Here is a 42,153-nt window from a genome sequence, read left to right as displayed (position 1 = left end):
GGGGTGGGCGGGGGGGTGGGGGGGAGTCGGGGTGGTCATTTCTTGCCTCCCTTGGGCGGGCGGGCCGGGCGGCTCGCCTTGGCGGGTGCGGGCGCGGCGGGGCGGTCGCCGGCGGCCAGCCACGTCCAGAGCAGGAATACCGCGGCCACCGCGGCAGTGATGCCGGCCGAGGCGGTGAGGAACACGAAGCGGCTGGAGACCAGTTCGGGCGTGACCCGGACGGCCATGACCTCGGAGAGCAGGCCGAACAGACCCGCGGCGCCGGCGACCGTGGCGACGGCCAGCAGCAGGACCGTGACGGGCTTGCCGGGGCCGGCGGCGGGGGCGGTGGGGCCGCGGCGGAACAGGCGGATGCCGAAGGCGGCCAGCGCGGACCAGGCCAGCACCAGCAGCACGGCGCCGATGGTGTCGCTCGGGCGGTGCCACTCGGCCCAGACGGTGGCGATGGCGATCACCGTGACGTAGGCGGCGCCGGCCAGGGCGACCATGCCGCGTACGGCCGCCGGCAGCACCAGGATCAGCGCGAACGCCACCGAGGCGGCGGCCGCGGTGTGGCCGCTCGGGAACGAGTTGGGCGCGGGGTAGTGGTCCAGGTCGGGGCGGGGGAGCCGGGTCTTGAGCAGCTGGCAGCTCGCGTTCGCGCCGAGCACCAGCACCGTGGCGCCGATGGCCAGGTCGAGGCGGTGGCGCAGGATGCCGACGACCACCGCGGCCAGGCACACCAGCACCAGGGTCACCAGGGTGGTGCCGTTGAGCGTACGGCTGAGGACCTCGACCACCCGGGGGTGGTGGACGTCGCCGCCGCGCATCGCGGTGGTGTCCGCGTGCTGGCCGGTCACGGTGCGGACGAAGGCCAGGTAGGTCGCGGCCACCCCGGCGGCGGCCAGCAGGGCCACCGCGAACGGGGCGAGCACGTGGCCTGCGCCCGGGCGGGGCGCGGCCGTCCGGGCGCGGGACGTCCGGCTGCGGGGCGCCAGGGCCGTCATCGGCGGGTGACCTCCTGCTCCTGATCATGGGCGGCGGCTGCGTAGCCGGTTTGCCCAGACGGTTGCTTTTTCAACCCCAGGATCATGGCTACCCGCCCGCAACCACTATCGCTCTCGGCCCGCAACACTCCGGCTTCACCTTCGTACGGACGTTCACCGAACGAAGGGGTTGTCTTCATGGGGTTCAGGACCCGCCGACTGCTCGTGGTGCCGATGATGGCGCTGACCGCCGGCGCGGGCCTGGTGGTCGCGTCCAGCCCGGCCCAGGCCGCCGGGGTGACCGGGACCGTCGAGGTGAGTGGCACGCTGATGACCCGATCCGGGCCCGCGCTGTCGTCCCGGGTCACCGGGTCGCTGCGCGACGGGCAGCGGATCACCGCCGTCTGCCGGGCCGCCGGGCAGACCGTCCGGGGCTCGATCCGCACGACCGGGCAGTGGGACCGGCTCGGTTCCGGCGCGTACGTCTCCGACGCGTACGTCCGGATGAGCGGAACGCTTCCGCCGTGCGCGACCACGACGTCGCCGGCCGCCGAGGTGACCTACAAGATCGGCACGGTGCGCAGCGCCGACGGGACGGTGAACATCCGCACCGGGCCGGGCACGTCCTACCCGGTCAAGCGCGCGGTGCTCACCGGCGCGACCGTGCAGGGCGTGTGCGGCGTCGTCGGCCAGCTGGTCAAGGGCACCGTCCGCTCGACCACGCAATGGAACCGGCTGAGCGACGGCGGTTACATCTCGCATGCGTACGTGGTGACGCCGACCCTGCACCTGTGCCCGGGTGCGTCGCTGACCCCGGTCACCGGCCCGGCGCCCACCCCGGACCAGTTCCTCAAGGCCGCGGTGCCCGGCGCGCAACGGGGCTGGCGCGAGTACGGCGTGCCGGCGTCGGTCACGATCGCGCAGGCGATCCTCGAGTCCGGCTGGGGCAGGAGCAGCCTGTCGGTGACCGACAGCAACTACTTCGGGATCAAGTGCCAGAACGGCCGGTACGGCGACCTCGCCCAGGGTTGCCACGTCTACAACACCAGCGAGTGCGACAAGACCGGCAAGTGCTTCGCCACCACGGCCAGCTTCCGGATCTACGCCACGATGGCGAACTCGTTCCGCGACCACGGCAACTTCCTGCGGGTCAACAGCCGGTACAAGCCGGCGTTCGGTTACACCCGGGACGCGAACAAGTTCATCTGGCAGGTGTGGAAGGCCGGGTACGCCACCGACCCGAACTACTACACCAAGATCACGACGCTGATGGCCTCGTACAACCTGTACCAGTACGACGTCTGGAAGTGAGCCCGTCATCTCGCCCCCGTCGGCCGAACCGGCCGGTGGGGGCGAAATGCGTATTACGCTCGCTTTGGTGAGGCAACGGGGGCGGCGGACCGGCACCTGGCTGGCTGCCGCCGTGGTGGTCGCCGGCCTGGCCGTCACCCTGCTGATCCAGGCCGCCGTGCGCCGGTCCCAGCACGACAACGCCGAGCGGGTGATGGACCAGCGCGCCGCCATGGCCCGGGCCGCGCTGGTCACCGAGACCGGCCGGTTCAGCTCGCTGCTCGCCGCCACCGCCGCCGGGCTCGCCACCGACCCGCGGCTGACCTGGGAGGACTTCGACGCGGCCACCTCGCCGCTCGGGTCCGCCTCGCTGATCGGGGCGTCCAGCCTCACCTACGTGGTGCCGGCCACCGCCGCGCAGGTGCCGGCCGTGCAGCGGCTGTGGCGCTCGCGCGGGTCGGACGGGCTCCTGCTGCGGCCGGCCGGGCATGGGGCCGAACACTTCTTCACCATCTTCGCCCGCGGGCTCGCCGAGGAGCCGGTACGCGCGGGGGTCGATCTCTCCGCCGCGCCGGAAGCCGCGTCCGCGCTGGCCGACGCCCGCCGGATGAGCGTGCCGACGGTCTCCGACGCGTACGTGCTGCTCCGGGACCGCAACCTGCCGGCGGCGCGGCAGCAGCATTCGTTCGTCTTCGCCGCGCCGATCTGGCCGCGCACCGCCGATCCCGATTTCCGCGGCTGGCTCGTGCTCAGCGTCCGCGGGCAGGACTTCCTCGGCGGCGTGCTGGCCGCGGTCAGCCAGGGCCAGCTGGACGGCGAACTGCGGGCGCAGAACAGCGACGGCAGCCGGCCGGTGGTCGCCCGCCACCCCGCGCCCGGCCGGCCCGACCTGGAACGGCACGCCCTGCTCGAGGTCGCCGACCGGGAGTGGACGCTGACCGTCCGGGCCGACTCCCGGCGGCTGCCCGGCGCGCACAGCGGCCTGCCCGGCGCCGTGCTCGGCGGCTGCCTGGCGATCACCGTGATGCTGGCCGGGCTGGTCTACGTGCTGGCCACCGGGCGGGAGCGGGCCCTGGCCCGGGTGCACGCGGCCACCGCCGGGCTGCGCGCCGCCGAGGCCGAGAGCCGCCGCCAGGCCGCCCTGCTCGGCGCGGTGATGACCACCATCGGCGACGGCGTCAGCGTGGTCGACGAGAACGGCGAGCACCTGCTGCGCAATCCGGCCGCCCGGGAACTGGCCGGGATCGAGGGGGACGACCCGGGGCCGGGCGACTGGCAGGAGCACTACGGGCTGTTCCGGCCGGACGGGCGTACTCCGTTCCCGCTCGACGAGATGCCGCTGCTGCGGGCCCTGCGCGGGGAGCCGGCGCACGACGTCGAGATGGTGGTGCGCAACGCGGCGCGGCCCGAGGGCATCCTGATCAGCGTCGACGGGCGGCCGCTCGACCCGGCCGCCGGGCTGCGCGGCGCCGTCGCGGTGTTCCGGGACATCACCGAACTGCGCCGGCACGAGAACGACCTCGCGGTGTTCGCCGGGGTGGTGGCGCACGACCTGAAGGCGCCGCTGACCGCGGTGCGCGGACACTGCGAGGCGGCCGCGGAGGCGCTCGACGACGACAACGACCCGCGGCCGTCGCTGGAGCGGGTGCTGCGGGCCGTCGACCGGATGGCCGGCATGATCGACACGCTGCTCGCCTACACCACGGCCCGGGACGCGCCGCTGGCCCGGGTGGCGGTGCCGCTGGCGGGGCTGGTCGGCGAGGTGGTGCAGGACCGGTCGTTCGGTGACCTCCACGTGGGACCGCTGCCGGTCGTGCACGCCGACCCGGGGATGCTGCGGCACGTGCTGGACAACCTGATCGGCAACGCCGTCAAGTACGTCCGCCCGGGCCGCGCCGCCCAGGTCGAGATCACCGCCACGCCCGCCGGGCCCGGCTGGGCCCGGATCGAGGTGGCCGACCGCGGCATCGGCATCCCGGACGCCGACAAGCCCGCGGTCTTCGAGCGGTTCCACCGGGCGCCCGCCGCGGCCGGATACGCCGGCACCGGGCTGGGCCTGGCCATCTGCAAGCGCATCGTGGAGCGGCACGGCGGGGAGATCGGCGTCGGCGACAACCCCGGCGGCGGTACGCGCTTCCACTTCACCCTGCCCCTGGCGGAGCCCGAGCCGGCCGGCGAGCGGCTCGACCCGGCCCACGCCGAGCGGGCCGCGATGAGGAGCACCCGGCCGCGCTCACTGGTACCGGATCGGCAGCCGGCCGAGTAAGACTGGGGCGTATGAGCATTCCCGCGCTTCCGCTGCCGTCCGCCCCGGCGATGCCGCTGCTGGGCTTCGGCACCTGGCAGATCCGGGGCGAGTCGGCCTACCAGGCGGTCCGGGCCGCGCTGGACGCCGGCTACCGCCACCTCGACACCGCCACCATGTACGGCAACGAGGCCGAGGTGGGCCGCGCGCTGGCCGACTCGGGCGTACCCCGGGACGAGGTCTTCGTCACCACGAAGCTGCCGCCCGAGCGGGCCGGCCGCGAACGCGCCACCCTCACCGAGAGCCTGCGGCAGCTGGGGGTGGAGGCGGTCGACCTGTGGCTGATCCACTGGCCGCCGTCGCGCGGCCGGTCGGTGCCGGTGTGGCAGGAGTTCGTCGAGCTGCGCGACGCCGGGCTGGCCCGCAACATCGGGGTGAGCAACTTCGACCTGGACGAGATCGACGAGCTGGCCAAGGCGACCGGGGAGACGCCGGCGGTCAATCAGATCCGCTTCGGGCCGACCCTGTGGAACCCGCAGCTGGTCGAGGGGCACCGGGCCCGCGGCGTGGTGGTCGAGGGGTATTCGCCGTTCAAGACCACCAACCTGCACGAACCGGTGCTGACCCAGATCGCCGCGCTGCACGGCGTCGACCCGGCGCGGGTGGTGCTGCGCTGGCACGTCCAGCACGAGATCGTGGTGATCCCGAAGTCGAAGACCGCCGCGAGGATCGCCACAAACTTCGACATTTCCGGATTCGAGCTCACGGCCGACGAGATGACGGCGATCGACGGCCTGGCAAAGTAGCCGGCTCCGCTTCGCTCCGCGGCGATCGCCTTGTAACCGGTGAGATGACTTGCGGTCTCCGTCACCTGCAAACCCCGCGGGCGTCGGAAACCGTAAGTCATCTCACCGGCGGCGAACGCGGCGATAATCACCAGGCGTTTCGGGGGCGATCCGCCTATTCTTGCTGCGCCATGTCTTCCACACCCGCCGCGCTTCGCACCCGGCTTCAAGAGCTCCTGCCCCGCGACGAACGGCGACTGCAGCGCCGCCTGGAGGGCACCCGCAAGATCCGCGACGAGGCGGCCCGGGCCGCCGTTCTCGCCGAGATCGAGGCCGAGGCCGCGCAGGCGCGCGAGCGCCTCGAGGCCCGGCTCGCCTCGGTCCCGAAGGTCACCTATCCCGAGGCGCTGCCGGTCAGCCGGCGCAAGGACGACATCCTCGCCGCCATCCGCGACCACCAGGTCGTGGTGGTGGCCGGCGAGACCGGCTCCGGCAAGACCACCCAGATCCCGAAGATCTGCCTGGAGCTGGGGCGCGGCGTCCGCGGTCAGATCGGGCACACCCAGCCGCGCCGGATCGCCGCCCGGACGGTCGCCGAGCGCATCGCCGAGGAGCTGGACCGGCCGCTGGGGTCGACGGTCGGGTACAAGGTGCGCTTCACCGATCAGGTGAGCGACGACACCATGATCAAGGTGATGACCGACGGCATCCTGCTGGCCGAGATCCAGAACGATCGGCAGCTGCGCCGGTACGACACACTGATCATCGACGAGGCGCACGAGCGCAGCCTCAACATCGACTTCATCCTGGGGTATCTGCGCGATCTGCTCCCGCGGCGCCCCGACCTGAAGCTGATCATCACGTCGGCGACGATCGAGACCGCGCGGTTTGCCGAGCATTTCTCGGACATGTCGGGAAAGCCGGCGCCCGTGATCGAGGTTTCGGGTCGGACATATCCGGTTGAAGTCCGATATCGTCCCCTGGTCTCGGTGAATGAAGGGGACGAAACCGAAGAACCGATGGACCAGGTCGACGGCATCGCCGAGGCGGTCGACGAGCTTGGGCGGGAGGGTGCCGGGGACATCCTCGTCTTTCTGTCCGGCGAGCGCGACATTCGGGACACGGCGGAGGCGCTGGCCAAGCGAAATCTCCGGAATACCGAAATTGTCCCGCTTTATGGCCGCTTGTCGTCCGCCGAGCAGCATAAGGTCTTCGAGCGGCACACCCAGCGCCGCGTCGTGCTGGCCACCAACGTCGCCGAGACCTCGCTGACCGTCCCCGGCATCCGGTACGTGATCGACCCGGGCACCGCGCGGATCAGCCGCTACTCCAACCGCCTGAAGGTGCAGCGGCTGCCGATCGAGCCGGTCTCGCAGGCCAGCGCCAACCAGCGCAAGGGCCGCTGCGGCCGGCTCGCCGACGGCATCTGCGTCCGGCTCTACTCGGAGGAGGACTTCGAGGGGCGCCCCGAGTTCACCGAGCCGGAGATCCTGCGTACGAACCTCGCCTCGGTCATCCTGCAGATGACCAACCTGGGGCTGGGCGACCTGCAGAAGTTCCCGTTCATCGACCCGCCGGACAAGCGGAACATCACCGACGGCGTGAAGCTGCTGGAGGAGCTCGGGGCGCTCGACGAGCGCCGCCTGACGCCGCTCGGGCGTCAGCTCGCGCAGCTGCCGGTCGACCCGCGGCTGGCCCGCATGGTCATCGAGGCGGACAAGCAGGACTGCGTGGCCGAGGTCATGGTGATCGCGGCGGCGCTGTCCATCCAGGACCCGCGCGAGCGGCCCGCCGACAAACAGCAGCAGGCGGACGAGAAGCACGCCCGGTTCACCGACAAGGAATCGGACTTCTTCAGCTACCTCAACCTGTGGCGGTACCTGCGCGAGAAACAGCAGGAGCTGTCCGGCAACCAGTTCCGCCGGCTGTGCCGGTCGGAATTTCTCAACTACTTGCGCGTACGCGAATGGCAGGACATCTACGCGCAGCTGCGGCAGGTCGCCCGCACCCTCGGCCTGGCCCTCGCCGAGGACCGCGACGAACTCGCCGAGGGGCAGCACGTGCACACCGCGCTGCTGTCCGGGCTGCTCAGCCACCTCGGGCTCAAGGACGGCGAGAAGCGCGAGTACCTCGGGGCGCGCGGCGCGAAGTTCGCCATCTTCCCGGGCTCGGCGCTGTTCAAGAAGCAGCCCCGCTGGGTGATGTCGGCCGAGCTGGTGGAGACGAGCCGGCTGTGGGGCCGGGTCAACGCCCGGATCGAGCCGGAATGGGCCGAGAAGCTGGCGCCGCACCTGGTGAAGCACTCGTACAGCGAGCCGCACTGGGAGAAGAAGCAGGGCGCCGTCATGGCGTACGAGAAAGTGACTCTGTACGGTCTTCCGATCGTGCCGCGGCGGCGCGTCGGATACGCCCGGGTCGACCCCGTGCTCTGCCGCGAGCTGTTCATCCGGCACGCGCTGGTCGAGGGCGACTGGGCGACCCACCACAAGTTCTTCGAGGAGAACCGGCGGCTGCTGGAGCGGATCGAGGAGATCGAGAACAGGGCGCGCCGGCGGGACATCGCGGTCGACGACGAGACCGTTTTCCGGCTGTACGACGAGCGGATCCCCGCCGACGTGGTCACCGCCCGGCACTTCGACTCGTGGTGGAAGAACGCCCGCCGGGAGAATCCCGATCTGCTGACCTTCACCCGCGACCTGCTGGTCAACGCCGGGCGGGACACGGTCGACCCGAACGCGTTCCCGGACGCCTGGCTGGCCGGCGGGGTGCGGCTGCCCCTGACGTACGCGTTCGAGCCGAACTCGGCGGCCGACGGGGTCACGGTCGAGGTGCCGTTGCCGCTGCTCAACAAGCTCGACCCGGAGGACTTCGGCTGGTCGGTGCCGGGCTTCCGGAAGGACGTGGTGATCGCGCTGATCCGGTCGCTGCCGAAGGCGCTGCGCACCAATTTCGTGCCGGTGCCGGACTGGGCGGAGGCGGTGCTCGACCGGGTGCCGGCGCGGCGCGGGCCGCTCACCGACGCGATCGGGAGTGAGCTGCGGCGCCTGACCGGCACGGTCGTGCCGCGCGACGCTTGGCGGCCCGCCGAGGTCCCCTCGCATTTGCGGATGAATTTCCGTGTCGTGGACGAATCGGGCGAAACGCTTGGCGTCGGACGCGATCTTGAAGAGTTGCGGCGGCGGCTGGCGCCCAAGGTGCAGAAGACGATCTCGGCGGCGGCCGGGAACATCGAGCGCCGGGGGATCACCGCCAACGACTTCGGGGTGCTGCCGCGCCGGGTTGCTCAGGTCCGCGGCGGTTACGAAGTCACGGTATTTCCGGCGTTGGTCGATGAAACGGACAGTGTGGCGATCCGGGTCTTCGAGACCGAGCCCGAGCAGCGGGTCGCGATGCGGGCCGGCACCCGGCGGCTGCTGCTGCTCACGCTGCCGCCGGCCGCCCGCTTCCTGCAGGGGCGGCTGGACAACCGGGCCAAGCTCGAACTGTCCCGGGCCAACCCGTACCGGTCGATCGCCGACCTGCTCGACGACTGCGCCGGCGCGGCCGTCGACAAGCTGGTCGCCGACGCCGGCGGGCCGGTCTGGTCCTCGATCGAGTTCGCCTCGCTGCGCGACGCCGTCCGGCAGGACCTGGTCGACGCGGTCGAGGGGGTGGTCGCCCAGGTGCAGGCGGTGCTGGCCACCGCGTACGACGTCGAACAGCGCCTGAAAGGCCTGCGCGACCCGCAGCTGATCCCGGCGCTCGCCGACATCCGGCAGCAGCTCAAGGGCCTGGTGCACCCCGGGTTCGTCACCGAGGCCGGGTGGAAGCAGCTGCACCACCTGCCCCGGTACCTGCGCGGCATCGTGTACCGGCTCGACCGGGTGGCCGGCAACCTGGGCCGCGACCGGCAGCTGATGACCCAGATCCAGGAGATCGAGGCCGAGTACCGGGAGCTGCGCGCCGAGTTCCCGCCGCTCAGCGCCGCCGACGAGGGGCTCGCCGAGATCCGCTGGATGATCGAGGAGCTGCGGATCAACCTGTTCGCGCAGACCCTCGGCACCGCGTATCCGATCTCGGACAAACGCATCTACAAGGCGATGGATCAACTGCCGGCGTAGCGGGGTCGTAGGCGCTCGGGTGCCGTTCGGTTACCCCTCTGTCGGGATCCCTTGGGAGGCCCTAGCGTCGTCGCCATGACGAACGAATTCCTCGCCTTCGCCCCGATTTACACCGACGCGACCGCTCTCGATCCGGCGGCGGCGCTGCTGGACGAGATGATGGCCCGCGTGGGCGTCGACGGCCTGGTCGCGGCGTTCGCCGACCCGGGCCTGCTGGCCCTGGTCGACCAGCACGCGGCGTCGGTGCGGGACGCGCTCGTCGAGGCGGAGCGGGACCTGGACGCGAAGGCCCTGGCCGCCTACGCCCGGTCGATCGTCGCCGCCGCCCGCCGGTCCGGCCGGTACGTTCCCGCCGCCGGGGAGGCGCCGGTGCGCCCGGCCGAGTGGCTGACCGGGGACTGGCACCTGCTGCGGCTCGTGGCGGTCTGCTTCCTCGCCGAGGAGTTCGGCCTGGTTTGATCCATTTCGAACCCTTTTTCCGGTTTTTTCGGTAACGATGCGGACTCGGGGCGATCTCAGGAGTATGAAGATCGCAATCGCGGTGGCGGCGCTGGCCGGCCTGATCGTCCCGATGTCCACCGCCCAGGCGGCGTCCGCCGCTCCCACTGACACCCCGCCGGCGGCGACCGCGGCCCCGGCCACCACGCCGACCGGCCCGGTCCTGGTCGCGCGCTGGGACTTCAACGCCGGCGCCGTCGGCGGCCGGGTCACCGACACCTCCGGCCACGGCGGCCCGATGCTCAGCGCGCGCGGCGCCGACCAGGGCGCCGTGCAATACCTGGACGGCCCGACCGGCAAGTACGCCGCCTTCCCCGGCCTGTGCGCCCCGGACGCCGCCAGTTGCGCGCGCGCCCTGCTCGAGGCCCCGAACAGCGCCAACCTCAACCCCGGCGTCCGGCCGTTCCGCTGGGCGGCCAGCGTGCACGTGCTCAAGACCGAGGTACGCGGCTCCGCCAACATCATGCAGAAGGGCACCAGCGCCACCGGCAGCCAGTGGAAGCTGCAGATCGGCCAGAAGATGGGCAAGGCCCAGTGCGTCGTGATCGGCGTCGGCTCGCCGGCCGTCTACATCGCCCACTCCAGCGCCCCGGTCACCGACGGCGTCTGGCACAAGGTGGCCTGCCTGCGCTCGGGCACGTCCCTCTCGATCTCGGTCGACGGCGTCCAGCAGGGCAGCACGACGATCCCGGCCACCCTGAACATCACGAACACCATGCCGCTGCGCATCGGCGGCCCCAACTTCAACAAGTCCAGCGACATGTACCACGGCCAACTCGACGACGTGTACGCCGAACTCGGCTGAACCATCCGGCGACGGCCCGGCGCTTCTCGGCGCCGGGCCGTTCCCTGCTTCCTAGCTGCGGCGGAACGCGTAGGAGCGGGACTTGCCACCGCTCTTGCGGGCGTGGTCGCGGTCGGACTGGCCGCGCGCGGCCTGGCGGCTGTCCCGTCCGCCGCGGCGCCCCGCGTGGAGCGCCTTGCGCTGGTCGGCCGCCGGGGTGTCGGCGGAGGGGCCCGCGAGGCCGGCCGCGAGGTCGCGTACCGCCAGCTCTTCCTGATCTATGTGCACGGAGAAGGGCATACGTAGCCTCCTGAAACAGGCAGGGTCATGCCGTGGAGAGAAAAGACGATTGCTCCGGGCGTCGGCACGCCGGCGTCTCCACGGCGGACAACCCGCCGGAGCGCCCGGAGCCGGAACGCGCTCGGCCGCCGTCGGCGGCGACCTCCTCAGAGCATCAGGATCATGCGGCCACGCTAGCCGGGCCCCCGCACCCAGCGCGACCCATTTAAAACACCCCTATCGTACGGATCAGCCGAGCCCCCCGCCGCGGCGCCGGGCCGGCTGCAACTCACCCTCCGCGCGCGGCCGCCGGGCTGTCCCGGCCGGACCGGCACGCGGCCGCCCCCGATGCTGACCGCGCCCGGCATGCCGGTCCGACCGGGCGCCGGCGCGCGCCCGCTCCCGGCGCTGACTACGCCCCGCATGCCGGTCCGGCCGAGCACCGGCGCGCGCCCGCCAGCCCGGCCAGATCTTCAAAGCGTGGCGTTCAGAGCCAACGGGAGACTTCCACCCTTCGCCGGGACGAGCGCGACGACGATGTGTTTCCGTTCGCGGTGAACGCCGGGGCTTCAAGATCTCGGCCGGGAGCGGGCGGCGGAGGGTCAGCGCCAGACGGCGTCCGAGCGGGTCAGGGTCTCGAAGCCGGTGAGCCGCTGGGCGTCGTCGCCCGGCACGGTCAAGGTCACCGCGGGGTGCTTGATCGTCTCCAGTGGGCCGGGCGGGGTCCGGGTCCCGGTGAGTACCTCGATGTCGAGGACGTCGCCCGGGCCCAGCCGGACGTCGCTGGTCCAGCGGGTCTCGTGCACCACGCCGTCGCTGGTGAGGCCGGCTCGGCGCGGGGAGCGCACGGGTCTGCCGTTGAGCCGGGCGGCTCCGGTGGCGACGGTGGCGACCAGCCGCGGGTCCACCGCGATCGAGAAGGACGCCGGCCGGGGCGCCGGGCCCGGCCCGGTGCCGCGCAGCCGCACGCTGACCGGGCGGTAGTAGGCGAACCGGTCCTGACCACCCCAGGTCTGCCGGGCCCAGCCGCCGGTCAGTTCGATGCCCCACGGCGTCGGCGCGGGCCGCCCGGCGGCGCGCGGCTGCCCCAGGTCGCGCCGGGTCCCCGCGGCGCCCGAGCGGGGCACGACCGCGGCCGAGGTGCCCGCCGGGCGCCGGACCAGGTCGTACGGGTATCGCCAGGGATGGGCGGTGGCCGCCACCACCAGCAGCGTCGCCCCGGCCGGGATCCGCTCGCGCACCGAGATCCGGCTGGTGGTCAGGCCGGTCGCCGGATCCGTTCCGACGGCGCTGGTGGCCTCGACCCGGCGGCTGCCCGCGGTCACGATGACCGGCGAGGCCGGCGCGTAGAGGCGCGGGTCGTAGGTGAACGTCACCTCGGCGCCGGCGGCCACCGCGGAACCCGGGTTGACGACCTGGACCGCGAGCTGCCGCGGACAGGTCGACGGCGGGGCGGCGTCCGGCGACCGCACCGGCAGCGGCCGGCCGGCCACCGGGGTGAGCAGCAGACCGGGGCCGGAGACCTTGATCAGGCCCGCGCCGGCCGACAGCGTGGCGGCGGTGAGGACGGTCCGGCGGGACATCGGCATGGTCATGTCATCCCCCATCAAGGTACGTACGAGGCGAGGACGTCGGCGAAGGCCCGCGCGACGTCGGCGGCGATGTCGTCCGGCACGGCCTCGACCAAGGCGTAGCCGGTGTCGTCCGCCCAGCTGTCGTGCCAGAACTTCTCCCGGGCGCCCATGAAGATCACGTCGGCGAGCCCGACACAGACGTTGCGGCCCGCTTCCCGGAGAATGCCGGGCGAGTTCCCGAAGCGGCTGATGAAGAAGTCGGCGAACCGTTGCCGGGCATTGGCGACGCTGCCGTAGTAGTACCGGAACATCGTCGACAGCGGCAGGTTCGGGTCGCTGAGGGTCTGCGCGCCCAGGCACACGGCGTCCACGTCGGCGAGGAAGTCGCCGATGTCGAAGAAGCCGTCGTTGGAGTACGAGGCGATGTGCGACCGGGCGTAGTCGTAGGCGTTCCCGGCCGGCTGCCCGCTCTTCAGGAAGTCGCCGAGGGCGCTGATCAGGTCGCCGCCCCACCCGCCGAAGTCGAGCAGGGTCGGCACCGTACGGTCGTCGCTGATCTTGTTGTGCAGCACCGCGCCGTACGACGCGCCGAAGTGCGGGAGGTCGACGTCGCGGAAGTTGGACGGATCGCGCAGCGGAGCCGCGTCGGGCCGGCCGGGATACCCGTCGACGAACGCCACGAAGTCGGTGTCCAGCGGGCCGAAGACCAGATCCTGCCCGCTGCCGAGGTAGTGCCCGACCCGGGAGCGCAGGTACTGCGCGACCAGCTCCGGCGCCGGCCGGTCCAGGTGGCCCTGGTCGCGCCACTGCCCGGCGCGGGCCTCAAGCCAGATCAGGTACGTGTAGCAACCGTCGTTGACGTCGCGCGGCCGGGTCACGCTGGTCACCCCCGGGTCGCGGCCGGAGGCGATGTCGTTGTCGATCTCCACGGCGCCGGTGCTGCCGGCCGCGAGCGTGGTGTTCGCGATCTGGTCGAAGGCCCAGTTCTCGGGCAACGGGTAGCCCAGGTTGCCGCTGTAGCCGGTGGACATGCCGCTGACGAAGCTCCTGGTCGCGAAGCCGGCGTCGCTCACCCGTCGGCACACGTTCCGGCAGCCGTACACGCCGGCCGCGTACGGGTTCCCCGCGGCCCGTACGCCGTCCGCCACGCCCCGGAAATGCGGGATGATCGCGCTGGTGATCTCGGCGTCGACGGCGTCGAAGTCGACCGCGAAGTAGATCACCGTGCCGGCCGGGATGCCGAAGCCGGCCGCCGCCGCGCAGGCCGCCCGCCCGGCCGCCACCCCCTGGTCGTAGCTGAACCACCGGACCGCGTCGCCGTTCTCCTGGTAGATCGGGAAGAACGACATGCCCTGATCGGTGATCAGCGCGATCTCCGAGCTGGTGAGCACCTTGTTGGTGCCGCCGGTCAGGTACCGGCCCACGGTCCGGTAGCCGGCGTTCCACACGGTCGCGATGGTCCGGCTGTTCAGCGGGTACATGCAGTCCATCGCGGTGCCCTTCCGCGACGGGTCCCCGGTGGACAGCAGCAGCGACATCCACGTGGGGTACTCGCCGGCACCGGTCTGCGGCAGCATGGCGAACTCCTGGAACCGGCGGACCGTGGCGGCCAGCTGGGCGGTGAAGGTGCCGGCGCTGTCGTCCCACTGGCTCGCCCAGCCGTTGAACTGCATGGCGGCCTGGAAGAGCCGCACGAAACCGGTCGGCCCCGGGTCGGCCGAGCCGAGCGCCACCCGCGCCGCGGCCCCGCGCAGGCCGGACTGGGTCGCCGGGCCGACCGAGCCGGTGACCGTGCCGTCCGCCATGCCGAGCTGGTACTGGATGCCGAGGACGAGCGCCTTCTGCACGTCCCGGGAGAAGTGGCCGTCGCACGGGCCGATGAAGAAGTCGGCCCGGCCCCAGTAGGTGGCGTTCAGCCAGCGCTGGATCTTCTGGATCGTGTCGCTGCCGCCCGCCGTCTTCACGTACGCGTCCATGGTCAGCAGTGCCTTGACCACCTTCGGCGGGATGTCGGTGACGGCGGAGTCGCCGCCGACGCCCATGTTCTGCGTCATGCCCTGCAGGCCGACCTGGGTGGCGTCGCCGAAACTGCCGTTCAGCAGGCCGCCGCTGTAGCCCTTGCAGTACAGTCCCGCCTCGACGATCGTGCGCATGTTGATGTTCGCCGAGTGCAGGCCCACATTGCCGTACGCGGTCAGCTTCGCCAGGGTGGCCGGCCCGAAGTTGTCCGACAGCGCGGTGATGCCCAGCTCGTGCTGCAGCGCCCGGGTCAGCGAGTACATCGTCGGCCAGCCGGTCGTCCCGGTCTCGGCGCAGGCCACGTACCCCGGCACAGCGCCGTAGGTGGCGTTCACCCAGCGCTGTGCCTTGAGCACCATCTCGTCCACGGTCAGTCCTCGACGCAGACCGGCAGCGGGTCCGTCTCGCTGCTGATCGACGTGTCCTTCATCCAGCCCCACGCGCCGTTGTCGGCCTTGGTGAACTCCCACCGGTACGGGTGCGGGCCACCGACCCAGGCGGGCGTGGTCTCGTCCCGGCAGTCGAACCAGCTCGTGGTCGTCCACATGCGACCCACCTCGGTGTACGTGCCGTCGTATACCAGGCTGTAGACCCGCGCACCGTAGGTGTTGTGGCACCACCAGTTGCCGTTGTTGTACCAGCACCCGCTCGCCGCGGCCGCCGGCGACGCGGGCAGCACCGCGACCCCGGTGGCGGCGAGGACGGCGGTGCCCAGCAGCCCGAGCAGTTTTCTTCTCATGTCAGCCCCCATCAGCGCTTCCGTTCGGAACGCGACCAGAGTGGCCGATCGATGTGGGCCGGATTGTTGACAGCCGATTTCTCCCGCCGGGCCGCACCGGATTAGATGCGTGGATGGAGTTCCGCATCCTGGGTCCGGTGGAGGTGTACGCCGACGGCCAGGCCCTGGGACCGCCGACCCGGCCCCAGCAGAACGTCGTGCTGGCCGCCCTGCTCGTCGACGGCGACCGCCCGGTGCCGGTGGACCGGCTCATCGACCGGGTCTGGGGCGACGACCCGCCGGCCCAGGCGCGCCGGACCCTGCACACCCACGTGACCCGGATCCGCCGCCAGGTCGGCGCGGTGGCGCTCACCCGGCACGACGGCGGCTACCACCTGCGCGCCGACCCGGAGAAGGTCGACCTGCACCACTTCCACCGGATCATGGCGCGGGCCGCCGGCGCACCGCCGCGGGAGCGGGCCGAGCTGCTGCGCCGTGCGGTCGCCCTCTGGCGCGGCGACGCGCTGGCCGGCCTGCCCGGCGAATGGGCCGCCCGGACCAGGGAACGCCTCGGCCTGGCGCTGGTCGACGCGACGGTGGAGCTGGCCCGGGCGGAGACGGCGATCGGCCGGCCCGCCGTGGTGATCGACCCGCTGACCCGGCTCATCGACGAGTACCCGCTGCTGGAGGCGCCGGTCGTGGCCCTGATGCGGGCGCTGGCCGCCGCCGGGCGGACGGCCGAGGCGCTGGAGCAGTTCGCCGCCGCCCGCCGCCGGCTCGCGGCCGAGCTGGGCGCCGACCCCGGCGCCGAGCTGACCACGGCACACCGGGAGCTGCTGCGCGGCACCGCGGCCGACGTCCCGGCGCAGCTACCGGCGACGGTGCCCGGCTTCACCGGCCGGGCAGCCGAGATCGAACGGCTGGACGAGATCCTGGCACAGCTGGACCGCGAGCCGATCGGCGTCACCGTCGTGGTGCTGTCCGGCATGCCCGGGGTGGGCAAGACCGCGCTGGCGGCCTACTGGGCGCACCGGGTGCGGGACCGCTTCCCGGACGGCCAGCTCTACGTCAACCTGCGCGGTTTCGACCCGGCGGCCGATCCCACGCCGCCCGCGGAGGTGGTGCGGGGATTCCTCGAGGCGCTGCGGGTGCCGGCCGAGCGGATCCCGGCCGGGCTGGACGCCCGGACCGCGCTCTACCGCGGGCTGCTCTCCGGCCGGCAGATGCTGATCCTGCTGGACAACGCCGCCTCCGCCGACCAGGTCCGGCCGCTGCTGCCCGGTGGCGCCGGCTGCCTGGTCGTGGTCACCAGCCGGCACCGGTTCCCCGGCCTGGTCGTCACCGAGGGGGCGCAACCGGTGCCGGTCGGGTTGTTCACCGAGGCCGAGGCGGTGCAGCTGATGGCCGCCCGGCTGGGCCGGCGCCGGCTCGCGGCGGAGCTGCCGGCCGTGCGGGACATCATCGAGCAGTGCGGCCGGTTGCCGCTGGCCCTGGCGGTGACCGCGGCGCACGCGGCCCTGCAGCCCTCGACCACGCTGGCCGGCCTGGCCGCGGAGCTGCGCGCGGCCCGGGGCGGCCTGACCGGCTTCGCCACCGACGACCCGATCGCCGACCTGCGCAGCGTGTTCTCCTCCTCGTACCGGGCGCTGGACGTCGGCACGGCCGCGCTGTTCCGGCTCGCCGGGCTGCATCCGGGCGCCGATCTCGGGGTGGCCGCCGCGGCCTCGCTGACCGCCACCCGGCCCGAGACGGCCGGCCGGCGGCTGGCCGAGCTCGCCCGGGCGCACCTGGTCAGCGAGGCCCGGCCCGGCCGGTACGTCCTGCACGACCTGCTCCGCGCCTACGCCCGGGAGCTCATCGGAGCGGCCGAGCGGGCGCCGGCGCTGACCCGGCTGCTGGACCACCATCTGCACTCCGCCTACCGGGCGGACCGGTTGCTGCGCCCGAACCGGGACCCGATCGCGCTGCCGCCGCCGGCCGACGGGGTGTGCCCGGAGCCGGCGGCCGACCACGCCGGGGCACTGGCGTGGTTCGACGCGGAGCGGACGGCGTTGCCCGCCCTGGTCGCGTTCGCCGCGGAGAGCGGCCGCGACCGGCAGGCGTGGCAACTGGCCTGGGCGATGGCCAACTTCGTGCACCGCCGGGGCTACTGGCACGACTGGGTGACCGTGCAGCGCGCCGCGGTGACCGCCACCGGACGGCTCGGCGACCGCGCCGCGCGGGCGCACGCCCTCCGGCTGCTGGGCATCGCCCTGCTCCGGCTGGGCCGCCTCGACGAGGCCCGCGAGCAGCTGGAACTGGCCCGGGAGGGGTTCGCCGAGCTGGGCGACCCGGCCGGTCAGGCCATGGCGCACCGCGGGCTGGGCCGGGTCGCCGCCCGGCGCGACGATCGCGCCGAGGCGTTGCGGCAGGCCCGGCTCGCGCTCGAGCTGTTCACCCGGGCGGATTCCCCGAGCGGCCGGGCGAGCGCCGAGAACGCGGTCGGCTGGATGCTCGCCGAGCTGGGCGAGCACGACGAGGCGCTGCCGCACTGCACCCGGGCGCTGGCCCTGCAGGAGCAGCTCGGCGACGCCTTCGGGCAGGCCAACACGCTGGACAGCCTGGGCCTGATCCACCAGCGGCGCGGCGACTTCCCGCTGGCCGTCGAGTGCTGCGAGCGGTCGCTGGCGCTCTCCCGCCGGCTCGGCGACCGGCACGGCGAGGCGGACACCCTGGACCGCCTCGGTGACGTCCACCGGACCGCGGGAGACCAGGCGGCCGCGCACCGGACGTGGCAGCTCGCGCTGGAGATCGTCGAGACGGTCAATCCGGCCGACGCGTCCCGGATCCGCGCGAAACTACAAACCGAGGCGTAAAACCGGGCAGATCAACTTCAAGAAGACCATATCGTACGAGGATCAGCCGAGTCCCCGCCGCGGCGCGAGGGCCGGTTGCAACTTGCCCTCCGCGCGCGGCCGCCGGGCTGTCCCGCGGGGCCGGGCTCACGGCGTACGCCATCCTGGTTTTGATCGGGAGACCAGGTCGGAGACGGTGACCGCGGTCAGATCCGTGAGGGCCGACAGCAGCTCGTCGGTGGTCTGCACCACGCCCTGGCGCTTGGCGGTGCCCTCGTGCAGGACCAGGATCGAGCCGGGGCGCAGGTGGGGGAGCAGGGAGCGGGCGATCCGCTCGTCGGAGGGCAGGCCCCGGTTGCCGGCGACCAGGGTGCCGAGGACGGCCTGGAGGTTCTGCTCGGCGGCGGAGCGGAGCATGCGCGGGGTGAAGACGCCGGAGCCGGGGCGGAACCAGCGGACCGGGCCGTGCGGGGTGAGCAGGTCGGTGGTGCGGGCCAGGTCGCGGCGGAACTGGGCGTCGGGGATCAGGGCCGAGCGCTCGTCGCGCATCAGGTGGTTGGCGATCTCGTGGCCGGCGGCGATGATCTCGGTGACCAGGTGGGGATGCTTCTCGACGCGCTCGCCGACGAGGAAGAACGTGGCCTTTGCGCGGTGTTTGGCGAGCACCTCGAGCAACGCCGGCGTGCTGGCGAGGCCGGGGCCGTCGTCGAAGGTCAGGGCGAACACCGGGTCGGCGGTGTCGACATACCAGATGACGTCGCCGGGGATCAGGCGGGAGACGGCTCGGGTGGCGGGCTCGCGCAGGGCCTGCAGGAGTCCTACCGGTGTCGTGCTCATGAACAAAGAGTAGAACGCCCCGCCGACCGGAATCGGCGGGGCGTTCCCTCGGGAATCTGATCAGCGCTTGTCGATCGGGACGAACTCGCGCTCCGGGGAACCGGTGTAGAGCTGGCGCGGGCGGCCGATCTTCGTGGCCGGGTCGGTCATCATCTCCGACCACTGGGCGATCCAGCCGGGGAGCCGGCCGAGGGCGAACAGGACGGTGAACATCTTGGTCGGGAAGTTCATCGCCTTGTAGATCAGGCCGGTGTAGAAATCGACGTTCGGGTAGAGCTTGCGGCTCACGAAGTAATCGTCGTGGAGCGCGATCTCCTCGAGCTGGAACGCGATCTCGAGCAGCGGGTCGGGCTTGTCCAGTGTGGCGAGCATCTCCTGGGCGGCCTTCTTCACGATGGCGGCGCGCGGGTCGTAATTCTTGTAGACCCGGTGGCCGAAGCCCATCAGTTTGACGCCCTTTTCCTTGTTCTTCACGCGCGTGACGAACGAGTTGACGTCGCCGCCGTCCTTGCGGATCTGCTCGAGCATCTCGAGCACCGCCGCGTTGGCGCCGCCGTGCAGCGGGCCGGACAGCGCGTTCACGCCGGCCGACACCGACGCGAACAGGTTGGCCTGCGCCGAACCGACCAGGCGGACCGTGGAGGTCGAGCAGTTCTGCTCGTGGTCGGCGTGCAGGATGAACAGCATGTCGAGGATCTTGGCGACCTTCGGGTCCACGTCGTACTGCACCGTGGGCAGGCCGAAGGTCATACGCAGGAAGTTCTCGACGTAGTCGAGCGAGTTGTCGGGGTAGGGCAGCGGGTGGCCGATGCTCTTCTTGTACGCGTACGCCGCGATCGTCGGAAGCTTCGCCATCAGCCGGATGCCCGAGATCTCGACCTGCTCCGGGTCGAGCGGGTCGAGCGTGTCCTGGTAGAACGTCGACAGCGCGGTCACCGCCGAGGACAGCACCGCCATCGGGTGCGCGTCGCGCGGGAAGCCGGAGAAGAACGAGCGCATCTCCTCCTGCAACAGCGTGTGCACCCGGATCTTGTCGGCGAAGTCCTTCAGCTGTTCCGGCGTGGGCAGCGCGTCGTGCATGAGAAGGTACGACACCTCGAGGAAGGTCGATTTCTCGGCGAGCTGCTCGATCGGGAAACCGCGATAGCGCAGGATGCCCGCGTCACCGTCGATGTACGTGATCGACGAGGTGGTCGACGCCGTGTTCACGAAACCCTGGTCGAGGGTGACGAAGCCGGTCTCCTTGAGAAGGGCACTGACGTCGATGCCGCCCGGACCCTCGACGGCCTCGCGCACCGGCATCGACAACTGGCCACCCGGGTGGTCGAGCTTGACATCCGTCATGTATTTCCCTCACTTCACCGGCAGATGTCCACAAGAATTTGTCGTTCACCGTAAACCCTCAACCTGAATGGGTCATCAGGCGGCCACCCGCTGAGGGATTGATCACGAAGAGTGGCGTTCTTGCATAGATAATGGTGCACAGTCTCGGGGCGGAGGTGAGACCGGTGCGGAAACCTGTCGTGGTCGGCGTGACCGGGACGTCGGCGGCCCTGGCCGCGGTGCGGCTGGCCGCCCGCGAGGCGGTTGCCCGTGGTAGTCAGCTCAGAGTCGTTCACGCGTTCACCTGGCCCAGTCCCGGCCCGCCGGGCGCCGGGATCCCGTACGACGTGGCTCGCCGGGCGGCCGCACAGGTGGTCGACGAGGCCGTGCTCACCGCCCAGCGTTCCACACCCGGGGTGCGGGTGACGGGACAACTGGTGGACGGGCTGCCCGATCGCGTGCTGCTGCGCCTGAGCCGGACGGCCGTCCTGCTGGTGCTCGGCGACGACGACCTGGCCACCACGCCGTGGCTGCCGCCCGCCTCGGTGCTGGTGCAGACGGTGGCCCGGTCCTGGTGCCCGGTGCTGGTGGCGCGCGGGCCCCGGCCGCCGCGCGGGGCCGTGCTGGCCGCCGTGGACGGGTCGCCGAACGGGATGCTGGCACTGCGGCACGCGGTGGCCGAGACCCGGCGCCGGCGGGCGGCACTCGAGGTGGTGCACGTGGTGCGCGAGTACGGCGGCCGGTACGAGGAGGCGGGCCGGGAGGTGCTGGCCGAGGCGGCCGACGTCGCGCCGGCCGCGCGCACCCGGCTGCTGGCCGGCGCGCCCGGCGCGGCCCTGGTGCTGGCGTCGCGGCGCGGCCGGGTGATCGTCCTCGGGCCGCGCGGCGCCGGCGACGCCGGGCTGCTCGGCACGGTCGCCCGCGAGGTGCTGCACCGCGGCGCCTGCCCGACCGTCTTCGTACACGGCCGCTCGGTGCCGGTCCCACGGTCGCCGTCCGGGAGAAAAGCGGGAGCATTCACCTAGGGTCTGTGTCGAAGTGGGAGACGGGCCACGCCTCGCTCCGGCCCCCACTTCGACACAGACCCTAAAACGGGTGCGGAACGCGCCGATCTGAACCGTTGATGACCGGAATGTGGCGGCCGTTCGCCCTGGGCGGGGCGGCGGCGACGGCCGTGTACCTGCTCGACCTCTCCCCGGCCGTGAACGGCGGGTGCGCGCTGCTGCTCGGCGCGGGCACGGTGGCGGCCTGCACCGTCGGCCCCCGGCGGCTCGCCGCGGAGCCCCGGCACGCGTGGCCGCTGGTCGGGGCGGCCTCGTTCGCGTTCCTGGCCGGCGTGATCCTGCGGCCGGTCGTCACCGCCGCCGGGCTGCCGCTGATCGCCGACGCCTTCACCGTCCCCGGCTACCTGCTGCTGTTCGCGTTCCTGACCCAGATGCTGCGGGCCCGGCAGAGCCTCGAATGGCACACCGCGCTGGACGGGCTGATCGTCTGCCTCTCCGGCGGCCTGGCCGCGACCCTGCTGCTGGCGCTGCCCGCGGCCGAGGTCACGGGCCGGCCGGCCCTCGTCACGGCGCTGGCCGGGCTGTACCCGCTGTTCGACGTGGTGGTGCTGATGCTCGGGCTCGGCCTCACCTTCACCGCGCGCGCCTGGCCGGTCAGCCTGGTCGCGCTGCTGGGCGGCATGACGATGCTGCTCACCGGCGACCTGGCGTACGCGATCATCGGCGCCCGGGGCGAGCTGTACTCCTCGCCGCTGCTGGATGCCCCCTTCCTGGTCGCGTACCTGCTGCTCGGGATCACCGCCCTGCACCCGTCGGCGGTCCTGCTGGGCCGCCCGTCCCGGCCGCCGGTCCCGGCCTGGTCCGGCCGCCGGATGGCGCTGCTGATCCCGGCGCTGGCCGCCCCGTACGCGCTGGTCCTGGCGATCGGCGACACCCCGGGCCACCGGCTGGCGATCGCGGTGGCCGGCGCGCTGATCGTCGCGCTCCTGCTGCTGCGCGCGACCACCGCGGTCCGGGCGCAGGCCAGCGCCCAGAGCCTCGCCGAGCACCGGGCCGGCCACGACGCGCTGACCGGGCTGCCGAACCGGCGGACGATCAGCCACGAGATCGAGCGGCTGCTCGGCTACCTGCACCCCGGCGACGAGTCGGTCTGGGCGCTGCTGCTCGACCTGGACGGCTTCAAGTACGTCAACGACTCTTGGGGCCACGACACCGGGGACCGCCTGGTCGTCGAGGTGGCCGAGCGGCTGCGCGCCCGGGTGCCGTCCGGCGTCCGGGTCGCGGCGCTGGGCGGCGACGAGTTCCTGCTGACCGCGATCGGCGACAACGCGTACGCCCGCCGCCTGCTGGAGTCCGCCCGGGCCTGCTTCGAGCGCCCGTTCGTGGTCCGCGACTTCGAGCTGAAGATCAGCGCCTCGATCGGCATCGCCTCGGCCGGCCCGGACGGCGACCCCGAGGAGCTGATGCGCGACGCCGACACGGCGATGTACCAGGCCAAGTCGGCGGGCCCCGGGCAAGCCACCGTCTTCGACTCCTCGATGCACGACCAGGTCCGCGAGCGGATCGAGCTGGAGGTCGCGCTGCGCCGGGCGCTCGGCGAGGGCGAGCTGTGGGTGGCCTACCAGCCGATCGTCCGTCTGGAGAGCGGCCGCCCGCTCGGCGCCGAGGCGCTGGTCCGCTGGGTGCATCCGGAGCGCGGCCCGATCTCGCCGGCCGTGTTCATCCCGCTCGCCGAGGACGCCGGGCTGATCCGGCCGATCGGCACCTACGTACGCCAGGAGGCGCTGCGCCAGCTGGCCGCGTGGCGGGCCGACGGGACCGTGGCCGGCGACTTCTACCTGTCCGTCAACGTCTCCGCGAAGCAGCTCTCCGACCCGTCGTTCCCGCTGGTCCTCGCCGCCGAGCTGCTGCGCTTCGGGGTGCCGGCCGAGGTGGTCGCCCTGGAGATGACCGAGTCGGTGATGATGGACGGCTCGGGCGCCACCCCGCGGGTCGTCTACGAGCTGCGCGAGCTCGGCGTGCGGCTGCTGATCGACGACTTCGGCACCGGCTACTCCGGCCTCGGTTACCTGCGCCGCTTCCCGGTCACCGGGGTGAAGATCGACCGCTCGTTCGTGGTCGGCCTGGGCGCCGACGACGAGGCCGGCGAGATCGTCCGGGCGGTCGTGGCGATGAGTCAGGCGCTGCGGCTCAGCGTGATCGCCGAGGGGGTGGAGACCCGGGTGCAGCGGGACGTGCTGGCCGGGATCGGGGTGACCAACGGGCAGGGCTGGCTGTGGGGGCCGGCCGTGCCGCCGGCCGAGTTCGCGGCCCACTGGCACGCCGCCGGCGCGGCGGCGACCCTCGCCGGACCGGAGTGAGTCATAGGCTGGGCGGATGCGCTTCGCCACGTGGAACGTCAACTCGGTCAAGGCCCGGCTGCCGCGGCTGCTGGAGTGGCTGGACGGCACGAAACCCGACGTCGTGTGCCTGCAGGAGACGAAGGTCCCGGCCGATGGGTTCCCCTCGGCCGAGGTCGGGGAGCTGGGCTACGCCGTCGCCGCGTACGGCCAGGGCCGGTGGAACGGGGTCGCCCTGCTCTCCCGGGTGGGCCTCGCCGATGTCCGCAACGGCTTCCCGGGGGAGCCCGGGTTCCCGGATCCGGAGGCGCGCTACATCGGCGCGCTCTGCGGGGACATTCGCGTCATTTCGGTGTATGTCCCCAATGGGCGTACACCCGAGGATCCGCATTACGCCTACAAGCTCGACTGGCTCTCGGCGCTTCGCGCCACCCTCGCCTCTTCGGTGAGGGACGGCCCGCTGATCATCGCCGGGGACTTCAACGTGGCACCGACCGACGACGACGTCTGGGACCCGGCGGTCTTCGTCGGCTCGACCCACGTCACCCCGCCCGAGCGCGCCGCCCTCGCCGCCATCCGCGACCTGGGCCTGCGCGACATCGTCGGGCGCCCGCTCAAGGGCGACCGGCCCTTCACCTACTGGGACTACCGGGCCGGGATGTTCCATATGAACAAGGGCATGCGCATCGACCTGGTGCTGGCCACCCCCGACCTGGCGGACCAGGTGACCGACGCGGTGATCGACCGGGAGGCGCGCAAGGGCAAGGGCCCCTCCGACCACGCGCCGATCGTCGTGGATCTCGACTATTCCATCAAATCAGTTTGATGTAATCTGCGCGGGTGAGCACGCCGCCGCCCGAGTTCGTGGTCGCCGCCGGGCACCCGCTGCGCTGGCGGCTGCTGACCGAGCTGGCCCGCGGCGACCGCCAGGTGCACGAGCTCACCGAGCTGGCCGGCCAGCCGCAGAGCCTGGTCTCGTACCATCTCGGCAAGCTGCGCGGGGCGGCCCTGGTGACCGCCCGGCGCAGCAGCGCGGACGGCCGCGACACGTATTACACGCTCGACCTGGCCCGCTGCTCGGCGATGCTGGCCGACACCGGCGGCGCCCTGCATCCGGGCCTGCGCCTGACCCCGCCCGGGCCGGTCGCCGCCGACGGCGCGCGGGTGCTGTTCCTGTGCACCGGCAACAGCTCGCGCTCGCAGATGGCCGAGGCCCTGCTCCGGCACCGCACCGGCGGCGCCGTCCAGGCGTTCAGCGCGGGCAGCAACCCCAAACCCATTGCGCCGTACGCGGTGGCCGCGCTGGCCGATCGGGGAGTGCCCCTCGGCCCCGCCCGCTCCAAGCACCTCAGCGAGTTCGCCGGCGAGCGCTTCGACCGGGTGATCACCCTGTGCGACCGGGTGCGCGAGGTCTGCCCCGAGTTCCCCGGCCACCCCGCGCCGACCCACTGGAGCGTGCCCGACCCGGCGGCCGACCCGGCCGGCCGCCCGGCCTTCGACCGGGTCGCCGCCGAGCTGGACGAACGGCTCACCTTCCTGCTGCACACCCTCACCCCGCCGACGGAGGCGTCATGACCACCGACACCGTGAACGTCCGCTACCTGGTCGACGACGTCCAGGCCTGCCTGGACTTCTACACCGGCCGCCTCGGGTTCGTCCCCGGCGACAACCAGTTCCCGCCCGCGTTCGCCGACGTGCGCCGCGGCAACCTGCGCCTGCTGCTCTCCGGCCCGGCCAGCTCGGCCGGCCGGCCCATGCCGGACGGCCGCCGGCCCGGCCCGGGCGGCTGGAACCGGATCGAGCTGCTGGTCGACGACATCGACGCCGAGGTGGCCCGGCTGCGGGCGGCCGGCGTCATCTTCCGCAACGACGTGATCTCCGGCCCCGGCGGCCGGCAGATCGTCCTGGACGACCCGGCCGGCAACGCGGTCGAGCTGTTCCAGCCGGCTCCATGACGGTCGGGCTGGGGACCGTCCTCGAGGAGTGGGGGCGGATCGGGTGCATCGGCTTCGGCGGGCCGCCCGCGCACATCGCGCTGCTGCGCAAGCTCTGCGTCGACGACCGCAAGTGGCTTAGCCCGCAGGAGTTCGAGGACGCCATCGCCGCCTGTAACCTGCTGCCCGGCCCGGCCTCCACCCAGCTGGCGATCTTCTGCGCCTGGCGGGTACGCGGCCGGGTGGGCGCGCTCGTCGGCGGCGCGGCGTTCATCGTGCCCGGCCTGATCGTGATCCTCGCCCTGGCCGCGCTGTTCCTGCAGGGCGACCCGCCGACGGCGGTGAAGGCGGCCGGCGCCGGGGCGGGCGCGGCGGTGGCCGCGGTCGCCGTGCAGGCCGGGTCGAGCCTGATGCCGGCCGGGTGGAAGCGCGCCCGGGAGCACGGCAGCCGGGCCCGCTGGATCGCCTACCTGCTGCTCGGCGCGGCCGCGGCGGCCACCGTCGGGCCATGGCTGGTGCTGCTGCTGATCGCGTGCGGCTTCGCCGAGGTGTTCGCCCAGCGGGTGGTGCTGCCGCGCCGGGACCGGACCAGGCCGGCGGTGCCCGTCCTGGTCGGCGCCGGGCTGGGCGGCGGCGTGCTGCTCTCGATCGCCTGGGTCGCGATCAAGGTGGGAGCCCTCTCGTACGGCGGCGGCTTCGTCATCATCCCGCTGATGCAGGCCGACGCGGTCGACCACTACCACTGGATGACCGCGGCCCAGTTCCTCAACGCGGTCGCGCTCGGCCAGATCACCCCCGGCCCGGTCGTGCAGACCGTCGCCGTGGTCGGCTATGCCGGGGCCGGCCTGGTCGGCGGCGTCCTCGCCGCGGCCGTCGCGTTCAGCCCGTCGTTCGCGTTCATCCTGCTCGGCGCCGACCGCTTCGACCGGCTGCGGGCCGCCCCCGGGGTGCGCGCCTTCCTGGACGGCGCCGGCCCGGCCGCGATCGGCGCGATCCTCGGCTCGGCGATCCCGCTGGCCCGCGCCCTGGGCGAGCCCTGGCAGTACGCGGTCCTGGCCGGCGCGGCGATCCTGGCGCTGGGTTTGCGGCGCGGCCCGGTCCTGACGCTGCTCACCGCGGCCACGGCGGGCGTCGTAATCGTCCTGGCCGGCGCCCCGCTGCCGCGATGACCTTTCCCCTTCCTAGACTTCGGGCATGACTTCACCAGTGACGCGCGAGATCGTCCTGGACGTGACGCTGCCGGCGCCGCGGGTGACCGGGCGGGTCGAGGTCCGGGAGATCCGGATGCGGCCGGACACGGCCGCCGGCTTGCACACGCACAACGGGCCGGTGTTCGGCGCCGTCGTGGCCGGCTCGGTCGTCTACCAGATCGACGGCCAGGAGGCGTCCACGCTGCGGCCGGGCGACGTGTTCTACGAGCCCGAGGGGGCCCGGATCGCCCGGTTCGACGCCACCGGGGAGGGCGTGACGTTCCTCGGGTACTTCCTGCTCGCGCCCGGGGAGCAGGCCGAGATGACCTTCGTGGAGGACTGATGCACGCGTTCCGGGAAGCGGTCGAGGCCGGCGACATCGAGGCGGCGCTGCGGCTGCTCGCCGACGACGTGGTCTTCCTCAGCCCGGTGGCCTACCAGCCGTACGAGGGGAAGCCGGCGGTCGCCACGATCCTGCGGGCGGTCTTCACGGTCTTCGAGGACCTCCGCTACACCCGCGAGATCGGCGGCGGGGACGACACCGCGCTGATCTTCGAGACCCGGATCGGGGACCGGGCGGTCAACGGCTGCGACTTCCTCCGGCTGAACCGCGACGGGCTGATCTCCGAGTTCATGGTGATGGTGCGGCCGATGAGCGGGATGCACGCGCTCGCCGAGGCGATGAAGCAAAAGCTCGCCTAGGCGTACGCGTGCGGGTCCTGATCGTCACCTCGGGGTCGATGGGCGACGTGGCGCCGTACACCGGACTCGGTGCGGGGCTGCGGGCGGCCGGGCACGAGGTCACGCTGGCGGCGCACGAGCCGTTCCGGTCGTGCGTCACCGGCGCCGGTCTGGGGTTCGAGCCGCTGGCCGGGGACCTGCGCGGGACGCTTGCCAGCGCGCTCGGCGGGCTGGGTCCGCGGGCCCTGGCGCGGCAGTTCCGGCTGGCGCGGCCGCTGATCGCGTCCCTCGGGGCCGGCATCGCCGACGCGGCCGAGGCGGTGCGGCCGGCGGTCATGCTGCTGTCGACCATGGTGGCGCCGCTGGGCTACCAGGTGGCGGAGGCTTTCGGCGTACGGCGGGCCGGGGTCTTCCTCCAGCCGGTGCACCCGACCCGCGGGTTCGGGCCGGTGCTGCTGGGCGGCCGGTCGCTCGGGGCGGCGGGCAACCTGACCGCGGGGCGGGTGGCCGCCCGGGCGATCGAGCCGCTGTACGCCGGCCCGATCCGCGAGTTGCGGCGCCGGCTGGGGCTGTCCCGGGTCGCGCTCGCCACGCTGCGGCGGGAGCAGGAACTCGCCGGGCCTACGTTTCACGGCTTCAGCCCCGCCGTGGTGCCGCGGCCCGCGGACTGGCCGCCCGCGCTGCGGGTGACCGGGTTCTGGTGGCCGGCCGCCGACCCGGGCTGGCAGCCGCCGGCAGCCCTGACGGCCTTCCTGGCGGACGGGCCGCCGCCGGTGTACGTCGGGTTCGGGAGCATGGCGCCCGGGCAGGGCGCGCGGCTCGGCTCGATCGTCGCCGACGCGGTGCGGCGGGCCGGCCTGCGAGCGGTCGTGCAAGCAGGCTGGTCGGGGCTCGCGGCCGGCGGCCCGCACGTGCTGAGCATCGGCGAGGCACCGCACGCGTGGCTGTTCCCCCGGATGGCGGCGGTCGTGCACCACGCCGGGGCCGGAACGACGGCGGCCGGCCTGCGCGCCGGCGTCCCCGCGGTGCCCGTCCCGGTCCTGGCCGACCAGCCGTTCTGGGCCCGCCGCCTGCACGACCTGGGCGTCTCACCGGCACCGGTGCCGATGCCGGCCCTGACCGCGGACGCGCTGGCGGCGGCGCTGCGGCGGGTCACGTCGAACCCGCACTACGCCGCCCGGGCACAGGCGCTGTCGGCCCGGCTCGGCGTGGAGGACGGCGTGGGCCCCATCCTGGACTGGATCGGCTGACGCCGGACCGGTAAGCCTCAAGTTCGCCGGTCGCGTGCCGATGCGGGGGCTGTGCAGAGGCGTTCCCGCTGGATGACGATCGCGGCGGTGGCCGCTGTGGCCGCGGCTGGTGGTGCCGCCTGGGGAGTGCGGCGTGGGCGAGCCGCGGCTCCGCCGGGTCCGGCCGCCGCGCCGGCGCCGGCGGTGCTTCCGGTGCCGCCTCGGGCGCCGGCACCGTCGGAGCGGGCCGTGGCCGGTGAGCTGTCGTGGCGCCGGGTCGGGCTGGCGGTGGCCGGGGTGGTCGCCGCGGCGGGTGCGGTTGCCGTGGTGGCGACACACATCGACCAGCCGGATGTCGACTCGCAAGTTCGGGCCGTCACCACGTATGTCCCGCTCCTGACCGCGCCCGGGGTTCCGCTCTGGACGCCGCCGCCGGCGACGGACCTCTGGACGCCGCCGCCCGCGACGGCCGTCTGGACGACGCCGCCGACTCCGCCGACCACTTCTCCGCCGGCGGCGGTGCCGGTGGGTGGGGTGCTTCCGCCGGACGGGAGCGTCCGGATGCGCGGTGACTCCGGGGAGGAGATGACGGTCCGGGTGGTGCGCATCGCCAACCCGGCTCCGCCCCGCGACCCGGACAACCCGAACGCGCCCACGATCGAGCCGGAGCTCGGCCACCGGCTGGTCACCGTCGACATCGGGATCGAGAACACCGGCGGGGTGCCGTTCCTCGACGACCTCGAGAAGTACACCTGGCTCGTCGACCGGGCGGGCCGGACGTACCCGCACGACATCCTCATGACCAGAGCCCGCCAGCTGCACGTGGCCTCCCGCCTGGATCCGGAGTCGTGGAACGGGCGCACGATCGTCTTCGACGTCCAGGGCAGCGTCGAGCTCACCCGGTTCCGGCTGAGCCTGCACCCGAACTCGGCCCGGCAGACCCAGGACTGGCGCCTCGGGTAATACGCGCGTAGTACGCTGGGAGGGTGCCATACGAGTGGGAGGACTGGGCTCTGGCGGCCCTCGCCGGCATCGAGGCCTACGAGGTGCGGCAGGTGCTGGAGGCCAAGCGGCGGTGGCCACGGCGGGCGGTCAGCGCCAACCGGGTTCCGGTCCTCACCGTCTGGGGTCGTACGGCGGGTGGGCGGCCGCTGATCGTCGCGGTCTACCACATCGCCGAGCTCACCTGGCGGATCATTGGCGCGCGGGAGATGTCGGATGCGGAGCTGACCGAGTTCAGCCGGTGGGAGGAGACGCGATGAGTCACGACGACGACGTACCGCGGACGCCTGAGCAGCTGGCCGCCTTCATGGCCGGGCTGTCCTTCGAGCCCGCCCCCGCCCCGCGGGACGAGCAGGCCCTGCTCGACTCGTTGCCACCGGCCGGCTCGCCGGTCATGGTGGTGCGGTCGCTGCGCCTGCCGACCGAGCTGGACGAGGCCGTGGCGATGGCCGCCAAGGCTGCCGAGGTGCCCAAGACGACCTGGATCCGGCAGGCGATCGAGATGGCCCTGGCCGTCCAGGCCGAGGACGACCAGCCCATCTCCCGGGCGGAGGCGCTGCGGGCGCTGACCCTGCTGCGCCCGGCCCGCCACGTGGCCTGACCCCGCTGCGCCGGGCCCGCCAGGTGGCCTGACCCTGCTGCGCCCGGCCCGCCACGTGGCCGACCCTCAGGGGCGGATGTTCTCCAGGTCCGCCAGGAGGCTGGGGTGCTTCGGCGCCCAGCCCAGCACCTGCCGGGTGTGGGCGCTGGAGGACGGCTGGTCGGTGGCGAAGATCGGGCCGAGCGGGCCGAAGGTCTCGGCGGGGACCGGCTCGACCGGCAGGCCCAGCCGGCGGCCGATCACCGCGGCGATGTCGCGGACCCGGTCGCCCTCGTCGGCCACCGCGTGCCAGCAGGTGCCGGCCGGGGCCCGCTCCAGGGCCAGCCGGAACAGGACCGCGGCGTCGAGCGCGTGCACGGCCGGCCAGCGCTGGGTGCCGTCGCCGGGGTAGCCCGAGACGCCGCTGCGCCGGGCGATGCCGGTGAGCAGGCCGGCGAAACCGCCGGCGCCGTCATTGTGGACCGTGCGCGGCAGCCGTACGGCCGAGCCGCGCACCCCGGCCAGCCCCAGGACCGCCGTCACCGAGCGGCCCCGGCCCCCGACCGGCCCGTCGGTCGGCGCCGGGTCGGCCTCGGTGGAGGGGCGGCCGGCCACCCAGGGCGTGCCGGAGACGGTGACCAGCGGGCGGTCGCTGCCGGCGAGCTCCGAACCCAGGGTGGCGAGCGCGGCGCCCTCCTCGGCGACACACCGTGCGAGCGCCTCGGGGCCGCTGAAGTCGTTGCCGAAGGCCAGGTGGACGACGCCGTCGGCGCGGGCGCAGCCGGCCCGCAGGACGTCCAGGTCGGCGAGGCCGCCGCGGATCGGCTCGGCGCCGGCCTTCGCGGCGGCTTGCGCGGAGGACTCCGAGCGGGCGAGCGCGAGCACGGAGTGGCCGTGGCCGAGCAGTTCGGCGACGACGGCGGAACCGACCAGGCCGGTGCCGCCGGTGATGAAGACGCGCATGACGTACCCCTCCGGTGATGGGACCTTTGTCCCGTCACGCTACCACGGTGATGAGACAAAGGTCCCGTCACCTATGCTGGGGGCATGGCCCGATGGGAACCCGGTGCGCGCGAACGCCTCGTCGTGGCCGCCGTCGAGCTCTTCTCCGAACAGGGGTACGACGACACGACCGTCGCGCAGATCGCCGAGCGGGCCGGGGTCACCAAGAGCACGTTCTTCCGGCACTTCCCGGACAAGCGGGAGCTGCTGGTCGCCGGGCAGGAGACGCTGAGCCGGCTGCTGGCCGAGGGGATCGCCGAGGCGCCCCCGGGGGCGACCCCGCTCGCCGCGGTAGCCGCGGGCCTCGACCGCGCGTCGACCGCGATGACCCCGGTGAGCCGGGAGCTCGCCCCGCGCCTGACCGCCGCCGTGGCCGCCAGCGCCGAGCTCCGGGAGCGGGACGCCCTCAAGAGCGTCGGCCTGGCCGCGGCGATGACCCGCGCCCTCGTCGAGCGCGGCGTGCCCGACCCGGCCGCGGCCCTCGCCGGCGAGCTGGGGGTGCTGGCCTTCAAGCGGGGGTACGCCGCGTGGGCCGCCGGCGACCCGAAGGCCGACCTCGCGACGCACACCCGCGCCGCACTCGACGAGCTGTGGGCGGCCAGCGCCTCGCTCGGCTGATCCACCGTCCGGGCCGGAGGCCGGGAACGGCCCGGTGTCGCAGCCAGAGTGGCCGCCGCATCGGGGGCGGCTCGGCTTGCGGTGGTGGACTCCCCACGCGTACGGCCGAAGCGGCGCAACCAAATGCACCCGGCCGGTGTCTCATCGGGTTGTGGGGGAGGATTTCGACGAGTTCGTGCGGGCGCGGTCGACCGGCCTGCTGCGGGTCGCGTATCTCCTGATGGGGGTGCGCGGGCGGCCGAGGATCTCGTGCAGGAGGTGCTCGAGCAGATGTACGTGCACTGGCGGCGCATCCGCGGCGGCGTGCCCGAGGCCTACGCGCGGCGGGCCCTGGTACGGCGACCCGTACGGCTACCACACCGTGTGGAACGGCGACTGGAACATCCGCGGCGCGACCCCGGACGGCCGGCGGTTCGTGGTGCGCACCCTGTCGATGGACGGGGACACCAGGGCCTTCTACTTCCTCGGCGGCCCGCAGCCGCATTTCGCCGGGGTGCGGCAGTCCTACGACCGGCCGTCGGTGATCGTGGATCTGCCCGGCAAGCAGGGCGTCGTGGTGGCCATGCTCAACGCCGCGGGGATGCAGTACGGCCCGGGCCTGCGGTCGTCGGTGCGCGGCGACACGGCGTTGCTGCCGGCCGGGACCAACTCGGTCGCCTTCCGGTGACGCGGCGGCGCTGCCACTAGATTGTGGGACATGACCGTACGTGGACTGCGTCGCATCATCGTGTCGGTGGCCGATCTCGACCGGGCGCTCGCCCTGTATCGGGACGCGCTCGGGTTCCAGGAGAAGTACCGGGCGGCCGACGTCGTGATGCTCGGCGAGCCGGAGCTGATGCTGCACCGGCGTACGCCGACGCCGGGGCCGGCCGGGACCGCGGTGAGCTACCTGGTCGACGACGTGGACGCGGCGACGGCGGCGGCCGAGAAGGCGGGGGCCACGGTGGTGGACCCGCCGGCCGGCCAGCCGTGGGGCGAGCGGCAGGCGGTGCTGACCGACCCGGACGGGCACGTCTTCTGCCTGGTGCGCTGAGCCGTGGACGTCGTGATCGGGATCGACACCGGCACCACGGCCACCAAGGGGATCGCGGCCGGGCTGGACGGGCGGCTGCGGGCGCGGACGAGCGTCCACTATCCGCTGTCGGTGCCGGCGCCGGGGCGGGCGGAGCTGGACCCCCGCCATCTGGTGGACGCGGCGGTGAAAGCGCTCAAGGAGGTGCGGGCCGTTTGTGAAGCCAACGGGGATCGGGTGGTCGGGGTCAGCCTCAGTGCGTTCCTGCACGGGCTGGTGCCGATGGACGGTGACGGGAAGCCGCTCGGGCCGCTGATCACCTGGGCCGACGGGCGCGCGGGGGAGCAGTGCGACTCGATCATCGCTGCTGGCCGCGCCAAAGGGTTGCATGCGCGTACGGGGACACCTGTTCATCCCATGTCTCCGCTGAGCAAGCTCGCGTGGTGGCGGGAGACAAACCCGGATTTTCTCCGAAACACCCCGCGATGGGGCGGGGTTAAAGAGCTAATTCTGTCCGAATTAAGCGACAAATCGTTTCTAGTGGACTTGTCGATCGCGTCGGGCACCGGGCTCTACGACATCCACCAGCGGCAGTGGGATCCCGAGGCGCTCGAGATCGCGGGCGTCAACAAAGGGCAGCTGGCCGAGGTCGTCCCCACCACCAAGGTGCTGCGCATCGGGGACCTGCCGCTGATCGTGGGGGCGGCCGACGGGCCGCTCGCCAACCTCGGCCTCGGCGCCACCCCGGCCGGCGTCGCGGCCGTCTCACTGGGCACGAGCGGCGCGGTCCGGACGATCGTCGACCGGCCCACCGCCGACGCCGACGGGCGGCTGTTCTGCTACGCCCTCACCGAGGACCGATGGGCGATCGGCGGCGCGGTCAACAACGCCGGCTCGGTGGTGCGCTGGGCCGGGCAGAGCTTCGCGTCCGGCTTCGAACGCCCGGGCGCCGAGGGCGAGGACGCCGACGAACGGGACGCCGCGCTGCTGATCGAGGCGCAGGGCGCGCCGCCGGGCAGCGACGGGCTGCTCTGCCTGCCGTACCTGCTCGGCGAGCGGGCGCCGTGGTGGCGCTCCGGCCTGCGCGGCGCCTACCTCGGCCTGCGCCGCGAGCACGGGCGGGCGCACCTCGTCCGGGCCGCCGTCGAGGGCGTGTGCCAGCAGCTGGCGCTGGTGCGGGACTCGTTCGCGACCGAGGGCTTCGAGGTGCGCGAGGTGCGGGCCACCGGCGGGTCGACCGCGTCCGAGCTGTGGGTGGGGGTGCTCGCCGCCGCGCTGAACCTGCCGGTCGCGATCGCCGACACGCCCGAGGGCACCGCGCTCGGCGCCTGCCTGCTCGGCTGGCATGCGCTGGGGGAGCTGCCCGACCTCGACCACGCGGCGGCGCTGATCGAGATCGGCGAGCCGACCCGTCCGGACCCGGCCAACGCTTCGCTGTACGCCCGGTTGCGGCCGCTGGTCGAAAAGGCCGCGATGTCGGTGCTCGAAACGGTCCGCGAGCTGGACCGGCTGGCGCCGCTGCCGGAGACGGCCGCCACTGCGCACGCCACCCGCGTTGACGGCCCTCCGGACGGTAGGAAAGCATGACAGCCGAGCGGTAGCGGAGGAACCCGGTGCGAATCCGGGACGGTCCCGCCACTGTGACCGGGAGAACCGGGAGTCAGGAACTCCGGCCGCTCGTTCCGTACCGTCGCGCGGGCGTGGACACCCGCGCAGGAGGGAAACACGTGACGCCGTACCCGTTCTCCGCCGTGGTCGGGCTCACCGACCTGCGCCTCGCGCTGCTGCTCACGGCCGTCTCGCCGCACGTCGGCGGGGTGCTCGTGCGAGGCGAGAAGGGCACCGCGAAAAGCACGGTGGTGCGTGCGCTGGCCGGCTTGCTGCCGGCTGTTTCGGTCGTACGCGGCTGCCGCTTCGCCTGCGACCCCGCCGCGCCCGATCCGCAGTGCCCCGACGGGCCCCACCCGGCGGACAGTCCCGCGCTGGACCGCCCGGCCGCCCTCGTGGAGCTGCCGGTCGGCGCGACCGAGGACCGGGTGGTGGGCACGCTCGACATCCAGCGGGCCCTGGCCGACGGGGTCAAGGCGTACGAGCCGGGCCTGCTGGCGGCGGCGCACCGCGGGGTGCTCTACGTCGACGAGGTGAACCTGCTCCCCGACCACCTGGTCGACCTGCTGCTGGACGCGGCGGCGATGGGCCGGGCGCACGTCGAGCGGGACGGGGTCTCGGTCAAGCACGCGGCCCGGTTCCTGCTGGTCGGCACGATGAACCCGGAGGAGGGCGAGCCCCGCCCTCAACTGGTCGACCGGTTCGGCCTGGTGGTGACGGTCGGCGCGCCCCGGGAGCCACGGTCGCGCGCCGAGGTGGTGCGGCGGCGGCTGGCCTACGAGGCGGATCCGGCCGGTTTCGCGGCGCGTTTCGACGCCGCCGAGAAGGAGCTGGCGGACCGGATCGTGGCGGCTCAGGACGTGCTGCCCCGGGTGCGGCTGCCGGACCGGGAGCTCGACCGGATCGCCCGGGTGTGCCTGGCCTACGGCGTGGACGGGATGCGGGCGGACATCGTCGTGGCCCGCTGCGCGGTGGCGCTGGCGGCCTGGCACGGCCGCGAGGTGGTGACTTCCGAGGACGTACGGGACGCCGCCCGGCTGGCGCTTCCGCATCGGCGGCGCAAGGATCCGCTCGACCCGCCCGGCACCGATGAGGAGCGCCTCGACGAGGCGCTCGCCGAGGCCGAGGCCGGACTGGACGAACCGGACGATGACCCGGACGGAGCGGGCGGCCCGCCCGGATCCGGACCGTCCGGCCCCGATGACGGCGGCCCGTCGGGCCCCGATGGCGCGGGTCCGGACGGCTCCGACGATGCTGGCCCGAACGATGCCGACGGCGCCGGCCCGGACGGCTCCGACCGCCCCGACCGCTCAGGGCTCGGCGGCCCAGGCGACATTTCCGAAAAATCGGATATGCGCGGCTCGGGCGGTGCGCCGCGCGGGGACGCGCAACCCGGCGTGGGTGCGGGGGCGCCGGCTGGTCCGGATCCGCAGGACAGCGCCGGGAAGTCCGCGGCCCTCGAGGCACCGGCGGTTGCGGCGGGCAATCCCTATCGCGCCCGCACCCTCGCCATCTCGCGGCGCGGCGAGGGCGGGCATGCCGGCCGGCGCTCCCCGGCGTTCGCCCGCCGGGGCCGGGTCGTCGGCAGCCGGGTCCCGCGCGGCAAGCTGGCCGGCGCCCCGCATCTGCCCGCCACCCTCCGGGCCGCCCTGCACCGCGGCGCCCGCGCCGTCGACCCCCGCGACCTGCGCGAGTCGGTGCACATGGGCCGCGAGGCGAACCTGGTCCTCTTCGTCGTCGACGCCTCCGGCTCGATGGCCGCCCGCAAGCGCATGACCGTCGTGAAGACCGCGATCCTGTCCCTGCTGCGCGACGCCTACCAGCGCCGCGACCGGATCGGCATGATCACCTTCCGCGGCCACCAGGCCGAACAGGTCCTGCCCCCCACCTCCAGCCACGAGGTCGGCGTCCTGCGCCTGGCAAGCCTCCGCACCGGCGGCCGCACCCCCCTCGCGGCCGGCCTCCGCACCGCGGCAGCCACCATCGCCACCGAACGCCGCCGCGACCCCCGCCGCCGCCCGCTCGTCGTGGTCGTCACCGACGGCCGCGCCACCAGCGGCCCCGACCCGGTCACGGTCGCCCCCGCGCTGTCCGGCGTGGCCGCCGTGGTCGTCGACTGCGAGTCCGGCCCGATCCGCCTCGGCCTGGCCCGCCGCCTCGCCACCGCCCTGGGCGCCGATCTGATGCCCCTCGACCGGCTCGAAGCCGCCGCCCCGACGACGCGAAAGGCCGCGTGAATCCGATGCCGCAGGGCAAAGTCACTACCGTGCCGCAGGATGGGCTCACCACTCGGCAGCGCCGCCGGCAGGCCGTTTTCGCCGTGCACACCGGGGATGGCAAGGGGAAGTCGACGGCCGCGTTCGGGATGGCGTTGCGGGCGTGGAGCGCGGGCTGGCCGATCGGCGTGTTCCAGTTCGTGAAGTCGGAGAAGTGGCGGGTCGGCGAGGAGGCCGCGCTCAAGGCCCTCGGCGCCACCGAGGGCGGCGCCCCGGTCGCCTGGCACAAGATGGGCGAGGGCTGGTCGTGGATCCAGCGGGCCGGCACCGACCGCGATCACGCGGCCGAGGCGGCCGAGGGCTGGCAGCAGATCAAACGGGACCTGGCCGCCGAGACGTACAAGTTCTATGTGCTGGACGAATTCACGTACGCCCTGAAGTGGGGTTGGGTCGATGTCGGCGACGTGGTCTCGACGCTGGCCGAGCGGCCCGGCACCCAGCATGTGGTGATCACCGGGCGGTATGCGGCGCCCGCGCTGCTCGAGGCGGCCGACCTGGTCACCGAGATGACCAAGGTGAAGCACCCGATGGACGCCGGCCGCAAGGGACAGCAGGGCATCGAGTGGTAGACATCCCCCGCGTCGTCATCGGCGCGCCCGCCTCCGGCCACGGCAAGACGACCGTGGCGACCGGGCTGCTCGCCGCGTTCGCCCGGCGCGGCGTGCCGGTCGCGCCGTTCAAGGTCGGGCCCGACTACATCGATCCGGGCTACCACGCGCTCGCCGCCGGTCGGCCGGGACGCAACCTCGATCCGGTGCTGGTCGGCGAGCGCCAGATCGGGCCGCTGTTCGCGCACGGCGCGGCCGGCGCCGAACTGGCGGTCGTCGAGGGCGTGATGGGCCTCTACGACGGCCGGGTCGGCGCCGGCGACACCGGCTCGACCGCGCGGGTGGCCGCGCTGCTCGACGCCCCGGTGATCCTGGTGGTGGACGCGGCGGCGCAGGGCCGGTCGATCGCCGCGCTGGTGCACGGGTTCCGCAGCTTCGGCAGCGTCCGGCTGGCCGGCGTCATCCTCAACCGGGTCGGCTCGGACCGGCACGAGTCGCTGCTGCGGGAGGCGTGCGAGGAGGTCGGCACCCCGGTCCTGGGAGCGCTGCGCCGGGCCGACGCGGTCGCCGCCCCGTCCCGCCACCTCGGGCTGGTGCCCGCCGCCGAACGCCGCGCCGAGGCCCAGGAGTCGGTCGACGCCCTCGCCGCGCTGGTCGCCGCGTCGGTCGACCTCGACGAGGTGGCCGCGATCGCCCGCTCGGCGCCGCCGCTGCACGCGTCACCGTGGAGTCCGCCTTCCGCGTCGCCCGTGGCCGAGCGCCCGGTGGTCGCGCTGGCCGGCGGTCCGGCCTTCTCCTTCTCGTACGCGGAGACGCCGGAACTGCTCACCGCGGCCGGCGCCGAGGTGGTCGTCGTGGACCCGCTGCGCGAGGAGAAACTGCCGGCCGGAACGCGCGGGCTGGTCGTCGGCGGCGGCTTCCCCGAGGTGTACGCGGCCGAACTCTCCGCCAACGAGCCGCTGCGCCGGGAGGTGGCCGCCCTCGCGGCCGCCGGCGGGCCGATCGTCGCCGAGTGCGCGGGCCTGCTCTGGCTGTGCCGCACGCTCGACGACGCCCCGATGTGCGGGGTCCTCGACGCGGACGCGGCGATGACGCCGTCGCTGACCCTCGGCTACCGGGACGCGGTCGCGCTCGCCGACAGCCCCCTGGCGCCGGCCGGGACCCGGGTGACCGGGCACGAGTTCCACCGGACCACGGTGCACCCGCGCTCGGGGGTGCTGCTCTCGCCGGCGGCGGGGGCGGCGTGGCAGTGGCGGGGCGCCGATCCGGAGGGGTTCGCGACGCCGTCGGTGCACGCCTCCTACCTGCATCTGCACTGGGCCGGCGTCCCGTCGCTGGCCGGCAACGTGGTGGCGGCGGCCCGGCGTTGAGCCCTCCGCTGGTGGTCGGCCTGGGCGCCCGCCCCCACACCGCGGGGGATGCGATCGAGGCCGCGATCCGGGCGGCGCTCACCGGTGCGGGTCTGGAGCCGGGCGACGTGGCCGCGCTCGCCACCCTCGACCGGCGCGCGGCCGAAGAGGGCGTGCGCGCGGTCGCCGCCGGGCACGGCTGGCGGCTGATCGCGTTCACGGCCGCGGAGCTCGCTGCCCAACCCGTACCGAACAGGAGCGAAACCGTCGCGGCGGCCGTAGGCACTCCCAGCGTCGCCGAAGCGGCGGCGATCGTTGCCGCCGGCGCCGGTGCATCCCTGATCGTGCCGAAGCGGGTCTTCCCCGGCATCACGGTCGCCGTCGCGGGATGAGGGTTTCCCCTTGCGTCATCTCCGCAGGGTGTGCGCGGTCATCCGGCCACCATAGGCTCCGGTCGATATACCGACTATCGGAGGTGCAAGGTGCTGGTCCGTACCCGGGCTGTCCTGGCCGCCGCCATCGTGGCTGCCGGTGCTGCCCTCGTCGCCGTCGTGTCGACGCCACCCGCGTCGGCGGCGGTCGTCCATCGTGTGCTGTTCGACAACAGCAAGGCCGAGACGGCGGGCAACGCCGACTGGATCATCAGCACGTCCCAGCCGGATCCGCTGGGGCAGAACGCGAACCCGACCTCGGAGACCTCCTGGACGGGCGCGCTCTCGTCGTGGGGCGTCGCGCTGCAGAAGACCGGGTCGTACAGCCTGAAGACGCTGCCGGCGGGGAACACCATCACGTACGGCGGAAGTGGCGCTCTTGATCTGAAGAACTTCGACGTCTTCGTGATGCCCGAGCCGAACGTGCTGCTCAGCGCCGCGGAGAAGACGGCGGTCATGAAGTTCATCCAGGCCGGCGGCGGGTTCTTCCTGATCGTCGACCACTCCGGCAGCGACCGGAACAACGACGGCTACGACTCGGTCGAGATCGCCAACGACCTGCTCACGAACAACACGGTCGACTCGTCCGACCCGTTCGGCTTCAGCATCGACACCAACGACATCTCCAGCGAGAACGCGGTGGCGATCAGCAGCAGCACCGACGCGGTGATCAACGGCCCGTACGGCAAGGTCACCGGCAGCATCATCCGCGACGGCAGCACCCAGACCCTGCACAAGGCGGACAACGCCAACGTGAAGGGCATCGTCTGGCGGCCGGGCTCCAGCCAGACCGGCAGCACCGGGGCGTTCTTCACGACCAGCACCTTCGGGTCGGGGCGGGTCGCGGTGTGGGGCGACAGCTCGCCGATCGACGACGGGACCGGCCAGTCCGGCAACACCCTCTATGACGGCTGGAACGACACCGCCGGCACGGACGCGGCGCTCGCGCTGAACGCCACCGAGTGGCTGGCCGGCACGGGTTCGTCGACCCCCACCACCCCGCCCACGACCGCCCCGACCACGTCGCCGACCGGCAGCGGCACGTGCGGCACCGCCCAGTTGCTGGCCAACACCGGCTTCGAGTCGGGCAGCACCGGCTGGACCGCCACCTCGGGCGTGATCACCAACTCGTCGTCCGAGGCCGCCCACGCCGGCTCGTACAAGGCCTGGCTGGACGGCTACGGCACGGCGACCACCGACACGCTCTCCCAGACGGTCACCGTCCCGGCGGGCTGCGGCGGCGCCACCCTGAGCTTCTGGCTGCACATCGACACCGCCGAGACCACCACCACGACCGCGTACGACAAGCTCACAGTCGCCGCCCGCGGTACCACCCTGGCCACCTACTCGAACCTCAACGCCTCCTCCGGATACGTCCAGAAATCCCTCACCATTTCCGGTTCCGGCAGCACCGCGATCACCTTCACCGGCGTCGAGGGCTCCCAGCTCCAGACCTCATTCGTCCTCGACGACGTGACCCTGACCCCCACAGCATGATCCCCGGCGGGCCCCGCGCTAGGCTCTTTCCCGGCGGTGGGGCCCGCCGACCCCCTTTCGCGGGGTGAACCGCGACGACGCCAACGGTCCCTGCCTGAAAATTCAAGGGCAGGAGTGTGTACGTGACCGAGCAGGACGCCGCCCCCGTGGACCCCGACGTCGACCTGCACGTCCCGTCCATGCGCAAGGAGCTGCACGCCCCGGTGCTGGCCGCCATCTCGGCCGGCGGCGTCCTCGGCGCCCTGGCCCGCTACGCACTGGCCAGGGCTTGGCCCCATCCCCCGCATGGCTTCCCCTGGTCCACCTTCGTCATCAACGTGACCGGCTGCTTCCTGATCGGCGTCCTCATGGTGATCGTCACCGAGGTGGTCACCCACAAGCCCCTGCTACGCCCCTTCCTGGGGGTAGGCGTCCTGGGCGGCTACACAACCTTCTCCACGTACGTCGTCGACATCCAGCGAGCCGCCGCCGAGGGCGCCCCTCTGGTAGCCCTGACCTACCTGACCCTGACCGTGGTAGCCGCCCTCCTGGCCGTCTACCTGGGCACCGTCCTGACCCGCGCGGCGGTCCACCGGTGATCACGGTCCTCCTGGTCGCACTGGGCGCGGCGGTAGGCGCCCCCCTGCGCTACCTCACCGACCGAGCCGTCCAGGCAAGGCACGACTCGGTCTTCCCCTGGGGCACCTTCACGGTCAACGTCTGCGGCTCCCTGGTACTAGGCTTCCTCACCGCCCTCCCCACCAGCCCCGCGGCAACCGCCCTGCTGGGCACCGGCTTCTGCGGCGCGCTGACCACCTACTCGACCTTCAGCTACGAGACCCTGCGCCTGGCCCAGCAGGGCGCCCGCTTCTACGCCCTGGCCAACGTGATCGCCTCCCTGGTAGCCGGCCTAGGCGCCGCCGCAATCGGCCTACTACTGGCCCAAGCAATCAAATAAAAGACCCAGGATATTCACGGCGGATGGCGTCCATCGCGCCCCACCCGCAGGGCAAATAGAATCGGTTTACGGCAGCCGGTCGGTGTAATAGTTTGGGTCCTGGCAAGGCACCGGAAAACGTCTCGATCGAAATGGGGCGCCCGCGCGAGAATTGGCGCACAAGCCGCGGTCGGCCGCGCTTTCGCCGGCCGCCGCCTTGCCGGCCTTTCGCCGCCACGCTCGGTGGAGACGCGCTCGGTGGAGACGCACTCAGAGGGACGGGCTCGGTAGGGAGGGGCCCAGCGGGGGTTGGGCTCGGCGGGGAGAGCTCGGCCGGGAGGGCTTTGCGGGGCCGGGCTTGGCAGGGGCGGGCTCGGTCAGGAGGGGCTCGGCAGGGCCGGGCCCGGCAGGGGCGCGCCCGACAGGGGCGGCCTCGGCCGGGAGAGGCTCGGTGGGCGGCTCGGCCAGCGGGCTCAAGGCCTGCGCCTCCGCGCTGGCCAAGGGCTGCTCGGCGCCGGTCGACCGCGCGACCGAAGGCAGCGGCACGGGCTGCTCTATCGCTGGCTGAGGCGCCGGCGGCTCCGCCGTATGGGGCGGGGCTGCCTGGGGCGTGGCTGCCTGGGGCCGGGCCGCGTGGGGCGGGGCCGCGTGGGGCGGGGCCGCGTGGGGCGGGGCCGCGTGGGGCG

General features: G+C 73.3%; 38 protein-coding genes and 1 riboswitch. Of the genes, 30 read left to right on the top strand and 8 right to left on the bottom strand.

All coding sequences use genetic code 11. The features are described from left to right. Positions 1-35 precede the first annotated feature (35 nt). On the bottom strand, positions 36-986 hold the full coding sequence (locus IH26_RS0148015; RefSeq protein ID WP_051809856.1) for a phosphatase PAP2 family protein: 951 nt from the start codon (positions 984-986) through the stop codon (positions 36-38). A 177-nt stretch (positions 987-1,163) separates the two neighbouring features. Here IH26_RS0148015 and gsmA point away from each other — a divergent pair, with 177 nt between their 5' ends. From gsmA to IH26_RS0147985, 6 genes are all read left to right on the top strand, one after another. Beyond that, positions 1,164-2,276, top strand: a complete 1,113-nt coding sequence (gene gsmA, locus IH26_RS0148010) for a sporangiospore maturation cell wall hydrolase GsmA (protein WP_030443013.1) — start codon at positions 1,164-1,166, stop codon at positions 2,274-2,276. A 67-nt stretch (positions 2,277-2,343) separates the two neighbouring features. Beyond that, on the top strand, positions 2,344-4,521 hold the full coding sequence (locus IH26_RS0148005; RefSeq protein WP_245666022.1) for an ATP-binding protein: 2,178 nt from the start codon (positions 2,344-2,346) through the stop codon (positions 4,519-4,521). Positions 4,522-4,532: 11 nt separating this feature from the next. Continuing rightward, a complete protein-coding gene (locus IH26_RS0148000) occupies positions 4,533-5,306 on the top strand; it encodes an aldo/keto reductase (RefSeq protein WP_030443011.1) in 774 nt (257 codons plus the stop codon). Positions 5,307-5,476: 170 nt separating this feature from the next. Beyond that, positions 5,477-9,385: an ATP-dependent RNA helicase HrpA gene (gene hrpA / locus IH26_RS0147995; RefSeq protein WP_030443010.1), complete on the top strand. Its 3,909-nt coding sequence runs from the start codon at positions 5,477-5,479 to the stop codon at positions 9,383-9,385. Between the two features lie 75 nt (positions 9,386-9,460). Next, positions 9,461-9,844 (top strand): DUF6401 family natural product biosynthesis protein, encoded by a 384-nt coding sequence (locus IH26_RS0147990; protein WP_030443009.1) that lies wholly within the window; start codon positions 9,461-9,463, stop codon positions 9,842-9,844. Between the two features lie 64 nt (positions 9,845-9,908). Next, positions 9,909-10,688 carry a LamG domain-containing protein gene (locus IH26_RS0147985; protein ID WP_030443008.1) on the top strand — a complete coding sequence of 260 codons (780 nt, stop codon included), beginning with the start codon at positions 9,909-9,911 and terminating at the stop codon, positions 10,686-10,688. 51 nt (positions 10,689-10,739) lie between these two features. Here IH26_RS0147985 and IH26_RS0147980 read toward each other — a convergent pair whose 3' ends face one another. From IH26_RS0147980 to IH26_RS0147965, 4 genes are all read right to left on the bottom strand, one after another. Continuing rightward, positions 10,740-10,967, bottom strand: coding sequence for a hypothetical protein (locus IH26_RS0147980; protein WP_030443007.1), 228 nt, complete (start codon positions 10,965-10,967; stop codon positions 10,740-10,742). Positions 10,968-11,548: 581 nt separating this feature from the next. Further along, positions 11,549-12,541: a hypothetical protein gene (locus IH26_RS0147975; protein WP_030443006.1), complete on the bottom strand. Its 993-nt coding sequence runs from the start codon at positions 12,539-12,541 to the stop codon at positions 11,549-11,551. Between the two features lie 11 nt (positions 12,542-12,552). Continuing rightward, positions 12,553-14,898 (bottom strand): glycoside hydrolase domain-containing protein, encoded by a 2,346-nt coding sequence (locus IH26_RS0147970; protein ID WP_245666023.1) that lies wholly within the window; start codon positions 14,896-14,898, stop codon positions 12,553-12,555. An 11-nt stretch (positions 14,899-14,909) separates the two neighbouring features. After that, on the bottom strand, positions 14,910-15,278 hold the full coding sequence (locus IH26_RS0147965; RefSeq protein WP_030443004.1) for a hypothetical protein: 369 nt from the start codon (positions 15,276-15,278) through the stop codon (positions 14,910-14,912). A gap of 113 nt (positions 15,279-15,391) precedes the next feature. On the opposite strand from IH26_RS0147965, the gene IH26_RS0147960 reads away from it, so the two are divergent. Beyond that, a complete protein-coding gene (locus IH26_RS0147960; RefSeq protein ID WP_030443003.1) occupies positions 15,392-18,112 on the top strand; it encodes an AfsR/SARP family transcriptional regulator in 2,721 nt (906 codons plus the stop codon). Positions 18,113-18,238: 126 nt separating this feature from the next. On the opposite strand, the gene IH26_RS0147955 is transcribed toward IH26_RS0147960, so the two are convergent. Beyond that, positions 18,239-18,928, bottom strand: a complete 690-nt coding sequence (locus tag IH26_RS0147955; RefSeq protein ID WP_030443002.1) for a polysaccharide deacetylase family protein — start codon at positions 18,926-18,928, stop codon at positions 18,239-18,241. A 60-nt stretch (positions 18,929-18,988) separates the two neighbouring features. Then, positions 18,989-20,272 (bottom strand): citrate synthase, encoded by a 1,284-nt coding sequence (locus tag IH26_RS0147950; protein ID WP_030443001.1) that lies wholly within the window; start codon positions 20,270-20,272, stop codon positions 18,989-18,991. 164 nt (positions 20,273-20,436) lie between these two features. On the opposite strand from IH26_RS0147950, the gene IH26_RS0147945 reads away from it, so the two are divergent. The 12 genes from IH26_RS0147945 (at position 20,437) to IH26_RS0147890 (ending at position 30,231) form a co-directional block, all read left to right on the top strand. Next, on the top strand, positions 20,437-21,276 hold the full coding sequence (locus IH26_RS0147945; RefSeq protein ID WP_169789927.1) for a universal stress protein: 840 nt from the start codon (positions 20,437-20,439) through the stop codon (positions 21,274-21,276). 98 nt (positions 21,277-21,374) lie between these two features. After that, positions 21,375-23,615 (top strand): putative bifunctional diguanylate cyclase/phosphodiesterase, encoded by a 2,241-nt coding sequence (locus IH26_RS0147940; protein WP_034217730.1) that lies wholly within the window; start codon positions 21,375-21,377, stop codon positions 23,613-23,615. Between the two features lie 16 nt (positions 23,616-23,631). Further along, the gene (locus tag IH26_RS0147935; RefSeq protein WP_030442998.1) at positions 23,632-24,420 is read left to right on the top strand and encodes an exodeoxyribonuclease III; all 789 of its coding nucleotides are present in this window, start codon (positions 23,632-23,634) and stop codon (positions 24,418-24,420) included. Between the two features lie 14 nt (positions 24,421-24,434). Continuing rightward, positions 24,435-25,169 carry an arsenate reductase/protein-tyrosine-phosphatase family protein gene (locus IH26_RS0147930; RefSeq protein WP_030442997.1) on the top strand — a complete coding sequence of 245 codons (735 nt, stop codon included), beginning with the start codon at positions 24,435-24,437 and terminating at the stop codon, positions 25,167-25,169. Beyond that, positions 25,166-25,549, top strand: coding sequence for a VOC family protein (locus IH26_RS0147925; RefSeq protein WP_030442996.1), 384 nt, complete (start codon positions 25,166-25,168; stop codon positions 25,547-25,549). The genes IH26_RS0147930 and IH26_RS0147925 overlap by 4 nt, the downstream gene beginning before the upstream one ends. After that, positions 25,546-26,697: a chromate efflux transporter gene (chrA, locus tag IH26_RS0147920; RefSeq protein ID WP_030442995.1), complete on the top strand. Its 1,152-nt coding sequence runs from the start codon at positions 25,546-25,548 to the stop codon at positions 26,695-26,697. The genes IH26_RS0147925 and chrA overlap by 4 nt, the downstream gene beginning before the upstream one ends. Before the next feature lie 25 nt (positions 26,698-26,722). Next, positions 26,723-27,061, top strand: a complete 339-nt coding sequence (locus IH26_RS0147915; protein WP_084599784.1) for a cupin domain-containing protein — start codon at positions 26,723-26,725, stop codon at positions 27,059-27,061. Further along, a complete protein-coding gene (locus tag IH26_RS0147910) occupies positions 27,061-27,420 on the top strand; it encodes a nuclear transport factor 2 family protein (protein WP_030442993.1) in 360 nt (119 codons plus the stop codon). Before IH26_RS0147915 ends, IH26_RS0147910 begins: the two co-directional genes overlap by 1 nt. 8 nt (positions 27,421-27,428) lie before the next feature. Next, positions 27,429-28,649, top strand: a complete 1,221-nt coding sequence (locus IH26_RS0147905; RefSeq protein WP_030442992.1) for a glycosyltransferase — start codon at positions 27,429-27,431, stop codon at positions 28,647-28,649. A gap of 228 nt (positions 28,650-28,877) precedes the next feature. Further along, the gene (locus IH26_RS0147900; RefSeq protein ID WP_157437779.1) at positions 28,878-29,591 is read left to right on the top strand and encodes a hypothetical protein; all 714 of its coding nucleotides are present in this window, start codon (positions 28,878-28,880) and stop codon (positions 29,589-29,591) included. A 23-nt stretch (positions 29,592-29,614) separates the two neighbouring features. Further along, a complete protein-coding gene (locus tag IH26_RS0147895) occupies positions 29,615-29,890 on the top strand; it encodes a hypothetical protein (protein WP_030442990.1) in 276 nt (91 codons plus the stop codon). After that, positions 29,887-30,231, top strand: a complete 345-nt coding sequence (locus IH26_RS0147890; RefSeq protein ID WP_030442989.1) for a hypothetical protein — start codon at positions 29,887-29,889, stop codon at positions 30,229-30,231. The genes IH26_RS0147895 and IH26_RS0147890 overlap by 4 nt, the downstream gene beginning before the upstream one ends. Before the next feature lie 66 nt (positions 30,232-30,297). On the opposite strand, the gene IH26_RS0147885 is transcribed toward IH26_RS0147890, so the two are convergent. Beyond that, entirely contained in the window at positions 30,298-31,173 is an 876-nt protein-coding gene (locus IH26_RS0147885) for an SDR family oxidoreductase (RefSeq protein WP_030442988.1), read from the bottom strand. An 84-nt stretch (positions 31,174-31,257) separates the two neighbouring features. Here IH26_RS0147885 and IH26_RS0147880 point away from each other — a divergent pair, with 84 nt between their 5' ends. The 11 genes from IH26_RS0147880 to crcB all read left to right on the top strand — a co-directional run bounded on the left by IH26_RS0147880 (position 31,258) and on the right by crcB (position 41,488). Then, the gene (locus tag IH26_RS0147880) at positions 31,258-31,830 is read left to right on the top strand and encodes a TetR/AcrR family transcriptional regulator (protein ID WP_030442987.1); all 573 of its coding nucleotides are present in this window, start codon (positions 31,258-31,260) and stop codon (positions 31,828-31,830) included. Between the two features lie 151 nt (positions 31,831-31,981). After that, a complete protein-coding gene (locus tag IH26_RS60695) occupies positions 31,982-32,497 on the top strand; it encodes a hypothetical protein (protein WP_157437778.1) in 516 nt (171 codons plus the stop codon). A 30-nt stretch (positions 32,498-32,527) separates the two neighbouring features. After that, the gene (locus IH26_RS0147870) at positions 32,528-32,863 is read left to right on the top strand and encodes a VOC family protein (protein ID WP_030442985.1); all 336 of its coding nucleotides are present in this window, start codon (positions 32,528-32,530) and stop codon (positions 32,861-32,863) included. A 3-nt stretch (positions 32,864-32,866) separates the two neighbouring features. Then, positions 32,867-34,429, top strand: a complete 1,563-nt coding sequence (locus tag IH26_RS0147865) for a gluconokinase (RefSeq protein WP_030442984.1) — start codon at positions 32,867-32,869, stop codon at positions 34,427-34,429. After that, positions 34,421-34,534, top strand: a riboswitch (cobalamin riboswitch). Its footprint overlaps the gene before it by 9 nt. 35 nt (positions 34,535-34,569) lie before the next feature. Beyond that, positions 34,570-36,687 (top strand): VWA domain-containing protein, encoded by a 2,118-nt coding sequence (locus tag IH26_RS0147860; RefSeq protein ID WP_030442983.1) that lies wholly within the window; start codon positions 34,570-34,572, stop codon positions 36,685-36,687. 5 nt (positions 36,688-36,692) lie between these two features. Then, on the top strand, positions 36,693-37,295 hold the full coding sequence (cobO, locus tag IH26_RS0147855; protein ID WP_030442982.1) for a cob(I)yrinic acid a,c-diamide adenosyltransferase: 603 nt from the start codon (positions 36,693-36,695) through the stop codon (positions 37,293-37,295). After that, positions 37,289-38,644: a cobyrinic acid a,c-diamide synthase CobB gene (locus IH26_RS0147850; protein ID WP_030442981.1), complete on the top strand. Its 1,356-nt coding sequence runs from the start codon at positions 37,289-37,291 to the stop codon at positions 38,642-38,644. Before cobO ends, IH26_RS0147850 begins: the two co-directional genes overlap by 7 nt. Then, complete coding sequence (locus IH26_RS0147845) at positions 38,641-39,015, top strand: cobalamin biosynthesis protein (RefSeq protein ID WP_169789926.1); 375 nt, start codon at positions 38,641-38,643, stop codon at positions 39,013-39,015. The genes IH26_RS0147850 and IH26_RS0147845 overlap by 4 nt, the downstream gene beginning before the upstream one ends. A 90-nt stretch (positions 39,016-39,105) precedes the next feature. Beyond that, entirely contained in the window at positions 39,106-40,551 is a 1,446-nt protein-coding gene (locus IH26_RS0147840; RefSeq protein WP_030442979.1) for a hypothetical protein, read from the top strand. 179 nt (positions 40,552-40,730) lie between these two features. Further along, on the top strand, positions 40,731-41,129 hold the full coding sequence (locus IH26_RS0147835; RefSeq protein ID WP_051809859.1) for a fluoride efflux transporter FluC: 399 nt from the start codon (positions 40,731-40,733) through the stop codon (positions 41,127-41,129). After that, positions 41,129-41,488, top strand: a complete 360-nt coding sequence (gene crcB, locus IH26_RS0147830) for a fluoride efflux transporter CrcB (protein WP_030442977.1) — start codon at positions 41,129-41,131, stop codon at positions 41,486-41,488. The genes IH26_RS0147835 and crcB overlap by 1 nt, the downstream gene beginning before the upstream one ends. Positions 41,489-42,153 lie beyond the last annotated feature (665 nt).

Origin of the sequence: Actinoplanes subtropicus (assembly GCF_000721705.1) — a bacterium.
Lineage (GTDB): Bacteria > Actinomycetota > Actinomycetes > Mycobacteriales > Micromonosporaceae > Actinoplanes > Actinoplanes subtropicus.
Note: the sequence above shows the minus strand (reverse complement) of the source record. Positions and strands in the feature narration are given on the sequence as shown.

What these genes read in the sequence shown, in the direction of transcription:
- IH26_RS0147960 (WP_030443003.1), top strand. Translation starts at nt 15,392, where the DNA reads ATGGAGTTCCGCATCCTGGGTCCGGTGGAGGTGTACGCCGACGGCCAG.
- IH26_RS0147950 (WP_030443001.1), bottom strand. Translation starts at nt 20,272, where the DNA reads ATGACGGATGTCAAGCTCGACCACCCGGGTGGCCAGTTGTCGATGCCG.
- IH26_RS0147880 (WP_030442987.1), top strand. Translation starts at nt 31,258, where the DNA reads ATGGCCCGATGGGAACCCGGTGCGCGCGAACGCCTCGTCGTGGCCGCC.
- IH26_RS0147975 (WP_030443006.1), bottom strand. Translation starts at nt 12,541, where the DNA reads ATGACCATGCCGATGTCCCGCCGGACCGTCCTCACCGCCGCCACGCTG.
- IH26_RS0147835 (WP_051809859.1), top strand. Translation starts at nt 40,731, where the DNA reads ATGCGCAAGGAGCTGCACGCCCCGGTGCTGGCCGCCATCTCGGCCGGC.
- IH26_RS0148015 (WP_051809856.1), bottom strand. Translation starts at nt 986, where the DNA reads ATGACGGCCCTGGCGCCCCGCAGCCGGACGTCCCGCGCCCGGACGGCC.
- IH26_RS0147885 (WP_030442988.1), bottom strand. Translation starts at nt 31,173, where the DNA reads ATGCGCGTCTTCATCACCGGCGGCACCGGCCTGGTCGGTTCCGCCGTC.
- hrpA (WP_030443010.1), top strand. Translation starts at nt 5,477, where the DNA reads ATGTCTTCCACACCCGCCGCGCTTCGCACCCGGCTTCAAGAGCTCCTG.
- IH26_RS0147890 (WP_030442989.1), top strand. Translation starts at nt 29,887, where the DNA reads ATGAGTCACGACGACGACGTACCGCGGACGCCTGAGCAGCTGGCCGCC.
- IH26_RS0147910 (WP_030442993.1), top strand. Translation starts at nt 27,061, where the DNA reads ATGCACGCGTTCCGGGAAGCGGTCGAGGCCGGCGACATCGAGGCGGCG.
- IH26_RS0147935 (WP_030442998.1), top strand. Translation starts at nt 23,632, where the DNA reads ATGCGCTTCGCCACGTGGAACGTCAACTCGGTCAAGGCCCGGCTGCCG.
- gsmA (WP_030443013.1), top strand. Translation starts at nt 1,164, where the DNA reads ATGGGGTTCAGGACCCGCCGACTGCTCGTGGTGCCGATGATGGCGCTG.
- IH26_RS0147970 (WP_245666023.1), bottom strand. Translation starts at nt 14,898, where the DNA reads ATGGTGCTCAAGGCACAGCGCTGGGTGAACGCCACCTACGGCGCTGTG.
- IH26_RS0147940 (WP_034217730.1), top strand. Translation starts at nt 21,375, where the DNA reads ATGACCGGAATGTGGCGGCCGTTCGCCCTGGGCGGGGCGGCGGCGACG.
- IH26_RS0147990 (WP_030443009.1), top strand. Translation starts at nt 9,461, where the DNA reads ATGACGAACGAATTCCTCGCCTTCGCCCCGATTTACACCGACGCGACC.
- IH26_RS0147870 (WP_030442985.1), top strand. Translation starts at nt 32,528, where the DNA reads ATGACCGTACGTGGACTGCGTCGCATCATCGTGTCGGTGGCCGATCTC.
- IH26_RS0147925 (WP_030442996.1), top strand. Translation starts at nt 25,166, where the DNA reads ATGACCACCGACACCGTGAACGTCCGCTACCTGGTCGACGACGTCCAG.
- IH26_RS0147965 (WP_030443004.1), bottom strand. Translation starts at nt 15,278, where the DNA reads ATGAGAAGAAAACTGCTCGGGCTGCTGGGCACCGCCGTCCTCGCCGCC.
- IH26_RS0147955 (WP_030443002.1), bottom strand. Translation starts at nt 18,928, where the DNA reads ATGAGCACGACACCGGTAGGACTCCTGCAGGCCCTGCGCGAGCCCGCC.
- IH26_RS0147985 (WP_030443008.1), top strand. Translation starts at nt 9,909, where the DNA reads ATGAAGATCGCAATCGCGGTGGCGGCGCTGGCCGGCCTGATCGTCCCG.
- cobO (WP_030442982.1), top strand. Translation starts at nt 36,693, where the DNA reads ATGCCGCAGGGCAAAGTCACTACCGTGCCGCAGGATGGGCTCACCACT.
- chrA (WP_030442995.1), top strand. Translation starts at nt 25,546, where the DNA reads ATGACGGTCGGGCTGGGGACCGTCCTCGAGGAGTGGGGGCGGATCGGG.
- IH26_RS0148000 (WP_030443011.1), top strand. Translation starts at nt 4,533, where the DNA reads ATGAGCATTCCCGCGCTTCCGCTGCCGTCCGCCCCGGCGATGCCGCTG.
- IH26_RS0147980 (WP_030443007.1), bottom strand. Translation starts at nt 10,967, where the DNA reads ATGCCCTTCTCCGTGCACATAGATCAGGAAGAGCTGGCGGTACGCGAC.
- IH26_RS0147915 (WP_084599784.1), top strand. Translation starts at nt 26,723, where the DNA reads ATGACTTCACCAGTGACGCGCGAGATCGTCCTGGACGTGACGCTGCCG.